The organism is Tahibacter sp., from assembly GCF_035481375.1.
Lineage (GTDB): Bacteria > Pseudomonadota > Gammaproteobacteria > Xanthomonadales > Rhodanobacteraceae > Tahibacter.
The window spans coordinates 1-46,995 of record NZ_DATIGT010000290.1; the positions used below are offsets into that span (position 1 = coordinate 1).

Annotated in this window: 29 protein-coding genes and 2 pseudogenes; 18 read left to right on the forward strand and 13 right to left on the reverse strand. The window is 67.2% G+C overall.

Going from position 1 to position 46,995, the window contains the following annotated elements; genetic code table 11:
- Positions 1-481, reverse strand: a pseudogene (locus VLF18_RS18985) (hypothetical protein); the annotation flags it as partial.
- A gap of 261 nt (positions 482-742) precedes the next feature.
- On the opposite strand from VLF18_RS18985, the gene VLF18_RS18990 reads away from it, so the two are divergent.
- Positions 743-1,762, forward strand: a complete 1,020-nt coding sequence (locus VLF18_RS18990) for a catalase (protein WP_325281198.1) — start codon at positions 743-745, stop codon at positions 1,760-1,762.
- Positions 1,763-1,926: 164 nt separating this feature from the next.
- Positions 1,927-2,139: pseudogene (locus tag VLF18_RS23195) on the forward strand (ECF-type sigma factor); the annotation flags it as partial.
- 99 nt (positions 2,140-2,238) lie between these two features.
- On the opposite strand, the gene VLF18_RS18995 reads toward VLF18_RS23195, so the two are convergent.
- The 3 genes from VLF18_RS18995 to VLF18_RS19005 form a co-directional block, all read right to left on the reverse strand.
- On the reverse strand, positions 2,239-3,273 hold the full coding sequence (locus tag VLF18_RS18995; RefSeq protein ID WP_325281199.1) for an alpha/beta hydrolase family protein: 1,035 nt from the start codon (positions 3,271-3,273) through the stop codon (positions 2,239-2,241).
- Between the two features lie 17 nt (positions 3,274-3,290).
- Positions 3,291-4,022 (reverse strand): hypothetical protein, encoded by a 732-nt coding sequence (locus VLF18_RS19000; protein ID WP_325281200.1) that lies wholly within the window; start codon positions 4,020-4,022, stop codon positions 3,291-3,293.
- 83 nt (positions 4,023-4,105) lie between these two features.
- Complete coding sequence (locus VLF18_RS19005) at positions 4,106-5,035, reverse strand: hypothetical protein (RefSeq protein ID WP_325281201.1); 930 nt, start codon at positions 5,033-5,035, stop codon at positions 4,106-4,108.
- On the opposite strand from VLF18_RS19005, the gene VLF18_RS19010 reads away from it, so the two are divergent.
- On the forward strand, positions 5,034-7,757 hold the full coding sequence (locus VLF18_RS19010; protein ID WP_325281202.1) for a hybrid sensor histidine kinase/response regulator: 2,724 nt from the start codon (positions 5,034-5,036) through the stop codon (positions 7,755-7,757). The genes VLF18_RS19005 and VLF18_RS19010 overlap by 2 nt on opposite strands.
- Before the next feature lie 163 nt (positions 7,758-7,920).
- Here the strand turns inward: VLF18_RS19010 and VLF18_RS19015 are convergent, their stop codons facing one another.
- Entirely contained in the window at positions 7,921-8,226 is a 306-nt protein-coding gene (locus tag VLF18_RS19015) for a cupin domain-containing protein (protein WP_325281203.1), read from the reverse strand.
- A 52-nt stretch (positions 8,227-8,278) separates the two neighbouring features.
- Entirely contained in the window at positions 8,279-8,497 is a 219-nt protein-coding gene (locus VLF18_RS19020) for a hypothetical protein (protein WP_325281204.1), read from the reverse strand.
- A 647-nt stretch (positions 8,498-9,144) separates the two neighbouring features.
- Between VLF18_RS19020 and VLF18_RS19025 the strand changes: the two genes are divergently transcribed.
- On the forward strand, positions 9,145-10,740 hold the full coding sequence (locus VLF18_RS19025) for a phosphatidylinositol-specific phospholipase C domain-containing protein (protein ID WP_325281205.1): 1,596 nt from the start codon (positions 9,145-9,147) through the stop codon (positions 10,738-10,740).
- Between the two features lie 173 nt (positions 10,741-10,913).
- The gene (locus VLF18_RS19030) at positions 10,914-11,591 is read left to right on the forward strand and encodes a class I SAM-dependent methyltransferase (protein ID WP_325281226.1); all 678 of its coding nucleotides are present in this window, start codon (positions 10,914-10,916) and stop codon (positions 11,589-11,591) included.
- A 230-nt stretch (positions 11,592-11,821) separates the two neighbouring features.
- Here VLF18_RS19030 and VLF18_RS19035 read toward each other — a convergent pair whose 3' ends face one another.
- The 3 genes from VLF18_RS19035 to VLF18_RS19045 all read right to left on the reverse strand — a co-directional run bounded on the left by VLF18_RS19035 (position 11,822) and on the right by VLF18_RS19045 (position 16,848).
- Positions 11,822-12,682: a hypothetical protein gene (locus VLF18_RS19035; protein WP_325281206.1), complete on the reverse strand. Its 861-nt coding sequence runs from the start codon at positions 12,680-12,682 to the stop codon at positions 11,822-11,824.
- 636 nt (positions 12,683-13,318) lie between these two features.
- Positions 13,319-14,440 carry an alpha/beta hydrolase gene (locus VLF18_RS19040; protein ID WP_325281207.1) on the reverse strand — a complete coding sequence of 374 codons (1,122 nt, stop codon included), beginning with the start codon at positions 14,438-14,440 and terminating at the stop codon, positions 13,319-13,321.
- Positions 14,341-16,848: a PKD domain-containing protein gene (locus tag VLF18_RS19045; RefSeq protein ID WP_325281208.1), complete on the reverse strand. Its 2,508-nt coding sequence runs from the start codon at positions 16,846-16,848 to the stop codon at positions 14,341-14,343. Before VLF18_RS19045 ends, VLF18_RS19040 begins: the two co-directional genes overlap by 100 nt.
- Before the next feature lie 1,017 nt (positions 16,849-17,865).
- Here VLF18_RS19045 and VLF18_RS19050 point away from each other — a divergent pair.
- From VLF18_RS19050 to VLF18_RS19065, 4 genes are all read left to right on the forward strand, one after another.
- The gene (locus tag VLF18_RS19050) at positions 17,866-18,075 is read left to right on the forward strand and encodes a hypothetical protein (protein ID WP_325281209.1); all 210 of its coding nucleotides are present in this window, start codon (positions 17,866-17,868) and stop codon (positions 18,073-18,075) included.
- A 207-nt stretch (positions 18,076-18,282) separates the two neighbouring features.
- Entirely contained in the window at positions 18,283-21,285 is a 3,003-nt protein-coding gene (locus tag VLF18_RS19055) for a S8 family serine peptidase (RefSeq protein WP_325281210.1), read from the forward strand.
- A gap of 356 nt (positions 21,286-21,641) precedes the next feature.
- Positions 21,642-22,568, forward strand: coding sequence for an alpha/beta hydrolase (locus VLF18_RS19060; protein ID WP_325281211.1), 927 nt, complete (start codon positions 21,642-21,644; stop codon positions 22,566-22,568).
- Positions 22,569-22,887: 319 nt separating this feature from the next.
- Positions 22,888-24,279, forward strand: a complete 1,392-nt coding sequence (locus VLF18_RS19065) for an RtcB family protein (RefSeq protein ID WP_325281212.1) — start codon at positions 22,888-22,890, stop codon at positions 24,277-24,279.
- 477 nt (positions 24,280-24,756) lie between these two features.
- On the opposite strand, the gene VLF18_RS19070 is transcribed toward VLF18_RS19065, so the two are convergent.
- Positions 24,757-26,865 carry a molybdopterin-dependent oxidoreductase gene (locus VLF18_RS19070; protein WP_325281213.1) on the reverse strand — a complete coding sequence of 703 codons (2,109 nt, stop codon included), beginning with the start codon at positions 26,863-26,865 and terminating at the stop codon, positions 24,757-24,759.
- A 351-nt stretch (positions 26,866-27,216) separates the two neighbouring features.
- Between VLF18_RS19070 and VLF18_RS19075 the strand changes: the two genes are divergently transcribed.
- From VLF18_RS19075 to VLF18_RS19090, 4 genes are all read left to right on the forward strand, one after another.
- Positions 27,217-29,079, forward strand: coding sequence for a multicopper oxidase family protein (locus VLF18_RS19075; RefSeq protein WP_325281214.1), 1,863 nt, complete (start codon positions 27,217-27,219; stop codon positions 29,077-29,079).
- The gene (locus VLF18_RS19080; RefSeq protein WP_325281215.1) at positions 29,076-31,292 is read left to right on the forward strand and encodes a hypothetical protein; all 2,217 of its coding nucleotides are present in this window, start codon (positions 29,076-29,078) and stop codon (positions 31,290-31,292) included. Before VLF18_RS19075 ends, VLF18_RS19080 begins: the two co-directional genes overlap by 4 nt.
- Positions 31,267-33,342, forward strand: a complete 2,076-nt coding sequence (locus VLF18_RS19085) for an SCO family protein (RefSeq protein WP_325281216.1) — start codon at positions 31,267-31,269, stop codon at positions 33,340-33,342. Before VLF18_RS19080 ends, VLF18_RS19085 begins: the two co-directional genes overlap by 26 nt.
- A 102-nt stretch (positions 33,343-33,444) precedes the next feature.
- Positions 33,445-33,894 carry a DUF1801 domain-containing protein gene (locus VLF18_RS19090; protein ID WP_325281217.1) on the forward strand — a complete coding sequence of 150 codons (450 nt, stop codon included), beginning with the start codon at positions 33,445-33,447 and terminating at the stop codon, positions 33,892-33,894.
- A gap of 258 nt (positions 33,895-34,152) precedes the next feature.
- Here the strand turns inward: VLF18_RS19090 and VLF18_RS19095 are convergent, their stop codons facing one another.
- A complete protein-coding gene (locus tag VLF18_RS19095) occupies positions 34,153-35,598 on the reverse strand; it encodes an Hsp70 family protein (RefSeq protein ID WP_325281218.1) in 1,446 nt (481 codons plus the stop codon).
- 330 nt (positions 35,599-35,928) lie between these two features.
- Here VLF18_RS19095 and VLF18_RS19100 point away from each other — a divergent pair, with 330 nt between their 5' ends.
- Positions 35,929-36,891 (forward strand): transporter, encoded by a 963-nt coding sequence (locus VLF18_RS19100; RefSeq protein WP_325281219.1) that lies wholly within the window; start codon positions 35,929-35,931, stop codon positions 36,889-36,891.
- A 162-nt stretch (positions 36,892-37,053) separates the two neighbouring features.
- Here VLF18_RS19100 and VLF18_RS19105 read toward each other — a convergent pair whose 3' ends face one another.
- Positions 37,054-38,205 carry a M23 family metallopeptidase gene (locus tag VLF18_RS19105; protein WP_325281220.1) on the reverse strand — a complete coding sequence of 384 codons (1,152 nt, stop codon included), beginning with the start codon at positions 38,203-38,205 and terminating at the stop codon, positions 37,054-37,056.
- 168 nt (positions 38,206-38,373) lie between these two features.
- A complete protein-coding gene (locus VLF18_RS19110) occupies positions 38,374-42,027 on the reverse strand; it encodes a DUF4132 domain-containing protein (RefSeq protein ID WP_325281221.1) in 3,654 nt (1,217 codons plus the stop codon).
- An 802-nt stretch (positions 42,028-42,829) separates the two neighbouring features.
- On the opposite strand from VLF18_RS19110, the gene VLF18_RS19115 reads away from it, so the two are divergent.
- The 4 genes from VLF18_RS19115 to VLF18_RS19130 all read left to right on the forward strand — a co-directional run.
- A complete protein-coding gene (locus tag VLF18_RS19115; protein ID WP_325281222.1) occupies positions 42,830-44,242 on the forward strand; it encodes a hypothetical protein in 1,413 nt (470 codons plus the stop codon).
- A gap of 261 nt (positions 44,243-44,503) precedes the next feature.
- Positions 44,504-45,787: a right-handed parallel beta-helix repeat-containing protein gene (locus tag VLF18_RS19120; protein ID WP_325281223.1), complete on the forward strand. Its 1,284-nt coding sequence runs from the start codon at positions 44,504-44,506 to the stop codon at positions 45,785-45,787.
- Positions 45,788-46,221: 434 nt separating this feature from the next.
- Complete coding sequence (locus tag VLF18_RS19125) at positions 46,222-46,434, forward strand: hypothetical protein (protein ID WP_325281224.1); 213 nt, start codon at positions 46,222-46,224, stop codon at positions 46,432-46,434.
- Positions 46,434-46,995 (forward strand): hypothetical protein (locus VLF18_RS19130; protein ID WP_325281225.1); only part of this gene is annotated, 562 nt, incomplete at its 3' end. The genes VLF18_RS19125 and VLF18_RS19130, both read left to right, overlap by 1 nt.

Sequence of the window (46,995 nt, forward strand, 5' to 3'; positions counted from 1 at the left end):
CGAGCGCCGTCGCGGCCGTCGCCGCGCCGCCGGCTGCTGCGGCGCCGGCCTTTGCGCCGACGCTAACGACGTTGCCGATCGCCGAGGCGAGCAGCGCCGCGGTCGCGAGGGTTGCGATCGACCATGCGAGGAAGCCATGCGCGGTATCGCGGAAATAGACTTCGTCGGCATGCGTGCTGAGCCAGCGCGTGCGCAGCCGGCCGGCGAGATAGCCGCCGAGCGCGGCCGCCGCGATCTGGGTCAGCGTGATCCAGGCAATCGAGCCGATGCCGAGCGCTTCGGCGCCGGCACCTTGGCCGGACCACGGCGAGATGCTCGACATGCCGAGTCCGAAACCGAGAAACGCGAGGATCAACGACAGCGACGCCGCACCGGCCGCGCCGGCCAGCACGGCTCCCCACGACACGGCGGACAGCGGCGGCGCGGCAAGGTCGGCGCGTTGCGGTACGCGGAGCATCGGGTCTTCGTAAGTTCGTTCCATGAGCAGTCCCCGTGAGCGCGCCGGGCACCATGCCCGGCGTCATCGGTTTCTGCAGGGCAGGGTTCATGCCGGGTACGGCAGACGGGAATTCCGCGCTTTTCGCGACGGGCGCCATGCAGATCGCCCGGCGCGGCGTCGCGCGCCTTTTTTTGCGCACGAAAAGCCAGGGCGCCTCGCCGTGCATACCGCGAAACCTTCGCCACGCGTCGACGACACGTCGACTGGCAGAGTCGCCCAAACCGTCGCAGGAGAGAGAGCCGCATGAGCCGACGCACGAATCTCGACATCGCCGTGCCGCCCGACGAAGCGCTCGGCGAAATCGCGTACCCCGACGAAGCCGCGCTCGCGCAGGAAATGGCCGACGCGATCACCGCGTTCGTGCGCGAGCGCGACGGCGCGGGGCCCTATCGCCGTGACGTCCACCCGAAGGCCCACGGCGCCGTTCACGCGACGCTGACCGTGGCCGACGATCTGCCGCCGGCCTGGCGCACCGACGTGTTCCGGCCGCGCGCCAACTATGCGGCGTGGGTGCGCTTTTCCAATTCTTCACCGAAGCCGCGCAGCGACCAGCGGCTCGACGCGCGCGGCATGGCGGTCAAGGTGCTCGGGCCGAAAGGCCCTCGCTTGCGCAGCGATCCCGAGTTCCCGACCGCGTGCGACTTCATCGCGATCAACTATCCGCGCTTCTTCATTGCCGATCCGCGCGACTATCTGACCTTCATCCGCCGCGGCCTGAGCACGCACTGGTGGGAGCGCCTCGCCGCGCCGCTGGCGCTCGGCGTCAAGGGCGCCGCGATCGCAACGGCAGCCGCGGGGCAACCGCTGCTGCCGCTGCACCGCACGCAGTTCTGGTCGACGGTTCCCTATGCCTGGGGCATCGGTCCGGCGCGCCGCGCGGTGAAGTACACGTTCCGCCCGGTTTCGCCGCTCGATGAACTGCCGCTCGGAGGCGGAGAACACGCGCTGCGCGACGCGCTGCAGGAGGTGCTCGCGTACGAACCGATCGTCTTCGAACTCGCCGTGCAGGCGCGCTCGGGCGAGGCGCAGCCGGTCGAAGATCCGACGGTGCTGTGGGACGAAGCCGACGCGCCGTTCGTACCGGTCGCGCGCCTGACGCTCGAACCGCAGGAATTCTCGACGGCCGAGCGCGACGCGCTCGCCGAACGGCTCGCGTTCAATCCCTGGCACTGCTCGGCCGAACATCGCCCGCTCGGCGCGATCAACCGGCTGCGGCTCGCCGTCTACGCGCAGATGGCGGCGCTGCGCGCGAGCGGGCGCTAGAGGCCGGCGACGGCCTCGACGGCTGTCGCCGCGTGCCGGACCACGCCGCGCGACTGCAGTCAGTGCTGCGCGCTTGCAGCGAGCCGATACCGCGCTCACGGACGAATATCCCTCCGGCGGCCGCGTCGACGACCGGGGCGCGCCGCCGTACCTGCAGCGGGCAAGTGCTCGCGCGCAGCGAGCGCCGGCGCACGGGGCCGAAACCGGGCAGACGACCGCTCGTCAACGAGGTCTACCTCGAACTCGCCGACGCCGGACGACGCCGCTGCGGCGAGCCGCGCCGGTTGTTCGCGTACGCGGCACAGGCCATGCGGCACATGCTGCTCGATCGCGCGAGGCTGCAGATGCGACTCGAGCGCGGGGACGGCCGGCTGCGCGTTTCGCTGACCGGTCCGGACTGGAATCGGTCAGCGCCGACCCGAACGACGCGGCCGCGCCGGACTCGGCGCCGACGGCACGGATCCGGCTCGACGCGTTCACTCCCCGCGCATCACCGCCTTGCGGACGACACTGTCGGGAAACGCGAGGTTCGTGACCGGCCCGACATCGTCGAGGATCTTCGCCGCGATCAACCGGTTCATCGGCGCGAGCACGCTGAAATGGTCGACGCCGTCGACCGGCACGAAGCGGATCTGCGGATTCGTCGAGGCGGCGCGCATCGTCTGCAGCGCGTCGAGGTTGCCGCGCTCGGTGCCCTCGATCACGAAGGTCGGCGAAGCGGCCGAAGACAGCCATCGGCCCGGCGAGCGCACGGTGATTTCGGCGGCGAGACGCGTGTCGAACGGCAGATAGTCGTCCGGATAGCCGGCGACGTCATCGACGGGCCCGAACGAAAACACCGCGCGGAAGCGGTCCGACGATTCGGCGACCAGCAGTGCGAGCGTGCCACCGGTACTGTGTCCGCCGAGATAGATGCGCGACGGATCGACATGGTCGAGCCGCGCGAGATAATCGGCGGCGGCCAGCACGTCGTCGACTTCGCCGAGAAACCCCTCTTTCTCGCCGGGATTCTCGTTGCCGCCGCGCAGCGACGGAAACATCATGACGATGCCGGCGTCGCGATACTGCGCTGCGGTCTGGTCGTTGTCGGCGGGGGCCGGCGACCAGACATCGCCGAGCGAGTTGCTGTCGCCGCCGGTGATCCAGACGATGGCCGGATGCTTCTTGCCGTCCTTCGGATCGGGCGACACGAACGCGGCGAGTTTGCCGACCGGCGCTTCGTACATGACGGTCCGGAAGATCCGCGACGGCGGAAAGGCCAGCGGTTCGCGCGTCGACGAGCGCCGGACCCGTTGTGTGCGGAAACCGGCGCGCGCTTCCTTGAGCGATTGCGCATGAGCGGGCAGGGCAGCCGGCGCCGCTGCCGTCGGTGGCGACGCCTCGGCGGCGCGCGGTGCCGACGGCGCCGACGGCACGGTCGTGGCCGGTTCCGGCGGCGGCGCTTCGCGTCCGCAGCCGGCCATTGCGACGAGTGTCGCGAGAAGCAGCGATCTGGCGCTAGGCGTGGTCATCGTCGTCGACAGGGGGATCAAAGGGACTTCGGCTGCCGTTGCTTCCTCGCCTCGGCAACGATCGTTTCGAGCTCGGCCGCGACCTCGGGCGGCTGTTTCGCGATCTCGCTCTCGCAGATGTCGAAGACGCGCGCATGCTGCACGGCGTTGGACGTCAGCGACCAGCGCGCGGCACTGGCCGTCGCAAGCTTGTTGACGTCGCCCTTCACGTGGATCCACGGCAACGCCGACATGATGCGCACGACCGGTTCGCTGTCGCCGGAGGCGAGAAACGCACCCCAGTTCGCGTCGAGCGTCCAGGCGCCCTGTTCGAGCGGAATCTTCGTGATCGGCATCGGCGAGCCCTCGCTGAGCAGGGACATGTTCTCTGCCAGCCCAGACCGTGCGGCGAGGATTTCACTGACCGTTTTCTTCGACGCCGGAACGTCGGCGTACCAGATTCCGAGAACGACGACGCCCATCTGGACGTCGTTCAGATCGGCGAGTTGCTTCGCCCACGCGGCGAGCCGGTCCGGATGCTTGCGGACGATGCCGGCAATGAAGCCGAAGGCCGGCGCCTTCGTGCGTTCGCTGTCGAGCATTCCCGAACGCGCCATCAGGCGGACGGCCTCGACGAAACGGTCCGGCTCGGGATTCCGGTAGTGATGCGTCATCCATCGGCTCAGGTCCTCCGGCGATTGCAGCGGCGTGTCTGCGGACGAGGCAACGAGGGACACGAACAGCAGTAGCCATGCGGAAAGGGTTTTCATGGAGCGTCGCTCGATCCTCGGATGATGTGGCAGGGAAGCGCGTCGCCGGGGCGATGACTCGTCCTCGGTCGCGCTTGGTGCGGTTACCAGAATTTCCACCACGGCTTCGCGGCGGTTCTGCTGTGTTCGCGGTCGGCGGTGGTAGCGTGCGACGGCGACTCGCGCGGATCCGCGCTGTGCGTGTCGACCGGAAATGCTCCGGACTCGTCCAGTGCGTACACGAAGTAGTTCCGGTCGGTCGACAGATAGTCGTACGGCGCGCCGAGCCGTCGCGCCAGTTCGAGAATCTCGTCCTCGCTGGCGTAGCTCCAGTCGATGTCGTGTTCTTCGGCGAGGCGATCGCCGGTGTCGCATTCCGCGGCGCCATCGACCGCGAGCACATCGCGGCGAAGCTCGGGGCTGAACAGGCGGAAGCCGTAGCTGCCCGAAGCGCCTTCGCAGAGCCACGCCAGGATGTCCGTGGCGTGTTCCCGTGCGAAATCGCTCAGCGCATCGTCGCTCGTCATCACGACGAGTTCGGGATCGAGGAGCCAGGTCCAGCCGTCTGACTCGTAGGCCGCCTTGCGCACGACATCGCGGTGCCGGGTCGGTTCGGCCAGCGTCGTCGCGGCGGCCGCCGCGGTGGTGCATACAAGCGGCGATCCGACGATGCGGTAGTCGAGCCGCGACAACAGGTCGCTCATGCGGGAAATGTGGCTGCCCCGGATGCAGACGGCGCTCATATGGAGTGACATGGTTGTCCCGGCAGCATGCGCGACGTCGTCGACCGCGCTTTCGTGGTCAAGTTTCGAGCGGAAGCATCCTTGCACGCATGCCGCACTGCGGCAACCGGCGCCCGGTGCAGCATTTCCGCGGAACGACTTGTCGAATCCGGTCCGTTCGGCGCCCCGCCAGATTGACGCGAAGTGGACAAATGCGCTCTGATGCGCGGTACGCGAAGCAGCGCCCCGGGGCGGTTCGCCGAAGGCTCGAGGCAGGCGCTTCCGACCGCGGAAAGGTGGGAGAGATCGCATGGAAACGTCGGGCGCAATGCCGGATTTCCGCCTGATCTTCGAAAGTGCGCCGGGCCTGTACCTGATCCTGACGCCGACGCTGCACATCGTTGCGGTCAGCAATGCCTACCTGCGCGCGACGAAGACGTCCCGCGACGAGATACTCGGCCGGCACCTGTTTCAGGTCTTTCCCGACAACCCGGACGATCCCGAGGCCAGCGGCACGCGCAATCTGCGCACGTCGCTCGAACGCGTGCTCGCCGATCGCGTCGCCGACGCGATGGCCGTGCAGAAGTACGACATCCGCAAGCCGGAGTCCGAAGGCGGCGGGTTCGAGGAGCGCTACTGGAGTCCGGTGAACACGCCGGTTCCCGACGCCGACGGTTCCGTCCGTTACATCATCCACCGCGTCGAAGACGTCACCGAGTTCGTGCGCGCGCGTCAGCACGGCCGGGAACAGGCGCAGCTCGCCGAATCGCTGCGCGAGCGCGCCGACCGGTTCGAAGCCGAGATCTTCCAGCGCGCGGCGGAAGTCCAGGAGGCGAACCGGCGGCTCGAAACGGCGAACCTCGAACTCTCGCGGCTCTATTCGGCGACCAAGGAACTCGACGAACTCAAGACGCGCCTGTTCTCGAACATCAGCCACGAACTGCGCACGCCGCTGACCTTGATCCTGGGACCGGTCGAATGGCTGCTCGGCTGCAGCGGACTCGACGACGAGCAGCGCCGCTGGCTCGAAACCATCGCGCGCAATGCGCGCGCGCTGCTGCGTCATGTGAACGACCTGCTCGATGTCGCGAAGCTCGAAGCGGGCAAGATGACCGTGCGCTACGACGAGGTCGACATGGTCCATCTGACGCGGCTGACGGCGGCCTACTTCGACTCGCTGGCGAGGGAGCGCGGCATCCATTTTCGCGTCGACACGCCGGAGAGCCTGCGCGTGCAGGCCGACGTCGAGAAGGTGCAGCGGATTCTCGTGAACCTGCTCGCGAACGCATTCAAGTTCACGCCCGATGCCGGACACGTGCATCTGCAGCTGCGCTGCGAGGCCGGACGCGGTTCCTTCAGCGTCGAGGATTCCGGACCCGGCGTGCCGCCGGCATTGCGCTCGGCGATCTTCGAGCCGTTCCGGCAGGCCGAGCACGCCGCGACGCGGCGCCACGGCGGCACCGGCCTCGGCCTCGCGATCGTGCGCGAATTCGTCGATCTGATGGGCGGCGCCATCGAGGTCGGCGATTCCGCGCTCGGCGGCGCGGCGTTTCGCATGGAACTGCCGATGGTCGCGATCGTCGACGCGGAATCCGATGTCGACACCGACGCCGCGCTGCCGCCGGCGGCCGCGGTCTCGATCGACGAATACCTGCATCCGCTGTCGCGCCCGCGCGGCGAGGATGCGGTTGCGGCCGAAGCCGCCGGCGCGCGCACGCTGCCGCTCGTGCTCGTCGTCGAGGACAACCGCGAGATGCATCATTTCGTGCGCGACTCGCTGCCCCCGACGGTGCGCACGATCGGTGCGTTCTCGGGACGCGAGGGCGTCGACGTCGCGATCGCCTCGCGGCCCGATCTGATACTCAGCGACGTGATGATGCCGGACATGAGCGGCGACGAACTCGTGCAGGCGATCCGCGGCATGCCGGAATTCGACAGTGTTCCGATCATCCTGCTGACCGCCAAGGCCGACGACGAGCTGAAAGTCCGCATGCTCCGGAGCGGCGCGCAGGATTTCCTGACCAAACCCTTCCTCGTCGCCGAACTCGTCGCGCGCGTCACCAATCAGCTCGCGATGTCGCACGCGCGGCAGATTCTCCAGCGCGAACTCGCGAGCAGCGAGGCCGACGTGTCGGCGCTCGCGAAGGATCTCGCCGTGCGCAAGCGCGCGCTGGAAGCGACGCTCGACGACCTGCGCGACCGCGATGCGGCGCTGGCCGTGCTGAATGCGCAGCTCGAACAGCGTGTCGCGGAACGGACCGCGCAGCTCGTCGCCGCGAATCGCGATCTCGAAATCTTCTCGTTCTCCGTGTCGCACGAACTGCGCGCGCCGGTGCGGCATCTGATCGGTTTCAGCAGGATCCTGAAGGACCGCTACGGCAGTCTTTTCGACGAAGACGGCCGCGTCTACCTGCAATTCATCGCCGACGGCGCGCGGCGCATGAACGAACTCATGGACGCGCTGCTCGCGATGGGTCGCGTGACGCGCGCGGAACCCGACTGGTGCACGATCGAACTCGGCGAACTCGTCGCGGAAGTGCGCGGCGAACTCGAACCGGAATTCGCCGGCCGCCGGATCGAGTGGAACGTCGGCACGCTGCCGCTCGTGCATGCCGATCGCCGCCTGCTCAAGGTCGTGCTGTCGAATCTGCTGCTGAATGCGATCAAGTACACAAAGAAACAGGCGGTCGCCTGCATCGGCATCGGATATTCGCCGTCCGATCACGGCGCCGGTGCGATCTGGATACGCGACAACGGCGTCGGATTCGAACCGCGCTTCGCCGACCAGCTGTTCGGCGTGTTCCGGCGCCTGCACAGCAAGGAAGAATTCGAAGGTTCGGGCCTCGGCCTCGCGACGGCACAGCGCATCATTGAAAAGCACCGCGGCCGCATCTGGGCCGAATCGCGGCCGGGCGAAGGCGCGACGTTCTATTTCACGCTCGGTGAGCACGAGCCCGCGATGACCGCGCCTGCGCTGTCCGGCGAAGATCGGCACGGAGACGCATTGGCGCACGCGGGAGCCGTGCGGCATTGAGGGGCGCGGAGTGGGGGAGTCGGGAACGTGCAGGTTGCGGCGAGCCGCAGGCCAACCGCGGCATCGGCGTCTCTTGGCCACGAAGAACCCCCCGGCGGAGAATGCAGCCATCGAGCGATCCGCAACCACGCGGTCGCATTCGCCCCGCGAACGCCGCAGCGAGCTAGTGCAGATGAACCGCCAGCCACTGCGCGCCGTGCGACACGCGCCGGACCGTGTGCGGGGTTCCCGAGGGGATGAATACCGAGTCGCCGGCGTGGAGTTCGAGAACCTCGCCGGCGAGTTCGAGCATCGCGCTTCCGGTCAGCAGCACGACCCATTCGTCCTGGCTTTGCAGGTATTCCACGGGCGTCGTATCGGCGGAACTGACGATGCGCTCGACGACGAGATTGCGGTGACTGAGCAGCGTGTCGAAGCGTTCGCCCTGTGCGGGCACCTCGGCGTCGACCATGAGATTGCCGGTGCGCATGCGAAGCGGCCTCGTCGGATCGCGTGACGGACGGCGCCGTGCCGCGGGTCTGCTACGGATTCAACACGAGGTCGCGGCTGGCCAGCAGCTTGTCGAGCTCGTCTCCTGCCCTGACCCAGTGCAGGCGAAGGCGGTCCAGCGAAGCCGTGTCCACGCTCTTGGCGAGCGCGCTCTTGATGAAGGCGCCGCGCGCCTCGTGCTCGGCATGCCGCGCGCGCTCGAGTTCCTGATCGAGCCGGCTGCGGAATACGGTGTATTTCTCGTGCGGCATCGCCGTCCCCCCCGGGTCATCGCCGGGGGCAATCCTAGACGCGTCGGCGGCGTGAAATCTGTGACGATTTCGTCGCCGCAGGCGTGGATCGTGCCTAGTCCGGAACGGCGTCGGGCGCCCGCGCGCTCCGGAATCGGGCGTCTACCGGTGTCAGGCGGGGGACGGGGGCGGCCGCGTCGTCGACGGGGAGTCAGCCCGCGGCGCCGGTTCCGCCCCTGTCACGGCGTGCGCGTAACCGGGCCGGCCGGCGCTTCCCCGCGGCGCGCGAAACCGGAAAAACGTTCGTCCGCAGCGGATGCAGCCGGCGAAGGACCGAAAAACGTGTGTTCCGGGGCCGCGAAAACGCGATCGCCGACCACCGCAGACTCGGATCGTCTTGACGCCCGGCGCGCCGGACCGACGCGGGCCGGAACGCGCTTTGCCGACGGCCGAACTGCGCGGCCGTCGACCCGATACAGCCCGGTCGAAAATGCCGAAAAGCACAGGACAGCGAAAATACGATCGGCCGCCTATCACACGAAAAGAAATATCGGCTTTCCATATTTTCTCCACTTTGCGAATCCACGCTTTCTTCCAAGCCGGGACACGGCGAATGGACGACCGCAGAACGGCGTCCACCCACACATGCCGGAAGAGGGGAAGGAATCATGAAGCGTCAACTCGATAAGCCGACGACGATCCTCGGTACCGCTCTGCTGCTGTCACTGCTGCCTTGCGCCGCAACGTTCGCGCACGATCATTCGGCGTATTCCCACGACTCGGGCATCAGTCACGAGAATGCCGACTGGATGGCGAACGTCGCCGACCAGCGCCGCCTGGCCGACCTGTCGCTGCCGGGCACGCACGACACCATGACCTACGCGCTCAACGACGACGACTACACCGCGACCCAGGGCGTCATCACGGACGTCGCGATGACCCAGAACAAATCGTTGCGGCAGCAGTTGCTGGCCGGCGTCCGCGTCCTCGACATCCGCTGCCGCCGCACGCCCTACAACAACTTCGACATCTACCACGGGTCCATCGACACGGGCTTCGACTTCGACGACGTGCTGCTCGACGTGACCGATTTCCTCGCCGACCATCCGACCGAAACCGTGCTGATGCGGCTCAAGCCCGAAGGCAACGACGGCACGATGAGCTTCGAGGACGTGCTCGATACCTACGTCGACGACTCGCGGTACGCGAGCTATTTCTGGAAGAACTCCAGCAGCGAGCTGGCGACCGGCAGCAGCAACACGCGCCTCGGCGACGTGCGCGGCAAGATCGTCGTCCTCGCGAACTTCTCCGGCGAGCGATTCGGCATCGACTACGCGAGCGCCAACATCCAGGACGAATACGAGCTCGACACGAACTGGGATCTCTATGACAAGTGGGTCGACGTCAAGGAGCAGTTCCAGGCATCCAACACCAGCACCGAAGGCAGCCGCGGCTTCTATATCAATTTCCTGTCCGGCTCCGGCGGTTCGTTCCCGTACTTCGTCGCAAGCGGCCATTCGAGCCCCGGCACCAGCGCACCGCGGCTGTGGACGGGCCTGACCACGATCACCTCGCCGAACAAATACCCCGACTTTCCGCGACTCGACTGCCTGTTCGGCGAATGCTCGATCTATTTCGAGGGAACCAACGTGCTGACGTACGACTACCTCGACGACGCGAACATCACGTTCGCGGGCATCGTGTATTCGGATTTCCCGGGGCACGGGCTCATCGACCGTGTGATTGCGCTCAACAACGACGGGGTCACGCTGTTCAACGATCCGGACTACAAGGGCGCGCGCAAGTCGTTCGAACTCGGCACCTACGAGCGCTTCTCGCAGCTGTCGATCGGCAACGATCAGCTGAGCTCGATCTCGATCGCCGACGGCCTCATGGTCACGCTGTACGAACACGGTCTGAAAGCCGGCGCCTCGATCGTGCTGACGTCCGACACGCCGAAGCTGTCCACGTACAACTTCGACAACCGCGTTTCGAGCATGGTCGTCAGCGTGCAGGGCGCCGCGGTGTACGAGCACAGCGACTACACCGGCCGCATGCAGATCCTGCGGCCGGGCAGCTACAACCTGTCCGATCTCAATCTCGACAACGACAGCATCAGCTCGCTGCGCGTCGGCAGCGGCTACAGGATCACGCTGCACGAACACTCGAACTTCGGCGGCGACGACCGGACGTATACGGCGGACGCGTCGAGCCTCGGCGGCTTCAACGACGATGCGAGCAGCATCGAGGTCAGCGTGCAGTAGTGCGCGATGCGAAACGTTCCGCGATGGCCCGCCAGCGAGCCGGCTGAACGAAAACCTCCGGCGAACGCCGGGGGTTTTCGCGTTCCCATAGCAATCCGCGCGACGCGTCTTTGACCAGAGTTCGACAAGCGTCCTAGGATCGGTGATCCCCCCGAAAACTCCGGATGCCGCCTTTGCCGACGTTCTCCGATCCACATTCCGTCGTCGGCTACGCCGACCGTCCCGCCCGGCAGGTGCCCGGCTTTCACGCCCTGCAGCAGATGACGCGACTGCTGCTCGCCGAGGCCGTTCCGCACGATGGCCAGGTGCTCGTGCTCGGCGCCGGTGGCGGACTCGAACTGAAGGTGTTTGCCGAAGCACAGCCGGAATGGCGCCTCGTCGGCGTCGATCCGTCACACGACATGCTGAAGCTCGCCACGGCGACGCTCGGCGCGCTCGCGCCGCGCGCCGAACTCATCGAAGGCTATATCGACAGCGCGCCATCAGGGCCGTTCGACGGCGCGACCTGTCTGCTGACGCTGCACTTTCTCGATCCCGACGAGCGCCGGCGCACCCTCGTCGAACTGCGGCGCCGCCTGAAACCCGGCGCGCCGCTCGTCGTCGCACACCATAATTTTCCGCAGGCCGCCGGCGACAAGGAACGCTGGCTCCATCGCTATGCGGCGTTTTCGGCAGCCTCCGGACTATCCGGTGCCAATGCGAAGAACGCCATCGAAGCGATGAGCGCACGACTGCCGTCGCTCGATCCCGCCACCGACGAAGCGCTGCTGCGCGAAGCCGGCTACGAGCGCATCGAACTGTTCTACGCGGCATTCACGTTCAGAGGATGGGTCGCATACAACCCGACGTAGGGCGCAATGAGCGCAGCGCATTGCGCCAGCCCCCATCGCGCGGGCGACTCGCGAGAATGCCCTTCGGTTATTGCCATGCGGCGCAATGCCCTTCGGTTGTTGCCATGCGGCGCAACGCCCTTCGGTTATTGCGCCCTACGGACCGGTGCCACGGTCGGAGGATGGTGGCGTACAACCTGACGCGGGACGCGACACGTGGTCGACGCAAAAGGCACCGGGCGCAGCGTCTGTCAGCGAAACGCGACGCGAATCCGACGCACGTCGTTCGTGCCGGCCCCGTTCTCCAGTACGTCGATGCGTTCGACGCCATCCTGCAGGCGCAGCCAGTCGTCGACATGCGTGCGCATTTGTGAATCTCCGCCTTCGATACCGATATCGATGACCGCTGCGGCGCAGTCGCCATCCGTGTCGGACAGAGGCGCTGTCGGCACGGCGAACCGGGTGATTTTCATGGCGGGTGAAATGCGTGCGAGCAACTGCTTGGAGAATCGTGCCAGGCGCAGCGGCCGGTCGGCGCACATCATTGCGCGGTAAGTCGGTGCGCGTGTCGACGGCGGCAAGTCGGCTGGCGTCGGCGGAGTCGCCGCTTCGCGAGCGAGCGGTTCGAAACGCGAGTAATCGGCAATGCGATTCTTGCGCAGGGCACGAGGCAAGGGCAGCGCAGTCCTTCGATAGGCGAGATGCCTGACGAGCAGCGCTCCCGTGCTGTCGTGCGCAAGCCAGACTTCGTGGTTCAGCGTGTAGACGTTGCTGCCGTCCTTGTGAGAAGGCTCGACCGAGACGGATACCAGCGCCCAATGATCGTCGCATCGTTGCGCAGCGTAGTGCGCGTTCAGCGGGCCGGGCGGGCCCAGGTCGGCAAAGGCTGCGAGATAGGCACCGATGTCGGTCATCGCGTTCTTGCGGGGATATGTCTTCGTGAGCATCTGCTCGCGCCAGCGCACATAGCGTCGCGGATCGACCTCTTCCAATTTCTTTGCGAACGACAACAGCGGCGCACGCGGTACGACCCACCAGGCCTCGGTTCCGCCCGATCCTCGTACGAACGTCACGACGAGCGGAAGCCCATGGAGGTTCGGCGGCTCGAACATCGACAGCGCAGGACTTGCCGGCGTGCCCAGTAGGTCGAACGTACCCTCGAGCGACGGGCACTCGTCGCTGCGTGCGCGCGGATCCGCGGCCGGCACGGCCTGGAAACCATCAGGAGCGCTCGAGCACGCGCAGAGTGCCGCCAGTGCGAGAGCCGGTAGTGCGCGGCGCATGCGCGCGACGGCGCGCGCAAGCGCCGCCGCCGGGCGGCTTGCCCGCCGCGAAGAAAAGGTCGGGGTCATCGTCGGGCGAGTCTATCCGAACGCCGGAAAGCGGGCTCGCATTTGCAAGGCCCTGGTCAGTACCAGAAACATGCACGCGTGCTCGTGAGACCCGCCGGCGGCGCGCGCGTAAGCGAGGCCGGAACGTAGGACGCGACAAGCGCCCGACGCGGGTCGTTAGTCGCGGAGAATCGTGTGGGCTCCGACGAATGCCAGGTCGCCATCGTGGAAAAAGAACGTCGCGCAGAGTCCTGCAATCGATTCGAACCGATAAGTGGCGGCAAAGCCCGCGCAACGCGGTTCGTCCGTGCGCACGCTATGCCCGTGTGCCGCCGATGCGAAAGAGCACGTAGGGCGCAACAAGCGCAGCGCATTGCGCCATCGCAACGGCGGACGCGCCCGCAACGCTTCAACGCTTCAACGCGAACCGCCTCCTTTCGTGAAGAACGCCCTCATCAGCGCCGCACACTCGGCTGCATGCGTTTCGAGCAGAAAATGCGGGCCGTCGAGGATATGCGCCTCCATGCGCGGCAGCGCGTTCATCCACGACAGCGTCTCGGCGAGGTCGAAGAAGATGTCGTGGCGTCCCCAGAGCAGCAGTGCCGGGGGTTGCCAGCGTTCGAGGTAGGCGGCGATTTCCGCGAATCGCGCCACATGGCTGCGGTAGTCGAGCAGCAGCGCGCGCTGCGTGTCGAGCCGGCCGGGACGCAGCAGGTTCTGCCAGTCCTGTTCCCACCGCTGGGCATCGATGCGCGCGGCGATGTCCGGCGGCAGTCCGCCCACATACTGGTCGCGCGTTCCGGCGAAGGTGAGGTGCGCGGTTGCCGCGCTTTCGCGTTCCGGCGTCGGGTCGTCCCAGTAGTTTCGCGTTGCCGTCCACGACGGTCCCATGCCGCTTTCGTGCGCATTCGCATTCTGGACGACGAGGCTTCGAATACGTTCCGGCGCGCGTGTCGCGAGATGGAGTCCGACCGCGGCGCCATGGTCGTGGAGATACAGGTGAAAAGCGTCCACGCCCAGTCGCGCGAGCAGTTCCTCGGTGAGGTCGGCGAAACGCGCGAACGACGGATTTTCGATCGGCGCGGAGTCTCCGGATCCCGGCATGTCGGGTGCGATCACGAAGCAGTCGCGCGCGAGCGCGTCGATCACATTGCGGAACGACAGCGACGAACTCGGAAAACCGTGAATCAGCAGCAGCGCCGGGTTGGTTCGAGCACCCGCCGTACGCACCGCGAGCGCACATCCGGCGACCTCGATTTGCGCCAGTTGCGGAGTATCCATGGCATCGGCCTCATCGATCGAATGGCAAGCTGAGCGGAGCGGAACGAATCGTCCGAACGATTCTTCGGCGTTGCGGCGAACGAGGCAACAGGCAACGGGGTCGGGTTGAATTACGTGCGGTAACTGAACCCGACCCCGCCCGGGGCTTTTCGGAGGTATTACGGTGTGTAGCTGCCCGTCAGCGACACGCCCGAGAACGTCGAGTAGGCGCGCAGCATCACGAAGTACGTGCCGGCCTGCACGTTCGCGATCGTGCATGTCTCGGCGTTGCCGCCGATATACGGGCGGCAGTCGTAGCTCGAGGTCGTCGGCGCCGAGCCGAACTTGACGAAGAGATCCGCGTCGCCCGTGCCGCCGGAGGTGACGAAGGTCAGGTTCGTCGCGCCGGCGGGAACGACGAGCCGGTAGGTCTGCGTCTGCAGGCCCGTGCCGGCCGACAGTCCGGTCACGGCGACGCCGTTGCAGAGGATCGTGCCGCCGCAGCCGCCCGAGAAGACTTCGACCGGCAGCGTCTTGGTCTGGATCGCGCCGCCGTTGTCCGTCACGGTCAGCGACACGGTGTACGTGCCGGGAATCGAATAGGTCTTGCTCGGATTCGCCGCGGTCGACGACGTGCCGTCTCCGAAGTTCCAGGCGTGCGAAGCGATCGAGCCGTCCTTGTCGAACGACGTGTCGGTGAACGTCGCCGTCAGTCCATTCGTCGCGAACGTGAAATTCGCAGTGGGCACGATGTTCGAGCCGCTGCCGATCGTGTAGCTGCCGGTCAGCGAAACGCCGGAGAACGCCGAGAACGCGCGCAGCACGACGTAGTACGTGCCGGCCTGCGCAGTCGCGATGTTGCAGGTTTCCGCGTTGCCGCCGACATAAGGACGGCAGTCATAGCTCGACGTCGTCGGCGCGGAACCGAACTTGACGTAGAGGTCCGCATCGCCCGTGCCGCCGCTCGTAACGAACCGCAGGTTCGATGCGCCGGCCGGAACGACGAGCGTATACGTCGCCGTCGCGCCGCCCGCAGCGGCCGACAGGCCGGTCGCGGCGACGCCGTTGCACAGCACGGTACCGTCGCAGCCGTTCGAGGCGATCGTGACCGACGAGGTCTTCGTATGTGTCGCTCCGCGGTCGTCCGTCACGGTCAGCGAAACGCTGTACGTCCCCGAAGCCGCATACATCTTGCTCGGACTTGTCGCGGTCGACGTCGTGCCGTCGCCGAAATTCCACGCGCGCGAAACGATGCTGCCGTCGCTGTCGCTCGAGCTGTCCGTGAACACCGCGGCGAAGCCGTTCGTCACGAAGCCGAAGTTTGCGGTCGGTGCGGCATTCGGCGCGGCGACGGTGACCCATTTCGAGATCGAGTTCGCCGTGCCGGCGTTGTCCGTGACGGTCAGCAGGACGCTGTACGTGCCGCTGCTCGCGTAGGTTTTCACCGGGTTCGCGGCCGTCGACGTCGTGCCGTCGCCGAAGGTCCAGAAGCGAGACGCGATCGTGCCGTCCGGATCGTTCGACGCGTCGGTGAACGTTGCGGTCAGATGCGTCGCCGCGAACGAGAAGTTTGCGGCCGGCGGCTGGTTGCCGGTGGCCGGGCCGTAGAGTTCGGCCGTCGCGAGCGGGCCGGATCCGCCGGCAAAAAGCACATTTCCATTATTCAGCAAGGTGGCGGAGAAGAACCGCGTGCGCGAGGCGTTCAGCGAGCCGGCGCTCGACCAGGTGCCGGACGCGGCGTCATAGCGTTCCACGCTGCTGGTCACCGTCGTGTTTGTGTAGCCGCCGCCGACGAGCACGTTGCCGTCCGCGAGCGCCACGGCCGTATGACCGGAGCGCGGTCCCGCGAGGGCGCCTGTCGCCGAGAACGTCTGCGTCGCCGGATCGAACAGCTCGGCGCCGCTCAGCTTGCCCGTGCTGTTTTGTCCGCCGGCAATCAGGATGCGGCCGTCGGCGAGCGGCGTAGCCGATGCGGAGTGGCGTGCCGTCAGCATCGAACCCGTGGCGCTCCACGTATTCGTCGCGGGATCCCAGATGTCCGCGCTCGCGAGGATCGTGTTCGAGCTGTCCTGGCCGCCGGCCAGCAGCACCCGGCCGTCCGGCAGCAGCGCGGCGGCTGAACCCGAACGCGTCGTGCTCAGCGGAATGGCCTGGCTGAACATGCCGGAGGGCGGATGGAAGACCTGCGAGTTGTTCGAGTTCAGGACGAGCACGTTGCCGTCGAGCAGCGTGATGGTGGTCAGGCGGGCCGAGGATGTGTTGCCGGTCAGCGAGCCCGCCGCCATGCTCCAGCTCGCGCTGGCCGGATCGTAGATTTCCGCGTTGCCGAGGAACAGGCTGCCCGACGTGGTCTGGCGCACGCCGCCGACGAAGAGAATGCGTCCGTCGGCGAGCGTGGCGACGCTGCCCGGGCTGCGTGCCTCGATGAGCGGCGAGGCCGGCGTGAACGTGCCGCTGGCGGGATCGTAGATTTCGACGCTGGCGGTGCTGGGGCCGCCGGTCGAGTAGCCGCCGGCGACGAGCACGCGGCCATCGGGAAGTCTTGCCGCGCCGTGTTCGGAGCGCGGGGTCGACATCGACCCGGTCGACTCCAGCGCGTTTGCGGCCGGAGCGACGGACAGCAGCGGCAGCATCGCGGAAAGACACTGCAGCGCGAACGTGCGTGGGTATCGGAAGGAACAGTGCATGGTTGTCGTCTTCTCGGGAGTGTTGTTGGACAGGTGGGGCGGAACGCAGCGTAATGACCGGAACGGTCGGAAATGAGGCAGGACGATGCGCGCAGTCGGTGCGCCGTCGTGCGTGTCGGGGCCGCCGGCGGGGCGGCATCTTTTCCTCGGATACAGGGAAAACCGGTAGAAAAAAGCGGCCGCGTCGAGAGCCGGGCCGGGTTCATTTCGTGTGGCGGAACGCAAGGCTCCGATTCGTCGAGGCGGTACTCGACGCAGCGAACGGATGGAGTCGACCATCGGGCGGTTGTCGATTTGAATGCGGTTCTGCTTCTTCCTTGAGGCATGACGGTCGCGTTTCGGCTCGTCGTGTCGTGATCGGTGTTGCCGCGATGTCGGCAGCTGCCGCGTGCGAAGAGCATGCGCCTGGGGCATCTCACACCGCGCGACGGAGCGGGAAGGGTGGCGACGTCCTCCGGGTCGTGTGCGCGAGCTTGACGAACGAGATCGCGACATCCCTACCGGCGCAGCCGGCATGCCGGAGAACGGCGCCGGTCCGGCAGGCGTCCTGCGCTGCGTTGGCATCGTGAATCCTCGGAAGCGAGCTGGGTCTCCGCGCCGGCCGTTCCGGCGCAGTGCTGCCGTCAGGTCCCTGACGACAACCCGGTGCGGCGATGATCACGCGCGTCGGACGCGGCCGGACGTGACATGAACCAGGCCTCGTTGCAGGTGCTCCCGGCGGCGTTGCCGGCGCAATGTGCTGCGCCCCGTTGCGCCGGCGGTTGATCAGGAACGCATCATGCCGACGTGGCGCGGCAGGGGCGGCGTGCACTATCGCGTTCGCAAACGGGCGGCCGGTTTCGAGCATCGTTCTTCGACGTCGTCACGATTGAACTTCCGTTCCTACATTCGCCGACGAATTTCTTGAACTCGATAGCCAGCCGCCGCCGCTGCGGAATCGTCTTCGCTCGTAGTGCCGGCGACGTGACGAGGCACCTGCTCGCGTTCTGACTCGATCAGAAACCGCTACGTATCAACGTGAATCCGATGCCTTATGTCACGGAACGCAACGTAGCGGATTCCGCCGGCGCCGTTCCCGCACCGCGAACAAACGCTGCCATCGGCTCGGCGGACGCGCTTGGCGATGCCGTGACATGCCCGCAGGAAAATCTAGATGAATGCATCCGGTTCTTGTCGATCGATGCACCGGTTCCTCGGCAATTTAAAAAAGATTTGCCGGGTTTTTGAACGCTTTGTTACTGATGTCCAGTGCCCGCCGTACGCCTGGCACCAGCTCGGCTCCTCACCGCTGACCGGTTGCGGGACATGTTTTCCACGTGACCGGCTCGACGGCTCTGCCATTCGTCTTTCGCACGATGAATACCGCACTACGGAGGAGTCGTGCGTCCGCTTCCTCTTGTCTGCTGAAGAGTCAATCCAACTCAGGGGTTCTGCATGAGAAACGCTTCAATCATCACGCTCACATCGGCGATCGGTTTCGCGCTGATGGGGGTAGGAATCCAAAGTTCTGCGCCCGCTCATGCGGCGGGGTTCGGAACGAAGGCATTCGCGACGACAGAGTTCGGCACACCCAAGCCGATACCATACGCCGGAGCCGGGCCGGCAACCGGCATCCGGAGCTACATCATTACGTTCGCTGAAGCCGGTGTACTGAACTACACGGGCGGCGTTTCGGGTATCGCATCGACGGCGCCGCAGAACACGGCCGGCCAGCGCAAACTCGACATACATACCCCGGCGGCGCAGACCTATCTGAACTACCTCGCCGAACAGCGCGCCGCCCACGTCGACGCGATCGGCAACGCGCTCCACCGGCCGCTTGCCGCCACCCATTCCTATGCGGTCACCCTCAACGGTGTCGCCGCCATGCTCGACGAGCGCGAAGTCGCGGCCGTCGCCAGCGTTCCCGGCGTGAAGTCGGTGCGTCTGGCGGGCGAGCAGCGGTTGGACACGTATCGGGGTCCGGCGTTCATCGGTGCCGACCGGATCTGGAACGGCACGGCGACGCCGTCCCAACTCGGCACGAAAGGCAAGGGCGTCGTGGTCGGCATTCTCGATGCCGGTACCAACAGCGGCCATCCGTCGTTCAAGAACGACCCGGCCTGCAGTTTCCGTCCGTCCGCCCCGAAGCTGCTCGCAGCCGACTGCAGCACGACCGACGCGAACGGGTTCTGCAATGGTCCCAATCCGGAAGCGACACCGGGCGTCGGCCACGGCGTACACACGTCCAGCACGGTCGCCGGCAACACCCTCGACAACACCGCAAACCCGGCACCGCCGCTGCCGAACGGCACCACCATGTCGGGCGTCGCGCCCTGCGCCGCGATCCGTCACTACGAGGTGTGTCAGGGCACCAGTTGCTCAGATGCGCACGTCCTGGCCGGCATCAACAACGCGATCGCCGATCAGGTCGATGTCCTCAACTTCTCGATTTCCGGCGGCACCGATCCGTGGAATGACAACGATCGCTCGTTCCTCGACGCCGTCAACGCCGACGTACTCGTCGTCGCCGCCGCGGGCAACACGCAGCCCGCCGATACGACGCCGGTCGGAAAAGTGAACCACCTCGGCCCCTGGGTGTTGACCGTCGCAGCCTCCACGCAGGATCAACGGGGCGGACCGCAACTGACCGCGACGGGCCCGGGCACGGTTCCGCCGGGCCTCGTCGGCATTCCGCTCACGCCGGGCTCCACGACGAACCCGGGCGCGACGACCGACCTGACGGGCCAAGTGCTGCGCAGCTATCCGACCAACCTCATCGGATGCACCGCCGACGGCGGTTTCCCGGCGAACTACTTCCAGGGCTCGATCGCGGTCGTCCGCCGCGGCACTTGCCCGTTCACCGAGAAAATCACGAACGCGTTCAATGCGGGCGCCCAAATGGTGCTGGTCGCCAACAATCAGCCCGCCGCCATCGTGATGGACACGACCGGAGCACCCGCGGTGCCGGCGTTCAGCATCGACCAGTCTGCCGGAGACGCACTGATCGCGTTCATCGCGCCCACCAATCCGCCAGCCGATCGGATTTTCGCCGACGCGTTCGAACCAGCGGCTGGGGCACGCGGCAACTACAAGCGCTTCGTGCTCGGCGCCAGACAGGGTGACGTGCTTGCCGGCTTCAGCTACCGCGGCCCGGCCGCAGCACCGACGGTCGATTCGACCAAGCCGGACATCAGCGCGCCGGGTGTCGACATCTTTGCGGCGCTCGACATCCAGAGCGGCAACTACGGGCTGATGAGCGGCACCTCGATGGCCGCCCCGCACGTGACCGGCGCTGCCGCGCTGGTGCGTTCGGCGCATCCGGACTGGTCCGTGCAGGAGGTGAAGTCCGCGCTGATGATGACCGCGACCAACGCCACCGGCGTCAAGGAAGACGGCGTGACGCCGTGGAACGCCGACGATGTCGGCAGCGGCCGCGTCGATCTCACCAAGGCGGCCCTCGCGGGCCTGACGATGGACGAGACCTACGCCAACCTCCTTGCGGCAGACCCGGCAGCGGCCGGCGACGTCAAGACGCTGAACGTGCCGGCACTGCGCAACATGGATTGCGCGACCACCGGCTGCTCGTGGACGCGTACGGTGAAGAACCGGCTCGGCACCGCAGGCACGTGGACCGTCACGTCATCGACGGCGTCGACGTTCGCACTGACTGCCACGCCAGGCACGTTCACGCTGGCACCGGGGGCCACGCAGACGATCACGTTCACCGCCACGCCGAATGCGCAGCTGACCGAATCGGCCTTCGGCACGGCCACGCTGACCGCGAGCGCCGGCCTGTCCCCGCCGCAGCACATCACGGTCGTCATCAATCAGTCGCCGCCGTCCGTTATCTGCCACGACGACGCGTGCAGCTTCCAGATCGACAGCTACGCCACCGGCGACTTCGCGAACCCGACGGGCTGCGGCGAGCCGGCGTGCGAATTCCTGTGGCTGAACCGGTTCAGTCCGAAACCGGCCGACTACCCCTTCACGCTCAATACCGTGCAGACGGTCTTCAATGCGCTGGGCGCCACGGAGGGACAGACCTTCGATGTCTTCATCTATCAGGACAACGACAACGATCCCGCCAACGGCGCGACCCTGAGACGCTCGTTGCTTGGGCAGAGCATCGCCAACCCGCTGGACGCCCTGCAGACGATCACGATACCGGGCGGCCTCACGCTGACGGGCAGCGGCGACGTCCTGATCGCACTCGTCACGCGCACGCCGAGTACGTTTCCGGCAACCGCCGACGCCTGCGCGTTCGATCAGCAGCGCTCCTGGATTGGCGGCATCGGATCGGTACCGGCCTCCCCGGACCTGAGCACGCTGAACATGCAGCACATCGGCAATGTCGTGCCCGGTTTCTGCAACTGGATCATCCGCGCGCAGGGAACCAACACGAGCGGTCCCGTCCAGCTGGGTGTCGGCAGCAGCCGTCCGGACACCGGCAAGTAACGCGCGTTTCATCACGTGACATCAAAACCGGCGCGGGTTTTCCGCGCCGGTTTTTTTCGAGCCGGGCACTCCGTTGCCCACGCAACCGCAGGCGCAACGTGCGCGCTTTTTGAAAAGTGTGCGAATGGCGAGCAGTCGATTGAAACGCGGTGCGCCCGCCCAGTCAGCGGTATCTACAGCCATGCGGATGGTCGACTGCCTCGGCGCGACGCAGCACGTTGATCGGCTGATCCGGGAGTTGAAACGTCGCAGCCAATGCCTGGATCCTGGGACCGTTCCGGTTCGCCGGCCCGGACGCGATCACGGAATAGCGGAGGCCCGCGCGCACGGCGGCGCGTTGCGCGTGTCGTTCGCAGGTGCCGACCCTTTCCGGCAATCTCGCACGCGGTCCGGTTCTCCCGGCGCGAATATCCACGCCGTCCGATCGACGAATTCGACAGAAGCGCACCACTCGTGTGTGGCGCGGCACAGGGTCCGCCACGCACCATCGCATCTGGAAGGACGACGGTGACGGAGACCGGTACATGAACTCATCGCGCTTCATTGCAGCAGCGCTGGCGCTCGTCGCGGCCCTGCAATCGGCAGCACCTGCTGCCCGGGAGTTCGGCGGCGCGCTGTCGGCGCGCCCGGTCGTTCATACCGAAACTCCGGCGACGCCCGGCCGGCATCGCGTCGGATCCGCCGTGCTCTACGTGCCGCAGGCGACAGCGGCCGACGAACCGGCTCCGTTCCTGCTCCTGCTGCACGGGGCCGGCGGCAAGGGCGAGGATATTTTCCGGACGTTCAAGGCCCAGGCGGACAAGCGCGGGATCATACTGCTCGCGCCCAACTCATCCGGGCGCACCTGGGATGTCGCCCTTACGATGGGGAACCGCTGGACGCCGCCGACTTTCGGCAGGGACGTCAAGCGCATCGACGCGTTGCTGCGGGAGGCATTCGTGCGCGTGAACGTCGATCCGCGGCGCGTCGCGGTAGCGGGGTTCTCCGACGGGGCCAGCACGGCGCTGTCGCTCGGTACGCACAATGTGGAATTGTTCTCCGCGACGCTGGCCTTCTCGGCCGGCGGCATCGTCCCGCAGTGGAACGACGTGCCGTCACGCGTATTTTTCGCGCACGGCACGAAGGATCCGATCCTGCCGATCGCGATCGCCCGCGACTCGCTGGCACCGGCGCTGCGCGCGAGCGGCTTCGCGGTCACCTTCGAAGCCTTCGACGGCGGACACGAACTGCCCGGACCGGTCCTCGACCTCGCCATGGAATGGTGGCTGCGTACGGCGCAATGACCGAAGGGCATTGCGCCGGCTCCCCGAGGACCGCAGTCGCAAAACCGCAGCGACGTGTCCGACGCCTCGACGTCGGCGACGTGTCTCGCCGACTGCCGGCGCAATGCGCCTCGAACGATGGCGCAATGCGCCTCGAACGATGGCGCAATGCGCTTCGAACGATGGCGCAATGCGCTTCGCTTATTGCGCCCTACGTCCGTGCTTGACGTGTCCTGCCCTTGCGTGATTCCATCCGCGCGCCCTAGCGGCTGCTGATGTTTGCGCGCTCACTCCGGAATTCCGGGGTGCGAGTCGTCACGCCTATCAGCAGGTTTTCTTCATGACTTCCCCTTCTCGTTTGCAGCGGGCCTTCGCCCGCCACGGCGTCGCGCTTCAACGCGACGGCGCGGTGTATCACGTGCGTCGTGCGGATCGGCAGGCACGCATTCTTCTTCCGGCCGACTTGCCGCTCGAGGCCAAGGCCGTTACCCAGCTCCTGGATTTCGCGGGCGTCGGATGGCCCGATCGTCCCGACCCGGTGCGGTGCGCCTGTGCCACGCCCGACTTTCATCCGGGCAGCCTCGCGCCCGTCGGCAGCATCGTCGCGACCGATCCCGACGTCGTCATACCGGCGGCGATCGGTACGGACATCTACTGCGGCATGCGCCTGATCACGACCGGGCTGCGCCAGGACGAACTGCTCGCGCACGAGCCGCGCATCGTCGAGCACCTGACGCGGCGGCTGCTCGTCGGCGAAACCGACGTTCCGGTTCCGGCCATCGCATTTCGTGCGCTGTTCGAGCGCGGACCGCAGGACTGCCTGGAGGCGCTTGCCGCGGAAGGCATCTGGGCCAGTGCCGATCGTGACCGGCTGCACCGCGAAGTGGCCGCTTGCGTGGGCCTCGACGGACTCGGCGGCAAGGTCGAGTACGCGCCCGATCATCTGGTCGCAGGACGCGACCGCGTGCGCGCGCCGGATCTCGGGACGGTTGGTTCCGGCAATCACTTCGTCGAGTTCCAGACCGTCGACGCCGTGCTCGATCGTCGTATCGCGTATTCGGCCGGACTGCGCCTCGGCGATGTCGTCGTGATGATCCACAGCGGTTCGCGCGGTGTCGGCTTTCATGTCGGCCGGCGCTGGATGGATCGCGCGCGCCATCGCTGGCCCGCCGGCCATGCGCATCCGGAAAGCGGCCTGTACGCGCTGCGCGGAGACGATGCGGCGGAATGCCTCGAAGCGATGGGCACGGCCGCGCGCTATGCCTGGCTCAATCGCGTCGTCATCGCCGAATGGGTGCGCGAAGCGCTGGAGTCCTGCGTCGGAGCCGGCGGATCGCGCCTCGTCGTGGACGTGCCGCACAACTTCGTTTCCGCAGAACACGGCATGCATCTGCACCGCAAAGGCAGCACGCCGGCACGTGCGGGCGAATGGGCACTGCTGCCCGGATCCATGGGCGACGCGTCCTATCTCGTCGAGGGACTCGGGCATCCCGACTGGTTGTGGTCGTGCAGTCACGGTGCCGGCAGAGCCGTCCGACGGCAGGTCATCCGACGCGAAGCGAAAGACGCGGCGTCGTCGTCGTGGCGCTGCGTCACGCTGCGCGAAGAACGCCGGTTGCAGGAGCATCCGTCCGCCTACAAGCCGATCGGCCCGGTGTTGAACTGCCAGGAAGAAGCCGGGTTGCTGCGTGCGGCGGTAAAGCTGAAACCGTGGCTGACGTTCAAGGCGTGATGGTGTCGCGTTGACGGTGCGTTGCGCCGGTTGGCGCAATGCGCCTCGAAGGTTGGCGCAATGCACCTTGAAGGTTGGCGCAATGCCCTTCGGTTATTGCGCCCTACGTCGGTCTCGATCATCGGCGCGGGCGTGAAGTGCGCGGACGAGGGGGGGAGTTCGCCAGACGGTTTGCCCCGCGGCGACGGAATACGTGGAAGCGCAGTGTCGGCAGACGTCGTAGGGCGCAATAACCGAAGGGCATTGCGCCGTATTTCCGAATGCCGCGGTCATCACGATTGCGGTGAACGCCGACGCTTTGGCGTCTGCGAGGCGTTTTCGGTGCCGAGCGCGTGGCGCAATGCGCCTCGAAGGCTGGCGCAATGCGTTTCGAAGGCCGGCGCCCTGGACCCTGCAGGGCTTCTTTTCTTTCCGTCGCATGGAGGGCGCAATGCGCCTGAAAGTCGGCGCAATGCGCTTCGCCTATTGCGCCCCACGTTACGGCTTGGGTTGCGTTTCGGTCATGCCTTCCACCCAGACTTCGACGCCGTTCAACGCGGCGTTGCCGGACGGTGCGTCGAGTTCCAGCGGATCGCTGAGGTCGTTGTAGCTTTCGCCGCTCACTGCGCGGGCGCGTTCCAGCCGCACGCCGGTGCGCGCATGGCCGAAGCCGTGGGGCAGGCAGACGACGCCGCGCATCATGCCGTCGTGGGCCTGCACGTCGACGGCGATGCGGCCGACGCGCGAGCGCAGGATCGCGCGTGCGCCGTCGGCGAGGCCGCGCGCGGCGAGGTCGTCGGGGTGCATCCACAGGTGATGGCGGGCCTTGCCTTTCACGAGGCGCGGCGCGTTGTGCATCCACGAATTGTTGCTGCGGATGTCGCGGCGGCCGATCAGCTGCAGCGCATCGTCCGCCGCGATGACGCGGGCGCTGTCGCGCAGGCGCCGCAGGTCTTCGAGGAACAGCGGCGGCGCGCATTCGATCTTGCCGCTGGCGGTCTGCAGGCGATCGAGCAGGCAGGGGCGCAGCGGACCGAGATCGATGCCGTGTCGGGCGTCGCGCAAGGTGGAAAAATCCAGTCCGGAATTGCCGCGCTTCAGGCCGCCGGCGATCAACGCCTGCGGCGGCGGCATCGATGCGTAGTCGCGCCCGGCCGCGGCGGCGTAGGCGCGGGCGAGTCCGTCGATGAGCTGCCAGTCGGCGCGCTCGTGCCCGGCGGTCGCGCGCAGCGGTTCGCTCCAGCGCGCGACGCGGCGCACCGCGAAGGCGTTGAAGAACAGGTCGTAGTGCGGCTGCGTCAGCGACGAGGCCGGCGGCAGGATCAGGTCGGCGAAGCGCGTGGTCTCGTTGATGTAGACGTCGATGGCGACCTGGAATTCGAGATTCGGCAGCACGGCTTCGAGCGCCTTGCCGTTCGGCGTCGACAGCACGGGATTGCCGGCGACGGTGAGCAGCGCGCGGATCTGTCCGTCGCCCGGCGTCGTGATTTCCTCGCACAGCGCCGCGACGGGCAGCTCGCCGCCGAATTCCGGCAGGCCGCGCACGCGGCTCTTCCAGCGCGCGCGCTGGCCGCTCGACGTACCGGGGCCGGTCAGCGGAATCGCCGCGTCGTTCGGCAGCGCGCCGCCGACGGCGTCGAGGTTTCCGGTCACGAGGTTGAGCAGCTGGATCAGCCACTGCGCGAGCGTGCCGAACGACTGGATCGACACGCCGGTGCGGCCGTACACGACGGCGCGCGGCGCGGCGCGCAGTTCCGCGGCGAGACGTTCGATCGTCGCACGCTCGATGCCGCAGCGCGCGGCGATTGCATCGATATCGAAATCGGCGACGGCCGCGAGCACGTCGTCGAGGCCATCGAGTTTTCCGTCGTAACGGTCGATGCGCGCCGGTCCCAGCGCAAGCACCGAACGCAGCAATCCGATCAGAAACAGCGTATCGGTGCCGGGCCGGATGAAGACGTGCTCGCTCGCGATCTCGGCGGTCTCGCTGCGGCGCGGATCGACGACGACGAGGCGCCCGCGCTCGGTCAGTTTCTTCAGCCGTTTGACGATGCCGGGCGCCGTCATGAGACTGCCCATCGAGGCGACCGGATTGGCGCCGAGCATCAGGAAGAAATCCGTGTGGTCGACATCGGCGATCGGCAGCAGGAACTGGTGGCCGAACATCTGCGCCGCGACCAGCTGGTGCGGCCACTGGTCCACCGACGAGGCCGAGTACACATTGGGCGTACGCAGCAGTTTCACGAGCGACGGCAGATAGCCGATGTGACCCAGGTGATGCACGTTGGGGTTGCCGAGATAGACCCCGAGCGCCGCGGCGCCGTGCTCGCGCTGGATCGCGGCGAGACGCGTTCCCGCGAGCTCCAGCGCCTCGTCCCAGCCGATCTCGCGCCAGCGATCGCCCTCGCGCAGGAGCGGCGTGCGCACGCGGTCCGGATCGTTTTCGAGATCCAGGATCGCGTTGCCCTTCGGACAGATATGACCCTGGCTGAAAGGATCGGCCGCATCGCCGCGAATCGCGACGAGCTGCTCGTCCTCGTACTGGAATTCGAGACCGCAGATGGCCTCGCACAACGGGCATGCACGATAGCGGGCGACTCGGGTCATGGCTGGCTCCGGTATGAGCGGTGATAGTAGCCAACAATGGCGTGGGGTCACGGGTCTTGCGGTCCGGGCACGACAGGCCTTCCCCTGCAAGGGTGAAAGACGATCGTCGAGAACCGCAGGCTCTGATTGTCTTGAGCGCCCAACGGGCCGGACGGGCTTGGGTGGGAACGGGTTTTCGCCGTTCGCCGCAGGCATGCGACTGCATGTCGGTTGGGACGCATCATCGACCCACGCCGACTCCCGCTACCAAAGTAAACGACTCCATTTCTTGACTCTGCCGACAGCGCTTCGCACACTCCGGCGGACTCGCAAACCGGTCGATCTGGGGCGGCCGGCGCACCGGAGATACCTATGCCAAAGCGCAGGGATGTCCTGAGGTGGAGCGTTGCCGCCGGCGGCACGGGGCTGTTGTCCGACGCGACGGCGGCGCCTGCCGATCCCACGGCGATGCTCGCCTATCTGTGTCCGCCCGACGGCGAGAAGCCCGAGCTCGCCACGGCGAGTCCGCCCGCGCGGCCGTTCGTGCAGCCGCTGTTCGTTCCGCCCGTGAAGCAGCCGGTCGAACGTCTCGTGCCGCCGCCCGATCCGCGCGCGCATCAGCGCTATGCGGAATTTCCGCCGGAAAAGTTCTACGAGATCCGCGAGCAGGAATTCACCTGGATCTATCACCCCGACCCGCCTTACGGCGGCGGCAGCGGCTCGTGGGGTTTCGACGGCTCGACGCCGGGCCCGACCTACCACGCCCGCTACGGCGAACCCGTGCTCGTGCGGCGCTACAACGACCTGCCGCCGGTCGGCGTATCCAAAGTGAACTTCGCGCTGCCGTCCACGACGACGCATCTGCACAACGGGCATACCGCGTCGGAGAGCGACGGCCAGCCGCAGGACTGGATCGACTCCGGCGAGTTCTGGGATCACCACTACGCGAACTTCCCGGCGCGGCGCGATCCGCGCGAGAAGCTGACGACGCTGTGGTATCACGACCATCGCATGGACTTCACCGCGGCCAACGTCTACGCGGGACTCGACGGCTTCTATCTGCTGTTCGACGAGGAAGATTCCGGCGACGAGAACGATCCGGACCCGCGCGCCTGGCGGCTGCCGAGCGGCAAGTACGACGTGCCGCTGATCTTTCACGACATCCTGTTCGACGAGAACGGCCAGGTGCGCTGGAACGCGTTCAACACCGACGGCATTCTCGGCGACCGCTACACGGTGAACCGCAAGATCCAGCCGTATTTCGAGGTCGAGGCGAGAAAGTACCGGTTTCGCCTGCTCAACGGCGGCCCGTCGCGTTTCTACCGGTTCGCGCTGTCGTCCGGAAAACCCTTCTGCGTGCTGACCGGCGACGGCAACGTGCTGCCCGAGCCGCTCGATGCGGATCAGGTCTATCTGTCGGTCGCGCAGCGCGTGGACGTCGTCATCGATTTCTCGGAGTATGCGATTGGCGACAAAGTCCACATCGTCAACACGCTGGAACAGTCCAACGGCAAGGGGCCTTCCGGCCGCACCCTCGATCCGCCGGTGCCGATCCTGGAATTCCGTGTGATCAAGGCGACCGGGCGCGATCCGAGCCGCGTGCCCAGGCGCCTGCGGCCGCTGCCGGAAGTGGACCTTTCCCTCGTCAAGCACGAACGCGTCTGGGAGTTCGACTACGACGGCGGCCTGTGGACGGTGAACGGCAAGGTATTCGAGCCCAACCGCATCGACGCCGGCGTGGAGCGCGACAGCGCGGAAATCTGGACCATCCGCAACGGCGGCAACAGCTGGTCGCATCCGGTGCACTGCCATTTCACCGAATTCATCGTTCTCGAAGTGAACGGCCGCAAGATCCTGCCGACGACGGTGCAGGACCACATCGACGGCCGGCACGTGTTCACCGAGAACCTCGATCCGAAGATCGACCGCCGCCCGCACGTGAAGACGTTCATGGGCGGCCAGCGGCGTGACGTCGCGACGCTGCTGCCGGGCGACGAGATCAAGGTCTACATCCGCTTCAGCGATTTCCTCGGCAAGTACGTCATGCACTGCCACAACGTCGTGCACGAGGACCACGCGATGATGGTGCGCTGGGACATCGTCGAGCCGGGCAAGGGCTTCGTCGGTTCGCGTTCGGCCAGACGCGTCTACGGCACGCCGCCGGCGCCGCCGCATCTCGAGCCGCGGTCGGCGAACGGCACGCAGCAGCAGGACCAGAGCGAGGAGGAGCCATGAGTCACGATCCTTCGCGGCGCCTGCTGCTGAACGCGCTCGCCGCCGGTGCGCTGCGGTCCGGACCGCCGGCCTGCCGCGTCACGCCCGTGCCCAATGTCGTCGTCGCCACGCACGACGGACAGCGCGCGCTGTTTCATGACGACCTGCTGCGCGGAAAAACCGCACTCGTCCACTTCGTCCCGTTGGCGCGCGAACACGAATATCCGGTGCTTGAATCGGTCGCGCGCGTGCAGGCCGCGCTCGGTGAGCGTATCGGCCGCGACGTGCATATCTGCTCGGTATTCACCGACGGCGCGCGCGATGCGCTCGCCGACACCGCGCGCCGCTTCGGTGCGAAGGCCGGCTGGTGGCTCGTCAACGGAGAGCCCGAGGCCGTCGCCGCGCTGAAATCGCATTTCTTCCGGCACGCGCACGGCGACGGCGCGGACACGGCGGAAGACTGCTCGCGCGGCGTCATGCGCTACGGCAACGCGGCGGCGGGGCTCTGGGGCACCGTGCCCGCAAAGGCCGAGCCCGACTGGGTCGTCGAGCGCCTGTCGTGGGTCGCGGCGCAGTCGCGGCCTGCGGGACCGCCGCGGCGCAAAGGCCCTGCCGTGTTCGCGGCCGTGCTGGTCGCGCTGCTGCCGTCGCTGTCGCGCGCGAAGGACTACATCGGGCATCCGTATCCGCAGCCCTATCTGACGCCGTCGACGCAGACCACGGTCGGCGACACGACGACCGTCGTCACCGGTGCGAGTCTGTTCGAACCGTCGTACCCGTTCACCGATCCGCCGGGCACGAACCTGCTGCCGACGGTCTACACGAACAGCTACGACTCGCTCGGCAACGAGATGCCCAACACGCTGCCGTCGACGCCGACCGTGCCGTACAACCTGCATGACGGCGCTCCGGTCGTGACGACGATAGACCGCACGTCGCCGACGACGGATCTGGCCGACGCGTTCGAGCGCATCGACGCCGTCGCGCGCAACCAGCGCCGCCGTTCCGACGAGGGGCGCGACGCGCGCCGCGCGATCGACCGCGTGATCGACATTCTCGAAGGCAATCCGGTCGAAGGCCGCGTCTACAGCGGTTTTCCGCTGCTGCACTACACCGGTCCGCTCAAGGCGAAAAAGGTACAGCCGATCACCGACGCGAGCGGCAAGGTCATCGGCGGCAACGTGGACATCCACCAGATCTGGTACGACAACCATATCGAGTCCGACACCGCGTTCCTCGACACGCGCGCCGTGCAGGACGTGCCGTGGACGGTGACCTGGACGCTCGACGTGCTCGATCGCGGCCGCGACGATTTCTCGCCGTTCGCGTTCTACGACGATGCGCCATCCGGCCCGAATCCCGGCGATTTCGGCAAACCGAACGTCGGCATGGACCAGACCTTCTTTCCGATGGACGAGGGCACGCGCACCGTGCTCAAGCTGAAGATGGCGCCGGCGAAATACTGGAGCCTGACCTACACCTGGGGCTGGCGCTGGCATCCGCCGCGCGTGCAGGTGACCGAGAACCTGCTCAAGGTCGTCGACGGCAAGAACCTGCTGCAGTGGGAGCAGGACGTGTTCGGCGAGAACCCGCGCGCGAGCGAGCAGGCCAAGCTCGCGGCGATCGGCAGGATCGGCGATCTCGCGCCGCCGAAGATCATGTGGCGCGTCATGCGCGACGCGAAGCAGGCGGCGGGCAAGGGCGACTGGAAGCGTGTCGCCGACGACGTGCGCGAGGCGCGGCTGTCGTTCGACGACTGGAAAGACCGCACGCGCCTGCCGCGCAACGTGCCGATCGACAAGACCGCCGATCTGACGCTGTTCTATGCGAACAACACGATCCACGGCCATTTCACCGACGGCGGCACGATCAACTACACGAAGTTCGCGACGCGCGGCACGCCGCTCAAGGTATCGCTCTACAACGGCGACTATTTCGAGCATCGCTACGTGAACGTCGATTTCGGCGGCGGGCGCGGCTGGGAAAACCAGTTCAAATCCTCGGTGCGCGTCGGCGGTTCCGGCTGCTGGTTCACGTTCGGCCGCGCGTATATCACTATCAATGTTCCCGATCCGGTCGTCGTGCCGCCGGCGACGAAGCGCGGCGACGGCCAGCTCGACGCGACCGGCTTTCATCGCGTGAATCTCACATTCAACTTCGATCCGTCGCGGCGCCTGCGCTTCTACCAGTTCGATCCGACGCATCACGATGTGGCGATCTTTTCGATTCATTAGCCTCGCCGTCGCCGCGTTCGCCGGCGCGGCGTCCGCGGAAACGTCGCGCTATGCGCGCGACACCGTCGACGTGAACGTGCCCGCCGTCGTGCTCGTCGACCAGAACGGCGCGCGCGTCGCGCTGCGCGATGTGCTCGCGCGGCCCGGGCCGGTGCTCGTGCAGTTCATCTTCACGACCTGCGGCACGATCTGTCCGGTGCTCACGCAGACCGCGGCAGCGGTGCAGCGCGAGGTGCCGGGACTCGCCGTCGTCTCGATCAGCATCGACCCGGACGAGGACACGCCCGAACGGCTCGCCGGTTATGCGCAGCGGCACGGCGCGCGCGACGGCTGGCATTTCCTCACGGGCTCGCCGGAAGACAGCATCGCCGCGCAGCAGGCCTTCGGCGCGCATGCGGGCAGCAAGATGCGCCATCTGCCGCTGAGCTTCCTGCGCGCGGCACCGACGCGCGACTGGCTGCGCGTCGAAGGCGCGTTCACGGCGGCGGATCTCGTCGCGGAGTTCCGCAGGCTCTCGCCCGGCGACGCGGCACTCGGCCGGAAACTCTATCGCGACGGCGTGCTCGCGTCGGGCAAGTCCGTGACAGCGCAAGGCCCGGGCGGCATCGCGATCGAGGGGGCCGCCGCGGCCTGCGCGGGCTGCCATCGCCGCAGCGGCTACGGCGGTATCGAGGGACGTGCCCATGTGCCGCCGATCACGGCGTCATCGCTGTTCGCGGCGCCCGAGCCGCGCCGCGTCGACCGGTTCCGCGCGCTGTTCCAGGAACAACTCGCTCCCGACGTGCTCGCGCGCCTGCGCGCGTCCAGCGCGCGTCCCGCGTATTCCGCCGCGACGTTCGCGCAGGCGCTGTCCGAAGGCCGCGCGAGCGACGGCCGTGCGCTCGATGCGCTGATGCCGCGCTATGCGCTGAGCGAGTCCGATCGCGCGAACCTCGCCGCGTATCTCGCGACGCTCGGCGAAAGCTCGGCCGGCGTCGATGCGCACGAGCTGCACTTCGCGACCATCGTTTCCGACGCCGTACCGCCGGCGAAGCGCGACGCGATGCTGGCCGTCATGCGCGCGTGGCTGGCCCGGCGCAACGCGGACAACGCGCGGCGCGATGCGCGGCCGCCGAATCCGATGGGCTACGAGGACGATCTGCCGGACGCGAACCGTGCCTGGACGCTCGACGTGTGGACGCTGAGCGGCGAGCCGGGCGGCTGGCGCGTGCAGCTCGATGCCTATCAGCGCCGCCGGCCGGTCTTTGCCGTGCTCGGCGGACTCGGCGACTGGACCGCCGCGCACGCGTTCTGCGAAGCGAACCGGATTCCGTGCGTGCTGTCGCTGACCGACGCGCCGGTCAGCGAGGACGGCGACTACACGTCGTACCTTTCCGGCGGCCTGCCGCTCGAAGCGCGCGCGCTTGCGCGGCATCTCGCCGCGGCATGGCCGTCGCTGGGTGCGGCGCGACTGGTGCAGATTGCGGGAGACGCGGAAGGCGAGGGCGCTGCCGCGGCGTTGCAGGCCGCGCTTGCGGGATCGGGCGTGCCTTCGCCCGTCGATGCGGTTTCCGCGAGCGATGCCGCATCGGTCGCCGTGCTTTGGCTCGACGAAGCCGCCCTGCGCGGCGAGTCGGACAATCTGGAGAAGCGCGGCTTCCGGCGCATCTATGTATCGCGTGCGCGTGCCGGCGACGCCGTCGCGTCATGGCCGCCCGCGCTGCGCGCAAAGACCGTGCTGATCGACCGCCTCGCGTCCGCGGACGACGCATTGCCGCAGGCCTATCGCGCCCGCGCGTGGTTGCGTTCGCACGGCGCAGCCGGCGATGAACAAGACGTTCGGCTCGCGACGTACTACCTCATGAGCCTGACCGAATCGTCCGTCGCGCAGCTGCTCGATCACCATTCGCGCGAGCTGCTGATCGAAGCGATCGAGCGCGATGCCGAAGACGTACCGAACCCCGGCCCGTATCCGAGCCTGTCGCTCGGACCGGGCCAGCGCGTGGCCGCGAAGCGCTGCCGGCTCGTGCACTATGCCGGCGATGCGCTGGAACCCTGGACGGCGCCGTGAAACCGATTGCGCGGAAGACTGCCGGCGCCGCACGATGTCACGTGCCGGCGTGCCGGTCCCCTGCGAAACCGCGATGAACGCCCACCGCCGCGCGACCCGCGCATGACCGACAGATCTTCTCGCGTCCCGCTCGACATTCGCGGCCTGGCCGGCGACGACGCGCTGTTTCGGCTCAACGCCGGCGCGCGACGCGATCCGGCCGTCGAGCGCTGGCTCGACGGCGAGCCCACAGTGCTGCGCGCGATCGCGCGGCACTGGTTCGCGCAGATGCGCGCCTGCGGCGACGACGTGCGGGAATCGATGCATGACGGCTGCCCGGTCGCCTGCGTTGCCGACGCGCCGTTCGCCTACGTCGACACGTTCACCGGCCACGTCAACGTCGGCTTCTTTCGCGGCGCGCAGCTCGCCGATCCCGCGGGCCTGCTCGCCGGCAGCGGCAAGCGCATGCGGCACGTGAAGCTGAGGCCCGATGTCGCCGTCGACGAGGCGGCGCTGCGCGCGCTGATCGTTGCGGCGTACGAGGACATCAAGGCTCGTCTCGACGCGCGATAGGACCCGGCGAAACGGCGTTTCATGAGAAATCGCCGGCCGCCAGTACACCGCATGCGTGACAGGTCCGGATTCGAGGAGACGCGTCATGTCCGACCGCAACGAAAACCGGCGGCGACGCCGACGCGGCTGCGTCGAATCCCTACTGCGATCTCGTGACGAAGGGCGGCATCACGAGCGGCATCAGCTACCCGAAACGCATCCAGACGCTCGCCGCGAAATATCGCGGTTCACGCGTCACGCCACGTGAACCTGCGCACGCTATCCCTCCAGTGCCGCCGCCGCCGCGAGCCCCGACACCACGCCGAGCGACGGGTCGCCGACGACCGGCACGCCGGGGAACAGCGTGCGGACCGCGTCCTGGATCACGGGTGCGCGCGACGAACCGCCGGTCAGGAAGATCGATTCGGGACGCTCGCCGATATCGGCGTGCGCGCGTTCGAGCAGCACGCGCAGCCGGTCGAGGAAATCCGCATAGGCGGCGTCGAGGTGCGAGCGATCGAGATCGAGCGCGAGGCCGGGTTCGATGAACGCGAAGTCGACGCGGCCCTGCGCGTGCGTGCCCAGATGGATCTTCATCCGTTCGGCGTGCCGGTTCAGCTGCGAGGTTCCGCCGAGGCGCTGCAGCGCGGTCAGGCGCTGGCGGAACGGCGCGGCGGCATGGCGATAGTCGTGGCTGCGGAATGCTTTCTGCTGCGGCGGGCTGTGCACGCTCGCCGCTTCGCGGAAATGATGCACGGGTATGCCCGGATCGCCGCGGCCGAACGAGGGCATGAACGCGTGCAGCGACAGTTCGATGTCGATGTCGGTGCCGCCCTTGGGCAGGCCCCAGCTGCCGAACACGCGCGGCGCGCGCTCGGCGCCGCCGACCCGTGCGTAGGCGACGTCGGTGGTGCCGCCGCCGACGTCGACGATCAGGCTGCGCTCGGGCGTCGCGCGCTGCGTGTGGTAGTGCATCGCGGCGGCCGCGGGTTCTTCGAGAAACGACACCTCCTCGAAACCGGCCGCGTTCGCCGCTTCCGTCAGCATGTCCAGGGCCTGCTGCGTGCCTTGCGGGCCCATGGCGCTCTTGAACTCGACCGGCCGGCCGAGCACTGCCGCGCGCACCGGCGTTTCGAGCTGCTGCGTCGCCGACAGCCGGATGTGCTCCAGTACGTGCGTGGCGATGTGCAGGATGATCTTCTTCGCGTTCGGCAGCAGGTTGTAGCCGAGCATCGACTTCGGCGACTCGACGAGATGGCCGAAGCCGTCGCTGATGTACGCCTCGATCGCGTCGTCGCCGAACACCGCGTCGGAAACGCGGACGGCCGCGCCGCGCGATTCGCGCACGCGCCGGTCCATCCAGCCCGCGCGCACGCTGCGCAGCGCGGCCGCGCGCAATTGTTCTTCGCTGCGCGGCGCCGGTTCCGGCGCGAGCGCCAGCGCTTCGGCGCGGCGATCGGCCGGCAGCGCGTTCGCATCGGCGACGCGGCGGCGCCAGGCGTCGACGGACGCACGGTGCGCCGCACGCGCGGAGCGCATGTGCGCCTCGACGTGTGCGTCGAGTTCGTCGGTCAGCACGAAATCGTTCGGATCGGGCACCGCGGCCGGAAAGAACACGGCCGTGCGAAATTGCGTGTCGTCGCCGAAACGGATGCCGTGCAGCCGGCCGCCGACCGACGCCGCGGCGGCCGAATAGCTGGTTCCGAAGTCGATGCCGATCCGCATGAGGTGCACCCGGGTTGCGAGGGCGCGCGAGTGTAGGGGCGGCCGCGGCGCAATGCGAGTGCCGCGCGTGCGCGCGCAGGAACCGGATGGCGGCGGCATCGGCGCGCGCTCATGATCATTCCTGCAAACTGTCCGGCTTTGAAACTGGCCTGCTTTTGAAACTGGCCTGCTTTGAAGCTGACCTGTTTCGAAACAGGCGCGGTTTGTCCTGAATACCACTTAGCGTGCGGCGCCTGTGCAATTGGCGCTCGCAAACCGGCGGCGACGCGCCCAGGCTGCGCAGCGAATCGCCCGACTTTTCCCGACCCCGTACCCAGCGACCTACGCCGCATGCACAAAGCCCTGCTTTTCCTGATCCTCGTCGCCACCGGAGCCGCAGCGCAGACGCCGGAGCCGCCGCGTCAATCGTTGGACGACGCGTGGTGGACCGGTCCGATGCTCGCCAACTCGGCGTCGACCCTGCCGCGCGGCCACTATCTGATCGAGCCGTATCTCTACGACGTGCGCACGAGCGGCACGTTCGACCGCGACGGCGACCGGCACACGACCGACCGCTCGCACAGCTACGGCTCGCTGACCTACATGACCTACGGCGTCACCGACACGTTCTCGCTGAGCCTGATTCCGACGTTCGGCTATACCGATCCGGCGCAGGGCCGCAGCAGCGCCGGCATCGGCATGGGCGATCTGTCGGTGCAGGGACAATACCGTCTCACGCAGTTCCAGCCGGGACACTGGATGCCGACGATCTCCGTGGCCGTGCAGCAGACGTTTCCGACCGGCAAGTACGACCGCCTCGGCGAGCGCGCGAGCGACGGCTTCGGCAGCGGCGCGTACACGACGATGCTCGGCATCTATTCGCAGACCTATTTCTGGATGCGCAACGGCCGCATCCTGCGCATGCGGCTGAATCTGACGAAGGCGTTTTCCGATCGCGTCGACCTGACCGACGAAAGCGTCTACGGCACGTCCGACGGTTTTCGCGGCAGCGCGCGACCCGGTGCGAGCTTCGTCGCGAACGCCGCCTGGGAATACAGCATCACGCGGAACTGGGTGATCGCGCTCGACGCCGTATACCGCCGCAACGGCAACACGCGCGTGCGCGGCATCGACGCGCAGGGCAGGGCGACGCTGTTCGATTCGGGAACGAGCCGCTCGTTCGCGCTCGCGCCGGCGATCGAATACAACTTCACTCCGAATGTCGGCGTGCTGTTCGGCGTGCGCACGATCGTTGCGGGACGAAACACGTCGGCCCATGTGACGCCGGCGATCGCGGTGAATATCGTGCGGTGAGGGGCGGCGGCCGAATTCGCGAATTTCTTCGTGTTGCGGCAAGCGCGAAGCAAACCCATCCCCCATGCCCTCCTTCACGGGGTGAAAGACGATCGTTGAGAATCGCAGGTTCCGATCGTCTTCTTGAACGCCCAACGGGCCGGGCGGATGGGTTTCCTGCCGTCACTTCCCAAACTCGACCACGCCATTCCCGACAGGCATCTCGCGCTTCCGCTCGTCCGGCATCCCGTCATCAAGCGACAGCCAGACCTGCCGCCCGAGCTTCGCGATATCGCCATACCGCCCCAGCGCGCGAAACCGGTCGAACACGAACGGCAGTCCTTCGGCCGCGAGCGCATCCGGCGCATCGCCGAGGTGGAAATGCAGCTGCGGATCCGACGCGCTGCCGCTGAAGCCGACCTGCGCGATCGTCTCGCCCTTGCGCACGCGCTGGCCGACGCGCACGCGCACGCTGCCCGTGCGCAGATGGCCGTAATACGCGAAACGGCCACCGCCGATGTCCAGCGCAACGACATTGCCGCTGCCGGTCGCGAGATCGTGCTTCGCGCGCTCGGTCAGCAACTGCCGTTCCGGCAGATCGTTGCGTACCTTGACCACGGTGCCGTCGGCGACGGCGAGCACGTCCTCGCCATAGCTGTAGGTGTCGGCCGCGCGATGGCCATCGCCGCGCTGCTTGCGGCCCGTTTCGTCCACGCGTACCCAGTCCGCCGCATGCCTGCCGGGCGTGCGCGCCTTGCCGTCGACGGCGAAGACGACGCGCCGGTGGCCGCGCTCCCAGCTCGGATCGTAGACCGCAACCCAAGGGCCGCCGCGCAACGGAGGGCCCAGCACCGTCACGGGCTTCGATCGGACCGCAACCTCGCCGCCTTCGACGGTGTGCGCGGCCGACGTCGTTGCCGCAACGCGATAGTCGACGCGGTGACGCAGCTGTTTCGGCAGCGGCCGCCGTGGCGGAAGCGTCAGCTCGACGAACACGATGCCGCGACGGCCCGATGCGATGCCGCCGCCGTCGGCGACGGGACGCTGCAGGCCCGAGCGGTCGAGGTGCTGCGCGAGCTCGGCCGCTTCATAGCGCAGCAGCTCCTCTCCGCGGTCGGCGTCGATCACGGCGACGGCCGTCGGCTCCAGCGTGTCCGCCGTGTAGTTGTTCAACTCAAGCTCGTAGACCAGCGTCGCGTGTCCGCCGACCGGATAGACGGCCGGTGCAAACCGCACGCGCAGATCGAACGATTCGCGCGGCGGTTCCGTGGCCGCCGCTGCGCCGCACGCCGCACCCAGCAGCCCCGCTGCAGCAACCGCAAGAAATCGATGCATCGCACTACCCGAAGATGGCCGGCTGTCGTGCGATGGTAGCGGGAAGCGCGTCGTCCGGAGAGCGGGGTCAGGTTCGTTTGCGCGAGCCGAAGACGCGGCAGGCACGTGCCCTGCTCGCGTCGTTCGCGGTGCCGCAACGAACCTCGGCCCGTTGCGGTCAGTGCGGCCTCACACGCGACACTTCGCCGCCCAATCGGGATCGAAGCCCTTGCTCTCCGCGGCGAGCTGGCGCAGATCCTGATAGCACTCCGACAGCAGCAGTCCGGGCACTTCGCCGAGCGTGAGCTGTTCCCGGCTGTCTCCGTCGACACGCTCGAACTTCAGGCTGATGAGCGCGACCGGCTTGTTCTCCTCGGGAAAGCTGCTGCCGCTGAATTCGATCACCGCGGTGATGCCGAGCGAGCGGAACGCCCGCTGGTAGTCGGTGAACCAGCTCTCGCCATTGTTGGCCCGCGCATAGCCGAGTTTCTGCGCGCGGCTGCGCAGCGTGAAATTCGGCAGCACGCAGCCCTCGAAATCCTTGAGTTCGCGGGCCTGCTGCAGCTCGGCCGGCAAGCGGTAGACGCCGCGGCCGAACAGCGGGAACAGCGGCATGACCTTGTAGTCGCTCAGATGGCGCTGCCAGCGTCCGGCGAGTTCGGCGTCCAGGATGAACTCGTGTGCGATGCGCACCTTCGCCGTGTCGGCGACGCTGACCGGGTTGTCGTCGACGTCCGTGAGCGAGCCGTCGCCGAGCGGCCGGAACGTCGTCTTCACCTCGCCGCCCTCGACCACGGCCCAGATCAGGCTTTCCACGAGGTGGCGCGCGATCGGATGCTGCAGCAGATAGCGGTTCCAGTCCTCGTAGGGCCATTCGCGCTGCGTGCAGAGCGCTTCGAGAAAGCGATCGGTCTGCTGGGCGAGCGTCGTCCTGACGGTCTTCTTGGCTTCCGACCAGCTCTTCTTCGATTCCTTGGCCAGCGTTTCGTCGTCGTCCTTGCGCGGATCGGGCAGGGCGGAAAGCTTCTTGCCGTTCTCGTCCTGCAGCTGGATCGTGAAGTCCGGCATCAGCCGCGCGACGAATTCGCGATCGCCGTAGCTCAGCGTCAGCGTGCCGGTTTCGTCGAAGCCAGCTGCCGGAATCGTGCGGTCGGCCAGTTCGGCCACGGTCCAGCCGCGGCGGTCGGCCAACGCCTCGACCTGGTTGGCGGCTTCTTCCTGGATGCCCTTCGTGCGGAAGCGATTGCCGACCGCGAGCAGCAGCTGCACGGCCGCCGGATGCGGGATCCAGGCCAGCATGGCGATCAGCGCCTTGCTGTGTGCCGCGCGCGTGCCGTAGTAGTCCTTCAGATAGCGCGCGACGACGGGCACGGCGCGTTCGCCCGCGCAGGCCGCGGCCAGCGCGAGAATGCCCTTGCTCGCGATCGCGGTGCCTTCGGGCTGCTTGAGATACTTCGCCAGCAGCGATTCGTATAACTGTTCAACCGTATAGTTGAGCTGCGGACTGCCGGTGTAGTACTGCGGGTTCTGCGCGATGAACTGGTGTGTGCTGCGCGCGCTCTGCTGCGCGGATCGTTTCGCCAGGTCCTCGCTGATCGGCCGCGTATCCGCGGCGATCCAGGCTTCGAGCAGATGCTGGCCGAGCGCTTCGCGGCTGCGCGGTTCGAACATCGCGCAGTACTGCCGCAGCAGCGCGTGCGGCTCCGGCGTCTTCTGCTTGACCGCCTGGACCACCATGCCGCGGATCAGCACCGGCTCGACCGGCTGCGCGGTATCCGCCCAGACGACCGGCGGCAGCGCGTCCCAGTCGAACCATTCGAGATCCGTGCCGGCGCCTTTGCTCCAGGCCTTCTCCGCTTCCCTGGCCAGCGCCTTGCGGTCGACGAACGGCGCGGTGCTGCGGCCGAGCGCGATCAGCGCTTCCAGCAAGGCGCCCTTGGCCGCTTCCTGCTTTTCGGTTTTCGCGGCTTTTTCCAGCGCCGGCACGGCGGCTTCCAGCGCGAGGTCGCGGATCCAGGCCGCCGCCGCGGCGCGCACGTCCGCCTTGCCGTCGGACAGCGCGGCAATGACATGACTGTCACGCTGCGGCAGCCGCGCCAGCACGGCGCGCGCAGGCCCGCGCTGCGCCTTCGGGCCGGTCAGCGCGACCTCGAGCAGCCACGAGACGAGTTCCGGCGGTACCTGCGGCAGAAGCCCGATCGCGCGGAAGCGCGCGCTGTGATCGGCCGTCGGGTAGTTCTGCACGTTCCACTTCAGTTCGTGCGACAGCGTGTTCAGATAGTGCGCGAAGAACGGCCAGAGATCGTCGGCGCTGCGTTCGCCCGGACGCAGCTTCTCGCGCACGTGACCGAACGAATACAGCAGCTTGTCCGTGGTCAGGCCCAATCCGGACAGCATCAGCGCGTATTCCAGCATGGCCGGCTGGCCGGTCCGGCGACGCAAGGCCTCGATGACGTTCGTCGAGTGATAGTTGAGCCAGCCCGATGCGTTGACGAGCAGTCCGAAGAACCGATACAGCTTGAGCAGCAGCACCGAAGACGCGCCGTCGCGTTCCGGCAGCCGTTCGAGTGCGCCGTGGAGCGCTTTCTCGGCGATGTGGTGCAGCTTCGCGGTCGTCGTCGGGATCGGCTCGGACGAGACGAGATAGTCGCGCAGCGCTTCGCGCGTCTGCGCCGTGACGGGCGGCGCGCGAAGCGCGTCCTGCGTGACGCGCGCATTGGCGGTTTCGATCGCGTCGCCGACCTCGCGCCAGAACGTATCCAGCAGTGCATCGAGCGCCGCGCCGCCCGGCACGCTCCATTCGATCTGCGGCACGGTGTACGCGTTGACGGGGCCTTGCTCCGTCGTGGATTCGCGCGCATCCCATTCGGACAGCAGCGCCTGTATCGAAGTCGCCTTGTCGGCGCTCGCGGTATCGCGCGCGAACGCACGCAGGTCCGCGTCGCCGCGCCGGCGCGCGATATCGTCGAGAAAGCGCAGCGCCTGCTGGCGCTGGTCGGGCTTCGCGCTGCGCGCGATCTCGCGCAGGGCGGGCAGGGTGTCGTCGATGACGCGCCACGCGAGACCCTGGGCGAGGCTGCTCACCTGCTTGCTCGATGCGCTCGCCAACTCGGCCAGCGGGGCGGCAAACGGCTTCAGCGCTTCGGCCGTCAGCGGCGCCAGCAGCGTCAGCACATGCAGGCGCTGCGCCGCGTCGGCCGGTGCGAGATGCGGCAGGATCCGATCCGCGTAGCGCAGCGCCGCTGCGCCGAAGTCGCGGAACGCGCCGACCGACTTCGCGCAGCTTTCGGTGTGACGGCTGTGCTCCAGCGGCGTCGCGAACGCGGCGACCACGAGCGCGGACGGCTCCAGGCCGCCGGCGGCGAGCGCGTTCTCGAACACGGCCGAGGTCACGTGTTTCGACAGCGGCCGTTCCGGCCACAGGCGCGACCAGCCGATCACCTGATGGATCAGCGCTTCGGGCCAGGCGGCGGACAGGCGCAGCGCGCCTTTCCAGTAATACGCGTTGTCGAGCGCGGCGGCGACGATCTGGCCCCACCGGACCAGCATCGCCGGCTCCGCGATGCCGATCTGCGCGTAGACCGGATCGAGCACGCGCGGCCAGGTGGTGGTGGTGTTCTCGAGCAGCAGCTTCGACAGGGCAGCGTGTTGTCCCAGGGTGGCCGGCAGGCCGGCGGGTTCGCCGGTGGCGATATACCGGGCGAGATCCGCGAGCGAGACGGCGTCGCTCAGACGGCCGTCCGCGTCGGCGGCGGAGGCGAGTAACGCAGTGAGTCTGGCCGGCCATTCCGCCGGCGTCATTGCGGGCTCGCTGTCGGGTTGTCCCTGTGCTGCTGTCGTCATGAGTGCTCCGATGCCCCGGTGGGCCGATTGGGCGACTTTAATTCGAATTTGTGAAAGGCGGCGGCGGTGCTGGTCACGAAACCCATTGCCACGCAACTTAGCGTCACCCAAGACGAACGGCGAAACCCGTCCCCACCCATGCCCGTCCGGCCGACTGGCCGGACAGCATGGGTGGGGACGGGTGTGCTCCGCATCGTCAGAAACGCGCCAGCCGTTTGACCCGCATTGTGGGACTCCTCGCCCCGGCGACTGCGTCGTACACAAAACGACGCAAAAAAATTCCTGATGCTTTCGCGCCTCGCAATGCGCTAAGCACTTCCGCCAGACGCGCCGACCTAGAACAAAGCAATAACAGACACCTGAAGCGTTTTTGAAATTTTCAATTAGGGTGACTTGGAATCTTTCATCGCGACACTCAGTGCGCGTTGCCGTGAAAGACGTCGTCCGATCGCTACTTGCAGGAAGCGATTCCGTGGCTGACGGCCGGGAAGGCAGCACCGCGGAACCGCAAGCGTTCCCGGCGCAACGACCAGTCTCACGTCCTCGATTTTCCCGACCCTTCGGTCCGGCGCAGTGCTCGCCGGCGCCGAGGCGCCGGCGTGCGCTCGATGACAGCACGCGTCCGGCCGACTGCTCGCATGGCACGCGTCGGCGGATCGCCGTTCTGCGCGATCCGTTTCCCTTCATTTCGACAGGAGAATGACAAGTGACACAGAACGTACCTACTGCCCGGTCAGCGCGCGCGCGTCGCGTTCTCGTCGGATGGCCCGCTGCACGGTGGGCGACCCTCAGCCTCGTCGCCATGTTCGGTCTGGCCGCAGGCGGCGCGACGCAAGCGCACGAGGACGTGGACGCACAGGCGCAAGCCACGGCATGTCCGGACGGCATCTGCCCGGGCCTCGGACATGCCTACTACCTGCCGTCCATCAACGGCTTCGATCCGCCGAGCTCCGGCAACGACTTCCTCATCGACAAGGCGATCGGCAGCTGCGCGACCGTGACGCCGGCCAAGGAGATGGCGACACGGCAGTTCCAGAGCTCCGAGAGCATGCAGGAACTCACGCGCAAGACCACGGCGAGCTTCGAGTTGAACACGACCTACACGTCGGCGCGGTTGAGTGCGCGGGCGTCGGTGTCGGCCATGACAGGCGGCGACACCACGACCACGCAACGGATGACCAGCACCCATATGGACATCACGACGCCGACGCGCAACGTCGACTTCAACCAGCGCGGCCGCGACTGCTTCGCAAAAGGCAACGTCCATCCGGACGACATCAGGCAGTTCGAGTCGCTGCCGCTGGTTCGCGCGGCGCAGGCCAGCCAGGCCGGCGAGTGGGCGCCCTACGAGAACTATCTGCGGCGATCGGGCTCGCACCTCATGATCCGGCAGCAGTTCGGCAGCCGTTTTCAACGCTGGGAAAGTTCGAGCGCCAGCACGTCGGACATCCTGGACATCCTCAAGGCGAAGGCGTGTGCCGGTGTCGAGGGCCGCAATCCGACGACGCAGGGCTGGAGCGTCGACGGCTGCGCGGCGTATTCGCGCGAGCAGCGGGAAAAGGCGTCGCGCACGCATTCGGAATGGCGGCAGATCGTCATGGGCGGCACCGAAGCGACACGCATTGCGCTGACGCAGGAAGTGTCAAAAACCAGCATCGACAATTTCATTGCCGCCAGTCCGCGCGGCGACCGGCCGATCCGTTTCGGCTTCAAGCCGGTCTGGGAACTGTGGATGGAAATCTATTCGCCGCTGTGCAGAGGCGACGGTTCGAAAGACTGCGAGAACCTGCAGCGTGCGTACAACCTGAAAACGGCGTTCGAGGGTCGGCTTGCCATCGGTTGCCCGGAGGAGCGGGACGGCACCGGCACCGTCTATCAGGCGATGGCGGCCGACGGAGCGCCGAATGCGCAGGGAATCCAGACCTTCGGCTGTTTCGCCGAGAGGACCGGATGCCGGTCGAACCAGGACTGCCGCCTCGGCGGCGCCGGCGCCGTCTGCTACTGCTATGGACGGAGCTGTATCGATCAGGGTGTCCAGATCATCGGTTCGGACCAATTCCGTAACCGTGTGCGAACACGCCGGGAAGGCGGCTACGACGACGGCGTGAACAACTCGTGCCGGCTCCGCAGCGGCATCGGCAGCAGCTGTTCGTGCAACACGAGCTGGGGCGCCGGATTGCCGCGACGCGACCTGTTCCGCGAGCCGCTTCCGTAGGGACAACGGGAACACGGGCCGATAGTACGACTCTGGAGACAACGGGTCAGGTTCACGTGCGCAACCAACCGCTCGCCGTCGGTGCCGTCTGCGCACGACATGCATGCGTTGGCGACACGACACGTGAACCTGGCTCCGTACCTGAAACACCAACGCGGAAAACCGTTCGGCCGCTCTTCCGCTACGTCTGTCACTGCAGCATTGTGATGCTGCGTGGCGGCGCGTTAGCGTGCCTGGACGCCGATGGCCCAGGAATTTCGCATGGAACGCACCATTGTGTATTTGTTTGCAGGCTTGCTCGGCGTGCTGTTTCCGAACGTGTCGTTCGCGCAAGCGCCGATCGACGGCGTCTTCCGCGATGCGTTCGAACCCGCCGGGATATTCTTCAGCGATTGCCAGGCCGGCGCCGCAGCGGGATGCGTGCCGGGAAACAATGCGAACGCGGGCTCGATCGCCGCGCCGAAGCGCGATCTGTCGGGAATCGGCATCAACGCGCTGCCCGCCGGAACGCGCCTGCATTTCGCACGCGGCGGCGCCTGGAACTGGACCAATGTGCGGCTGGAGAACGCGCTCGCCACGGCGAGCCGGCCGCTGAGTTTCGAAGCCTACGGCGCGGGCCCGCGGCCGTTGTTCAATGCACCGGGCATCGGCAGCGGCGCGATCGACTTCGGCGACTACAACAACACCAGCAACGACGGCGGCTATGTGTTTCGCGGCCTGAAATTCGACGGCCAGGGCTCGACCGCGCATGCATTCTTTCTGATCCACAATCTGCACGACGTCACGATCGAGGATTGCGAACTCACGGGTTTCTACATCGCGATCCACGCCCAGGCGCGCGCACCGCATGGCCTGCGCCACATCGCGATCCGCAACAACCAGATCGTGCGCAACGGCGGCATGGGAATTTTGGGACAACTGCGCGACTCGGTGATCGAAGGCAACACGTTCGGTGCGAACAACGTGGGCGGATCGGGCTTCGATCACGGCACCTACCTGTCCGGCGACGACGGCATCAGCGGCATCAACGTCACGCTGCGCAACAACCGCTATCTGCGCAACTCGGTCGTGAACGGCGTCTGCACCGGCGGCAACATGACCTTCCATGGCCAGATGGACGGCCTGCTGATCGAGGGCAACACGATCGAACAGGATGCCGCCGCGGAAGGCTGCTGGCTGATGTCGATCACGCAGGGCCGCAACACGCCGGAATGGTTCCGCAACGTCGTCGTGCGCGGCAACACGCTCGTCAACGGCGGCAACACCATCATCGCGGTGCAGTCGGCGCCCGGCATCCTCATCGAGGACAACCGCATCTTCAACACCCAGCTCGCGTTCCAGGTCGGCATCGGAGTCGGCAGCACCGAGTACCAGGGCGGCGACGTCCCCGACGGCAACGCGATCGTCCGCAACAACATCGGCTGCTATCCGACGCCCGGCCACCAAAGCACGCTCGTGCGCGTGACCGCGCCGGATTCGCTGGTAACGAACAATCTGAGTTACAGCGGGGCCGCGGCGACGACGGGGCCGTGTCTGCGCGAGTGATTGTTGCGGCGCTTGTGCAGGGCGCAATAACCGAAGGGCATTGCGCCGGATCTCCGGCGAAGTCGGGTCGCGTCACGTCGCGGCGATACAGCCGACGCTTGCTCCGGCGGGAGCGGCGAGCCGTCGCGTTTGTCGCTTCGGGTTGCGCCGGACCTCCGGCGTGAAGTGACCCGACTTCGTCGAACCGCGTGAAGTCGCGGGATGCTCGACAGCAGGCTTCGGTTCGCGTGGCCCCTGGTTGCCGCATACGTCGTTCCCGTCAGCATGGGAGGCTCGTGCCCGCGCCTCAGCTGGATCCAATGCCATCGGTACGGGAGGTTCCCTCCATGCGGTACGCATCGTCGTCATGTCTTTCGCGGAGTGCATGCCTGCGGTCGGGGGCGTCTCGGCTCAGGCTGGTTCTGCTGGCAGGGGTCGTGCTCACCGGGCCGACCGTGGCACAGCAGATCAGCAGTCACGTCATTGCCGCCGGGGGCGGTACGAGCCGGTCCGCCGGAGGCTGCCGGACCCTGGAGGGCACGCTGGGCCAGGCGGCGATCGGCACGGCCAGCGGCGGCGAGTTCACCGTGCAGGCGGGCTACTGGGCCGGACCGGGAAGGCAGCGCCGCGACAGCGTCTTTTCCGCAGGCTTCGAGGAGTGCACGTGATGAACGCGGTTTTCCGTTTTCGTGTCGCGCTGCGTCGCATGACGCTGGTCGCCTGCCTGATCGCCGCCGGTGCGGCCGTCGCGCAGACGACGCCACAACTGCCGAATTTCACATATCAAGGCCGACTGCAGCAAAGCGGTGCGCCGGCCAACGGAAACTTCGATCTCGCCTTCGCGCTGTACGATCAGCCGACCGGCGGCAGCCAGGTCGGCGCGACGGTCACCGAGACCGACTTCCCGGTCGTCGACGGCATCTTCTCGGTGTCGCTGGGATTCCCGGGCGCGTTCACGGGCACGCAGCTGTATCTGCAGGTCAGCGTGGAAGGTGCGCCGTTGCTGCCGCGTCAGGCCGTCGCGACGGCACCCGTGTCGCAGTTCAGCCTGAGCGGCAGCATCGGCGGACCGGCCGGCGGTGCGCTGGACGGCACTTATCCCGATCCGACGCTGGCCGCGAATGCCGTCGCCACGGCGAACATCGCTTTCGGCGCGGTGACCAACTCGAGGCTGGCGGCGGATTCCGTCAGCGCTTCCAAGATCGCTTCATTCGCCGTCGGAAACAGCG

Coding starts and splice junctions, on each gene's coding strand:
- VLF18_RS18990 (WP_325281198.1), top strand. CDS start 743: ATGAGCCGACGCACGAATCTCGACATCGCCGTGCCGCCCGACGAAGCG.
- VLF18_RS18995 (WP_325281199.1), bottom strand. CDS start 3,273: ATGACCACGCCTAGCGCCAGATCGCTGCTTCTCGCGACACTCGTCGCA.
- VLF18_RS19000 (WP_325281200.1), bottom strand. CDS start 4,022: ATGAAAACCCTTTCCGCATGGCTACTGCTGTTCGTGTCCCTCGTTGCC.
- VLF18_RS19010 (WP_325281202.1), top strand. CDS start 5,034: ATGGAAACGTCGGGCGCAATGCCGGATTTCCGCCTGATCTTCGAAAGT.
- VLF18_RS19005 (WP_325281201.1), bottom strand. CDS start 5,035: ATGCGATCTCTCCCACCTTTCCGCGGTCGGAAGCGCCTGCCTCGAGCC.
- VLF18_RS19015 (WP_325281203.1), bottom strand. CDS start 8,226: ATGCGCACCGGCAATCTCATGGTCGACGCCGAGGTGCCCGCACAGGGC.
- VLF18_RS19020 (WP_325281204.1), bottom strand. CDS start 8,497: ATGCCGCACGAGAAATACACCGTATTCCGCAGCCGGCTCGATCAGGAA.
- VLF18_RS19025 (WP_325281205.1), top strand. CDS start 9,145: ATGAAGCGTCAACTCGATAAGCCGACGACGATCCTCGGTACCGCTCTG.
- VLF18_RS19035 (WP_325281206.1), bottom strand. CDS start 12,682: ATGTTCGAGCCGCCGAACCTCCATGGGCTTCCGCTCGTCGTGACGTTC.
- VLF18_RS19040 (WP_325281207.1), bottom strand. CDS start 14,440: ATGCACGATCGCGAACGTGCAGGCCGGCACGTACTTCGTGATGCTGCG.
- VLF18_RS19045 (WP_325281208.1), bottom strand. CDS start 16,848: ATGCACTGTTCCTTCCGATACCCACGCACGTTCGCGCTGCAGTGTCTT.
- VLF18_RS19055 (WP_325281210.1), top strand. CDS start 18,283: ATGAGAAACGCTTCAATCATCACGCTCACATCGGCGATCGGTTTCGCG.
- VLF18_RS19065 (WP_325281212.1), top strand. CDS start 22,888: ATGACTTCCCCTTCTCGTTTGCAGCGGGCCTTCGCCCGCCACGGCGTC.
- VLF18_RS19070 (WP_325281213.1), bottom strand. CDS start 26,865: ATGACCCGAGTCGCCCGCTATCGTGCATGCCCGTTGTGCGAGGCCATC.
- VLF18_RS19075 (WP_325281214.1), top strand. CDS start 27,217: ATGCCAAAGCGCAGGGATGTCCTGAGGTGGAGCGTTGCCGCCGGCGGC.
- VLF18_RS19080 (WP_325281215.1), top strand. CDS start 29,076: ATGAGTCACGATCCTTCGCGGCGCCTGCTGCTGAACGCGCTCGCCGCC.
- VLF18_RS19085 (WP_325281216.1), top strand. CDS start 31,267: ATGTGGCGATCTTTTCGATTCATTAGCCTCGCCGTCGCCGCGTTCGCC.
- VLF18_RS19090 (WP_325281217.1), top strand. CDS start 33,445: ATGACCGACAGATCTTCTCGCGTCCCGCTCGACATTCGCGGCCTGGCC.
- VLF18_RS19095 (WP_325281218.1), bottom strand. CDS start 35,598: ATGCGGATCGGCATCGACTTCGGAACCAGCTATTCGGCCGCCGCGGCG.
- VLF18_RS19100 (WP_325281219.1), top strand. CDS start 35,929: ATGCACAAAGCCCTGCTTTTCCTGATCCTCGTCGCCACCGGAGCCGCA.
- VLF18_RS19105 (WP_325281220.1), bottom strand. CDS start 38,205: ATGCATCGATTTCTTGCGGTTGCTGCAGCGGGGCTGCTGGGTGCGGCG.
- VLF18_RS19110 (WP_325281221.1), bottom strand. CDS start 42,027: ATGACGACAGCAGCACAGGGACAACCCGACAGCGAGCCCGCAATGACG.
- VLF18_RS19115 (WP_325281222.1), top strand. CDS start 42,830: ATGTTCGGTCTGGCCGCAGGCGGCGCGACGCAAGCGCACGAGGACGTG.
- VLF18_RS19120 (WP_325281223.1), top strand. CDS start 44,504: ATGGAACGCACCATTGTGTATTTGTTTGCAGGCTTGCTCGGCGTGCTG.